Here is a 57671-nt window from a genome sequence, read left to right on the forward strand (position 1 = left end):
CACGACTCTGAGGGGTCAGTCGATGTCTACGAGCGCCAAGGTGCCACCAGCCAAGCTGGCCCGCGCCGTCGAATGGAGTCGTCACCACCTGTATCGGCTCCATCAACGACTCACGCCCGCGCCTGCGGCGGTGTTGGAGATGATCGTTGCCGGCTGGACGTCGCAGGCGGTCACGGTCGCGGCCCAGCTCGGCGTCGCCGACGCCCTCGCCGACGGCCCGTTGTCCATCGACGACTTGGCTGCTCGGGTGGACGCCAACCCGGATGCACTGCGCAGACTGATGCGGGCGCTGATCAGCCGGGGCATTTTTCGGCGTCGCCGCGACGGGCGGTATGAGTTGAACACCTTGGCCCACGCGCTGCGTTCCGACGCGCCCGTGTCAATGGATTCAGCGGCGCGCTTTTACGGCTCGCAGGAGCAGCGCGAACGCTGGACCCTGCTGGTGGACTCGATCCGAACCGGGGACGGCGTCGTCGCGGCATTGCGCGGAAAGGAGAGCTTCGACTACTTCGACGAAAACCCCGAGCTTGCCGAGCTTTTCAACCAGACCATGACGAGTGTTTCGAAGCTGACGGATGCAACCGTCGTCGCCGGCTACGACTTCAGCGTCTACCCGACCATCGTCGATGTCGGCGGCGGGCATGGCCCGCTGCTGGCCGCCATCCTGGCGACGGCGCCTGCGTCACGGGGCGTCCTGTACGACCTGCCTTCGGTCGTCGCGGACGCGCCAGGCGTGTTGCGGGCGCAGGGAGTCGCCGACCGCATTCAGATCGTCGAGGGTTCGTTTTTCGACCGCGTTCCCTCCGGCGGAGACGCTTACATCCTCAAGAACATCGTTCACGACTGGCCCGACGAGAAGGCGGTGCAGATCCTGCGCAATGTTCGCGCCGCAGTCGGCTCGCGAGCCAACGTGTTGCTGGTCGAGTTCGTCATCCCCGAGCACGACCGTGACTTCCCGGGAAAATGGGTGGATCTCGAGATGCTGTTGAATTTGGGGGCCCGCGAACGCACCGCGGCCGATTACCGAAAACTGCTCAGCGAAGCCGGATTCCGCATGACGCGGGTCGCCCAAACGGCTTCGCCCCTCAGCGTGGTCGAGGCCAGACCGGCGTAGTAGCCGCAGGCAGAACGACCCCTACGCCACGGGCACGGTGGTTGGCGAGCTCACCTTTTCCTCTTCGCCCTCGCGCAGGCCGAAGCGGTCGTGCAGCCACACCAGAGGTTTCGGTGCCCACCAATTCCATTTGCCCAGCACGTGCATGGACGCAGGCAGCAGCAGCATCCGCACCAGCGTCGCGTCGACCAGTACCGCCAATGTCAGGCCGAGCCCGAGCATCCGCATGAACTGCACGTGAGCGCCGAAAAGGGCCGCGAACGATATCGACATCACCAGGGCCGCGGCGGTGATGACCCGGCCGGTGCGAGCCAACCCGAGAGCCACACTCCTGTCGTTGTCGGCACGAGTCCGGCCCGATTGCAGCCAGTACTCGCGGATTCGTGAGAGCAGAAATACCTCATAGTCCATCGACAGCCCAAAAGCGATGCAGAACAACAGCACCGGGATGTTGGCGACCAGAGTTCCGGTGGATGTCGTTCCGAGCGCACCAAGGTGACCATCCTGGAAGATCCACACCAAAGCACCGAACGCGGCGGTCAGCGACAGCACGTTGAGCACCAGAGCCTTGAGCGGCAGCACGATGCTGCCGGTCAGCAGGAACAACAGTCCGAATGTGATCACCGCTATCAGCCCCAGCACCCTGGGCAGCCGCGACGTGATGGCGTCGACGCTGTCGCGGTTGGTCTGCGCGGTGCCGGTCATCTCGGCATGGCGGCCTGCGGGCCCAGGCACCGCATGAAGCCGGTCGAGTTGGGTCTCCGAGCTATCGGAGAACAATGGGGCCGTGCTGCCGACGGTGAGGAACGCACTGCCTTGCGCCACTCCGGTGGCCGCGGACGGTGTCCCGACTCGAACCCCGGCGACAAACGTGCCCGTCGGCGCCGACACCGCCGAAACATCTGGGACGCGGGACAACTCAGCGGCGTAGCGCTCGAGATCGTACGATGTCAGGCCACCGGCGTCGGGGATGACCACGGTGACGGCTGTGGCCGTGTTCTCGGCGAAGTCGTTGCGCAACTGATCGCCGACCTGATGCGACGACACCGTTGTCGGCAGCACCCGGTCATCGGGGAATCCCCACTTGACCCCGAGGAAGGGTGCGCCCAGTAGCAGGAGCAGTGCGACGACGGCCAGGCCGAGCGGCAGGGCACGGCGCATGACGAACATCGTCGACCGGTACCAGAACTGCGCTTCGATCGGACCGCGGACAGGGTCGGGCCGACGCAGCAGCCGCCGCGCTAGCCGTCGGACATCCAAGGCGTTCAGCCGGTCACCGAGCAACACGATGGCCGCAGGCGTAATGACAACCGCCGCCACGGCGGCGAAAACGACGGTGGCGACACCGGCGTAGGCGAACGACTTCAAAACGTGCATCGGGAACATGAACAGCGCCGCCATCGACAGCGCCACCGTGGTCGCCGACACCAGCACCGTGCGCCCCGCCGTTGCCATCGTGCGGACAAGGGCGGTGTTCGGGTCGGCGCCGTCGGCCAGTTCGTCGCGATAGCGACTGATGATCAGCAACGTGTAGTCGATTGCGAGGGCGAGGCCCATCGCGGTGCTGAGGTTGGGCGCGAGATTCGAGACATCGGTGCTGAAGGTGATGAGGCGAAGGACCGCCATCGAGCCCGTTATCGCCATCAGTCCGACCGCAACGGGCAGCGCCGCCGCCAGCAGACCGCCGAACACCCAAACCAGCACGAGGAAGCTCAACGGAATTGCGATCGACTCCATCAGCAACAGGTCGTGCTGCAGCTGGGAGGTGATCTGCGCGTTCACCATAGCTACCCCGCCGGATCGGACGGTAACGCCCGTCGACCCGTCGCGATGATCGCGCACGACCTCGTCGGACAGCGTTTGGGCGGATGACTGCGCAACACTCTCTCCGCCGCCGAGACCCGCGACGATCAGTCCCACCTTGCCGTCCTTGCTGACGAGATTGCCCGCCTCCGACGGCGGGGCGCTCCACGCCGACGTGACCCCGGTGACGATCGGTGCTCGTCTCAGCTCATCCACGATGCTCAAACCCACCGCGCGGGCGGCCGGACCGGTGGCGCTGTCCGCAGCGGTGACGGTGATCAGCATCTGCATGTCGCCCTGGTGGAACTTGTCGGTCAGCAGTTGCGCCGCCCTCGCCGACTCCGAGCTGGGATCCTGAAATCCACTCGAGGACAGGCTCTTGGTTACCGGGACACCGAAGATCCCCGCTGCCAGCATGACCAGCACGGCCGCCGAGATGACCCAGCGCGGCGCTGCGATCGCCAGCATTGCGATTCGTTGCAGCACGTCGCGTCCTCCTTTTGCCCGTGGACGCAAGATCCGCGGCAACATTCTCGGTCAACTGTGAAACGAATGGGCGCTTCGCAGGGTTCATCCGCGCCCCGCCGCAGCCTGTCTCGAGAAGGATTGCAGTTTCCGGGCATGCCCCCGCGCGGCCTCGTTGCGAATTACTGTGAGCTATCTCAAGGCGAGCAGCGAGGTGCACAGCATGAGTGACCGACCGGTTCGATCCCGACGGGCGACGAAGACCACCGCCAAGAAGGCCAGTCCAGCCAAGCGCGTGAAGCGCCCCGCCAAGACCGTCGCCGCCACGGCCGCGCCGGCCAAGCGACCGACGAAAGCGTCCGCCAAGCCCACGGAGGTCAGCGTCGGCACCGATGCCGCCTTCGCGCCCGGATCCGGGCAGACTCGGCGCCGGTTGAAGAACATCTCCGAGGTGCGCCACTACTTCCGGACCAACGATGTGCCGATCCTGTTCTTCGGCGCCACCCCGTTCAACCTGCTCGGCCTTGATCGCTGGATCCGCAACTTCACCTACATCACGTACTACGACGCATGGGACGGCGCGCATCCGCGGGTGTTCACGCCGATCGACAAACCGTACGAGGAGTTCGAAAGCGGCGAGGAGATCAACAACTGGCTGCTGACCAACCCCGAGGTGCGGGCGCACATCGACTCGGTGACGCCCCGCGGAATCCGGCCGAAGGTCGTGATGGTGTTCTTCAACAGCGAGACCGAGGACATCTGCAAAGACCTCGGCTACGACCTGATCCTTCCGCCTGCCAGCCTGCGCGAGCGCCTCGACTCGAAGATCGTCACGACGCAGCTCGGCAACGAGGCGGGCGCGCCGAGCGTGCCGAACGTACTGACCAGGGTCGACGACTGGGCCGGACTGCAGAAGGCGGCCGAAAAGGCCGGTCTCGGTGACGAACTCGTCGTTCAGACGCCCTACGGCGACTCGGGCAAGACCACCTTCTTCATCTCCTCGGAGGCGGACTGGCGCAAGCACAGCGCCGACATCGTCGGCGAGGAGATCAAGGTGATGCGTCGCATCAACAACCGCCCCGTCGCGGTCGAGGCCGTCCTCACCCGATGCGGCACCGTCGTCGGACCGTTCATGTCGGAGCTGATCGGCTACAAGCGGCTCACCCCGGCGCGCGGCGGCTGGTGTGGCAACGAGATGTTCCCGGAGGTGCTCACCGGCGAAAGCAGGGGCATCGCAACAGAATTGGTGCGACGCCTCGGCGACCGGCTGGCCAAGGAAGGCTACCGCGGCTTCTTCGAAGTCGACGTGCTCGTCGACACCGACTCAGGCGAGATCTACCTCGGCGAGCTCAACCCGCGCATCAGCGGCGCGTCGTCGATCACCAACGTCACCGCGGGCGCCTACGCGGACGTGCCGCTGTTCCTGTTCCACATCCTCGAGTACATGAACGTCGACTTCGACCTGGACATCGACGAGATCAACGAGAGGTGGGAGGAGCTGGCGTCGGGCGATCTGTGGAGCCAGATGGTGATGAAGGAAACCGACGACATCGTGCAGCGGCTGACGGCCACACCCAGCACGGGGCAGTACTCGCTGGACGGCAGCGGCGCGCTGGTTTTCCGTCGGGCCGCCCTGGATTGGCACCAACTCCAGAACGAAGCGGAGGCGTTCTTCCTGAGGATCTATGGCCCAGGCGACTACCGGTGGAAGGGCGCCGACCTCGGCGTGCTGGTCACGAAGGGCCGGCTGCAGGTCGACTCCGCCACCGGCAAATCGGCGCTGACCATTCGTGCCCGCCACCTCATCGACTCGATCCGCGCCCAATACGCAGGCACGCCGATCGCCAAACCCGCAGCCCCGGCCACCAACGTGGCGGTCAAGTCAGGCTGAGCTTCTGGCCGCTGCGCGGCGGCCATTACAGTCATCGCCATGACTCTCGGAGGCGACACCGGACGCGTGCCGTCGGACGTGACTCTGGACAACTGGCAGTCCGCGGCCCAACTGCACTGGACGTTTCAGCACATCGCCGACTTCCTCCCGACGGCGGCGATCTCCCGCGGTACGGGACCCGTCGCCGAGTTGCCGTCGAGTCCGGTCGAGCTGACCGACATCCCGCTGTATGACCGGACGAACGGAAAGCGCACCACCGTCGGCGACGTGATGGCCGCCACCGTCACCGACGGCTGGATCGTCACCCAGCACGGCAAGGTGCTCGCCGAGCACTACTACGGGGGCATGCACGCCGACTCGTCGCACCTACTGATGTCGGTGAGCAAGTCGCTGATCGCCATGGTCGTCGGTGCGCTGGTGAGCGACGGCACCGTGATCCCCGACGCGGCTCTCACCCACTACGTGCCTGCACTGGCCAACTCCGGATACGCGGGCGCGACGGTGCGAAACCTGCTCGATATGCGTTCGGGGATAAAGTTTTCCGAGGATTACCTCGACCCCGTGGCCGAGGTGCGATTGATCGAGCAAGCCATCGGCTGGGCGCCGCGCACGGTGCCCGACCTGCCATCGACGATGTATGACTTCCTGGTGACCCTGCAGCAGAAGGCACCGCACGGCGGGCCATTCGAGTACCGGTCCTGTGAGACCGACGTCCTGGGCTGGGTCTGCGAGGCGGCCAGTGGGCTGCGGATGCCCGAGCTGATGTCTGCGGTGCTGTGGGCAAAACTCGGTGCTCGCACCGACGCGACCATCGGCGTCGACTCGGTGGGGACCGGGATGTTCGACGGCGGCATCAACGCCTGCCTGTCCGATCTGGTCAGGTTCGGTTCGCTGTTTCTGAACGGCGGTACGTCGCTGACCGGCCAGCGTGTGGTGTCGCTATCGTGGATCGCCGACACCTTCGCAGGCGGGGTCGACTCGCGAGCCGCCTTCGCCGCCAGCCCCGGCGACAACCGCATGCCCGGCGGGATGTACCGAAACCAGTGCTGGTTTCCGCGTCCGGGCAACAACGTGTTGCTGTGCCTGGGAATCCACGGCCAGATGATCTACGTCAACCGGGCAGCCGACATGGTCGCCGCGAAGCTCTCGAGCTGGCCGCTTCCGCAGGATGCCACGATGCTGTTCCCGACCATCGCGGCATTCGACGAGATCGCCGCCAATCTGTCATAGCCCGCAATGTCGCAGCCCCTGAAGGAGAACGCGTGCAGACCGTCACGATCAATGCCCCGGCCGGCCCGATCGACGCGCTGCTGAGCGTGCCGGACGGCAACGGGCCATGGCCGGGCTTGGTGCTGGTCCACGATGCGATCGGCTACGGGCCGGACAACGAACGAATCTCGCGGCGGGTCGCCGCGGCCGGGTACATCGCCATCACGCCCAACATGTTCGCCCGCGGCGGCCGGGCCCGCTGCATCATCCGGGTCTTCCGGGAGCTTCTGACCAAACGCGGCCGCGCGCTCGACGATATCCTCGCCGCCCGCGACCACCTGCTCGCCCTACCGCAGGCCTCCGGGGCCGTCGGCATCGCCGGGTTCTGCATGGGCGGCCAGTTCGCACTGGTTATGTCCCCCAAAGGGTTTGGCGCCTCGGCTCCGTTCTACGGCACGCCGCTGCCAAGCAAGCTGAGCGAAACACTTGACGGTGCATGTCCCATCGTGGCCAGCTTCGGCCGTCGCGACCCCATCGGGATCGGCGCGGCAGCCAAGTTGGAAAAGGTCGTCGACGAGAAGGACATCCCCGCCGATATCAAGGCCTACCCAGGCGCAGGGCACAGCTTCGCCAACAAGCTTCCCGCGCAGCCGTTGATCCGCATCGCCGGATTCGGCTACAACGAGGCCGCCGAGGCCGATGCCTGGTCGCGGGTCTTCGCCTTCTTGGGCGAGCATCTTGGGGCGCCCGCCGATTGAGGACTACTCGGGCAGCCGCAGTTCGGGCTTCTCGACCTCTTCGATGTTCACGTCCTTGAAGGTGATCACGCGCACCTGTTTGACGAACCGGGCCGGCCGGTACATATCCCACACCCAGGCGTCGGCCAGCCTCAGCTCGAAGTACACCTCGCCGTCGGCATTGCGGGGCACCAGCTCCACGCTGTTTGCCAAGTAGAACCGCCGCTCGGTTTCCACCACGTAGCTGAACTGTCCCACGATGTCCTTGTATTCGCGGTACAGCGAGAGCTCCATCTCGGTTTCATACTTTTCGAGATCTTCGGCACTCATCGCTTCAGCAGTCCTTCGTCGTGGTCTGGCACTCGGCTCTCGCGCAAGCGCTCATCGCTTTACCAATCTTCCCCTACCCAACTTCGCCTCGCTGCTCCGGTACACAGTCGGCCACGAGCTCGGTCACCACCTTGGTGCCGGTCGCGGTGGCCACGCGGCGGACGTTGATGAACGAATATCGGTGCTGGGTGCAGGGCCCGAGCCGGGCCAGCGCGGCCCCGTGCGCAGGCGTGCTGTAGCCCTTGTGCTCGGCGAAGCCGTAACCAGGGTGTTCGGCCTCCATCTTCACCATCAAGCGATCGCGACTGACCTTGGCCAGCACGCTCGCCGCGGCGATACAGGCCGCTGCCGCGTCACCACCCACCACCGGCAGCGACGGCACCGGCAGGCCCGGCACCCGGAAACCGTCGCTCAGCACGTAACCCGGCCGCAGCGAAAGGCCCGCGATCGCCCTGCGCATCCCCTCGATGTTGGCCACATGCACCCCACGGCGATCGACCTCGACAGACGGGATGAACACCACGTGATATGCCAGCGCATACCGCCGGATCAGGGGAAACAGCCGCTCGCGTTCCTTCTCGGTGAGCTTCTTGGAGTCGTCGAGCGCCGACAGGCTCTCCAACCGGTTTGGCCCAAGCACGCACGCCGCGACGACCAGTGGACCGGCACAGGCACCGCGCCCGACCTCGTCCACGCCGGCCACCGGGCCCAGACCGTTGCGGTACAGCGCCGATTCCAGAGTGCGCAGCCCAGAGGACTTTCGAATCACCGTTCGGGGCGGCCAGGTCGCCGGCAACTAGGCCTTCTCCTCTTCGCGCAAGACGCTCATCGCAGGGCCAACCTAATCGGTCTGCGGATCCACCGAGCTAACCCCGCCCCACCGCGACGGCGGCCAGGCGATGAACCGCGCCTTACCGATGATGTTGTCCAGCGGAACCGTCCCGGCGTTCGGATCGCCGGTGCACTTGATCCCGCTCTGGAAATCGGCCGCATTGTCGGCGCAGTGCACCCGCGAATCCGCCGAATGGGTCCGGTTGTCCCCCATCACCCACACCCGGCCGTCGGGGACATTCACCGGCCCGAACTCGAAGCCGAAACACCTGTACCTGTCGGGATCGGGCACGTTCATCGTCTGAAGGTCGAGGTAGGGCTCGTTGAGGGGTTTTCCGTCGACGGTCAGCCCGGTGCTCTGGCGACATTCGACAGTCTGTCCGCCCGTCGCGATCACCCTCTTGACAAGGTCGTTCTCATCCGGCGGCACGAAACCGACGAACGAAAGTGCGTTCTGCACCCACCGCACCGCGGGGTTGTCGGAGCGAATCGACTTGTACCCGGCGTTCCAGTTGGGCGGGCCCTTGAACACGACCACATCGCCCGGACTTGGCTTGGTGAACCGGTAGCTGAGCTTGTCGACCATGATGCGGTCGCCGACACAGCCGGCGCAGCCGTGCAGCGTCGGCTCCATCGACTCCGATGGGATGAGGTACGGACGGGCGATGAACGTCAGCATCAGGTAGTACAACCCGACCGCGATAACCACAAGGATGACGCCCTCGCGTACCGCGCCGCGCCTGCGCTTCGACTTGTCTGCGGCCTCGTCGGCCTGTTCGTCGATCGCCTCTTCGGCGTCGTCGTCGAGCGTGCGCTCGGATGAGGAGTCTGGGGAGTCCGGGGTTCCGCTCACGGGATCAGCGTAGCCACGACAAGCAGGACGGAGTCAGACGACGCGTCGCCCGCATCACAGGGACGGCGCCGAGTCGCGTGCGACGTCAGCGCTTTTCCTTGATCTTCGCCTTCTTGCCACGCAATTCACGCAGGTAGTAGAGCTTGGCGCGACGCACGTCGCCGCGGGTGACAACGTCGATGTGGTCGATGTTGGGCGAGTGCACGGGGAACGTGCGCTCCACCCCGACGCCGTAGCTTTCCTTGCGCACGGTGAAGGTCTCGCGGACGCCGCCGCCCTGGCGACGCAGCACGACGCCCTTGAAGACCTGGATGCGCTCTTTTGCACCCTCGATGACCTTGACGTGCACGTTCACGGTGTCGCCGGGGCTGAAGTCCGGAATGTCGTCGCGTAACGACGACTGATCGACGAAGTCCAGCGTGTTCATCGGTGACTCTTCCTGTCTTGCTGTTCGCGTCGGCGGACCGGCGGCGGATACGCGTCGCCGCGCCGACGGGCTCGGGTGTATCTGGTGCATCCTGTGATGGACGGGCCTGCCATCCTCACGTCTCGCCCAGACAACTGGTCAATTGTGCCAGACGGGGCCGCGTGCAGTGAAATCGCCGGCCGCGGTCAGCAGCGCACGACCGATGCCGACCCGTTAGGCTCACTCCTGGCGGGCGGGCGGCGGTCAGCAGCCCCCGATCCCCGATTCTGGTGACTTCTGGAGGAGACGTATGCGTCGGCGGCCGTCGAGGCTGGTCGCAGTGACCGCAGCGGTGCTTGCCCTGACCGGCTGTGAGGCGCGGGTGTACGGCACGCCGCCGCCGGTCAACCCCGGTGCACCGCAGCTGACGGTTGTCGCCCCGCAGGGCCCGCTGGCCCCCCTTCCCGAAGCCGCGCCCGACGAGCCCGCCTCGACCTTCGAGGGCCTCGAGAGTCGCACCAACCAGGCCACAGCGGAGGCCGCCGCCAAAGGCGCCGACATCACGACCGTCGTGCTGGACCGCTCGACCGGCCAGCGAGTGACAAACGGCAACGGCAGAAGCATCGCCATCGCGTCTGTCGTGAAGCTGTTCATCGCCGACGACATGCTGCTGCGGGGGCCGCCGCTGACGCCCGACGACGAGAAGATGTTCGAATCGATGCTGCGCTCCTCGGACGACAGTGCGGCGCAGGTCTTCTGGGACCGAAACGGCGGCACAGCGATTGTCACGCGGGTCGCGGCCCGCTACGGGCTCTCCGGCACGCGGCCCAACGGCCTGTGGTTCAACACCCTGAGCACCGCCGCCGACCTTGTGCGCTACTACGACATGATGCTGTCGGGTGCGGGCGGCCTGCCCCGGGACAAGGCCGACATGATCGTCGACAACCTCGCCCAATCCACGCCGACCGGAATCGACGGCATGATGCCGGGCGGCGTGTACCCGCAGCGATTCGGCATTCCCGAGGGCCTGTACGGCGAGCCGGTCGCGGTGAAACAGGGCTGGATGTGTTGCATCGGCTCCGACTGGATGCACCTTTCCACCGGCATCATCGGCTCCGACCACCGCTACGTCATGGCGATCGCCTCGGATCAGCCTGCGACCGCGTCCGCGGCGCGCGCGACCATCACGCAGGCCGTCAAGACGATGTTCCCCGGCGGGCGGATCTAGCCGCGCGTATTAGGCTGGGATTGCCGACGAGCGCAGGTGCATGCCGCATTGCGGTTTGAGCATCGCCTCCCCGGGTAAGGATTTGATTCATCGTTCCTAGAAGGAGAGCCATGCGTGGGCGGCCGTCTGGTCCCGTGGCGGCGATTGCGGCGATCGCGATTGCGGGGCTGGTCGTTGCCGGTTGTCAGGCACAGAGTCACGGCACTCCGCCGGATTCGGACACGCCCCAGGTGACCGTGGTCGCGCCGCAGAACAACGCCCTCCCGATGCCGCAAGCCCCACCGGAGGCGCCCTCCGCCGGGTTCGACGGCCTCGACGCCCGCACCAAGCAGGCGATCGCCGATGCCGCGAAGGCGGGTGCCGACATCTCGGTCGTCGTGATGGATCGCACCACCGGCCAGACCATCTCGGGCGGGGACGGCTCAACGTTTCCGATCGCCTCGGTGGTGAAGCTGTTCATCGCCGACGATCTGCTGTTGCAGGAGTCCAAGGGCCAGACGACGCTCTCTCCCGCAGACCGCAAAGCCCTCGACGTCATGCTGCGGTCATCCGACGACGGCGCGGCACAGAACTTCTGGGACCGCCTCGGCGGCAACGCCGTCATCGCCCGCGTCAAGGCGCGTTACGGGTTGTCGGGCACGACAGCCCCCTACAACGGGCACTGGGACGTCACGACGAGCACCGCAAGCGATCTCGTCCGCTACTACGACATGCTGCTGGACGGCAGCGGCGGCCTCCCACCCGAGCAGGCCAGCATCATCATGGGCGACCTTGCACAGTCGACGCCGACCGGAATCGACGGCTATCCCCAGCGTTTCGGTATTCCAGAAGGGCTGTTCGCCGAGCCGGTCGCGGTCAAGCAGGGCTGGTTCTGCTGCTGGAACGGCGGCAACCAGTTACACGTCTCCACCGGTGCGATCGGACCCGACCGCCGCTACGTGCTGGCGATGGGCTCGCTGGACCCAACAGGTGCCGCGGCGGCGCGCGACAGGATGACCCAGGTCGTCAAGACCATGTTCCCAGGCGGGAAGATCTAGCCTTCCGCGTCGTCACCGATCAGGTCGGGGCGACGTGCCCTGGTGCGTTCCAGCGCCTGATCCCGTCGCCACGCCGCCACCTTCGCATGGTCGCCCGACAGCAGCACGTCCGGCACGTCCAAGCCGCGCCAGGTCGGCGGACGCGTGTAGCTGGGCCCCTCGAGCAGGCCGTCTGAGTGCGAATCGGATTGGTGCGAAGCGGGATTGCCCAACACGTCGGGAAGCAGCCTTAGGACGGCCTCGATCATCACCAGCGCCGCCGACTCGCCGCCGGGCAGCACGTAGTCGCCGATCGACACCTCTTCCACACGCATGCGCCTTGCGGCGTCGTCGACCACGCGCTGGTCGATTCCCTCGTAGCGCCCGCAGGCGAACACCAGGTGCGACTCTGCAGTCCAGCGCTGTGCGTCGCGCTGGCTGAACAGCCGGCCCGCCGGCGTCGGAACGACGAGAAGCGTTTCCTGCGAGCATATTTCGTCAAGCGCCTCGCCCCATACCGGCGCCTTCATCACCATGCCTGGGCCGCCACCGTAGGGTGAATCGTCGACGGAACGATGCACGTCGTGTGTCCACCGGCGCAGATCGTGCACCCGCAGGTCGACGATGCCCGACTCAATCGCCTTGCCGGGCAGTGACTGCCGCAACGGATCGAGATACTCGGGAAAGATCGTCGCCACTTCAATGAGCATGCGTCAGCCCAGCTCCAGCAGACCCTCGGGCGGGTCGATCACGATGGTCTGGTCCGCCAGCGACACCTCGGTGACGATTGCGCTGACGAACGGAACAAGCACTTCTGCACCGGTCTCCGAGGTCACCGACAACAGCTCCCCCGCCGCGGTATGCAGAACCTCTTTGACATTGCCGACCAGGCGCCCGTCGGCCGTCACGACCCGCAGGCCCTCGAGCTGGTGGTCGTAGAACTCGTCGGGGTCGTCGATCGGGGGTAGCTCTTCCGAATCGACGAGAAACAGGTTGCCCCGCAACGCATCCGCTGCGTTTCGGTCGGCGACACCGGTCAATCTCACCAGCAGCCGCCCGCTGTGCTCACGCGAAGACTCGACGACATAGCTGCGCTCCGGCCCGTTCTTCGGCCGTGCCCGCAATCGGGTGCCCGGCGCGAAACGCGTTTCCGGGTCATCGGTGCGGACGTCGACGACGAGCTCACCGGTTATCCCGTGTGCCCTGACGACCCGCCCGACTACCAGGTCCATCGGTCCGCTACTGGTCGGTGTCCACCACGTCGACGCGGATGCCCCGACCGCCGATACCTGCGACCAGGGTGCGCAGCGCAGTCGCGGTGCGGCCGCCGCGGCCGATGACCTTGCCGAGGTCCTCGGGGTGCACGTGCACTTCCACGGTGCGGCCGCGCCGGGATGTCACCATGTCGACCCGGACATCGTCGGGGTTGTCCACGATGCCGCGCACAAGATGCTCGACGGCGTCGACGACGACCGAGCTCACGATTCGTCGGCCTGCTCGGCGGCAGCGGCATCCGACGGCGCCGACGCATCGGCTTCGGGAGCTGCATCCGCGTCAACCGTGGCAGCCTTCTTGGCGGGCGCCTTCTTCTTCTTGGCGGTGGTGGCCTCGGTGCTGGGGCCGCCGTCGGCTTCCGCGAGCGCGGCGTTGAACAGATCCAGCTTGCTCGGCTTGGGCTCCTTGACCTTCAGCGTGCCCTCCGCGCCAGGCAGACCCTTGAACTTCTGCCAGTCGCCGGTGATCTTCAGCAGTGCCAGCACCGGTTCGGTGGGCTGGGCGCCGACGCCGAGCCAATACTGCGCGCGCTCCGAGTCGATCTCGATGAGGCTCGGATCTTCCTTCGGGTGATAGCGGCCGATGACCTCGATGGACCGGCCGTCACGGCGGGTGCGCGCGTCGGCGACGGCGATGCGGTACTGGGGATTGCGGATCTTGCCGAACCGGGTGAGTTTGATCTTTACAGCCATGGTGAAGCGAATTCTCCTGATGATTGCCACGCTGCAATTCAGCGATCGCGGGCGGAGGTGCCCGGATCCGGTTTTGCCTTACGTGTGTGACCATCGCGGGGCCGTAGTCCCGCGGCAGACAGCCGCCCATTGTGCCAGAACAGCCGCTACCGGGAGAAATCGCGCCCGGTCAGGGTCACAGGATCTTGTCGTAGCACTTGATCTCGACGCGGCGGGAGAACCGCCAGCCGTCGGCGGTGCGGACGAACTCGTCTTCGTACCAGACGCCGACCTGCATGACCTTGGGTTTCTCGCCCTTGAGCACCATCGGGTTGAAACAGAAGGTGCGGGCGGTGGCGGTGTCACCGGCGAGCTTGATGGCGGGCAACCCCAGCATGTGGGCGTTGCGCTCGAAATAGGTGGGCAGCGTCTCGGCCAGCCACGCCTTGATCTGCGGGTACCGGCCGTCGATGCCGCCGGTATCGCGGTAGTCGACATAGGCGTCTTGCATGAAGAGCTGGTCCAATTCGTCGAACTCGCGGCGATCGATGGCTTCGGAGTAGCTGATCAGCAGGTGTTGCAGTTCGAGACGGTCGGAGATCTCTTCGAGGCTCAGCATCCGTCCATACTGCCCGCGCGAACATTGCATGCACGAGAATCAGGGTTAGGCTGCTGGACCCATGGGGCGGTTTTTCACTGTCAGTGCTGCGTGCCTGAGCCTGGTTTTCCTGTCCGTCGTGCCGTTGGCCGACGCAGAGCCCGACATCCAACCCGTCGGCAATGTGGCACCCCCGGACGGACCTGCGCCCGCATGGATCGTGGCCGACATGGACACCGGCCAGGTGCTGGCCGAGCGTGAGATGGACGTCGCCCACCCGCCCGCGAGCACGATCAAGACCCTGCTGGTGCTGACCGCGCTCGACGAGGTGACCAACCTGGACGCGACGGTCGTCGGTACCGAGGCCGACACCCACGTCGAGTGCAGCTGCGCGGGGATCGAGCCGGGTCGCACCTACACCGCGCGCCAGCTACTCGATGCGATCCTGCTGATGTCGGGCAATGACGCGGCGAATGCGCTGGCAGACATGATCGGCGGCTACGAAACCGCGGTGGCCAAGATGAACGCCAAAGCCGCGTCGATCGGCGCGCTTGGCACGCATGCGACCACACCCTCGGGGCTGGACGGGCCCGGCGGTGCCGGAGCCACCACTCCGCGGGATCTGGCCGTCATCTTCCGCGCCGCAATGGCCAATCCGGTGTTCGCGGCGACGATCGCGCAGCCGGCGGCGACGTTCCCGACAGCCGAGGGCGATAAGCCGATCGTCAACGACGACGAGCTGTTGCACCGCTATCCCGGCACCCTCGGCGGCAAGACCGGGTTCACCGACGCGGCGAAGAAGACGTTCGTTGCGGCGGCGGACCGCGGCGGGCGCCGCCTTGTGATAGCCATGATGTACGGGCTGATCAAAGAGGGTGGCCCGACGTACTGGGATCAGGCAATTGGCCTGTTCGACTGGGGCTTCGCCCAGGACCGGCAGATGAGCGTCTCGTCGCTGTAGACGCGACGTCACTAAAAGTTGTTGATCCGCAATGGATCCGAGACCTCTGCGCGGCTAAAACCAGTGATTGCACGGGATACGCTCAGCCTCCGTGCGAAAAATGTTGGCTGCGTTGGTAACCGCGCTCGCGTTGACGAGCTCGGCGGTGGCCGTTCCGACCGCGACGGCTGAGCCCGGCGTCCAGCCGCCAGGCGCTGTCGCACTCCCCGACGGCCCCGCGCAGGCATGGCTGCTGGCCGACCTCGACTCCGGACGCATTCTGGCTTCCCAGGATCCCTACGGGCAGCACGCGCCCGCCAGCACCATCAAGCCGTTGCTCGCCATGGTGGTACTCGACAACCTGCGGCCCGACAACTTCGCGCGCGCAAATCAATCGCACACAGAGGTCGAATGTTCCTGCGTGGGACTGAAACCGGGCCAGGCCTACACCACACAGCAGCTGCTGTCGGCCCTGCTGATGGTGTCGGGCAACGATGCGGCCAACATGTTGGCCGACATGCTGGGCGGGCAGCAGGTCGCTGTGGCCGCGATGAACCGCAAGGCGGCGATCATCGGCGCCAAAAGCACGCGGGCATCCTCGCCATCGGGGCTCGACGGGCCGGGCTGGGAGTCGGTCACCACGCCGCACGACCTCGCGGTGATCTACCGCGCCGCCCTGACCTATCCGCTGATAGCCCAAATCTTCCAGGCGCGCTCGGCACCGTTCCCCGGAAAGACGATCAACGCTCAAAACCAGTTGCTGACCCGATATCCGGGCACCATCGCAGGCAAGACGGGGTTCACCAACCTCGCCCGCAACACCTTCGTCGCCGCCGCTGCGCGGGGCAACCGCCGGCTGATCGTGGTGGAGATGTACGGCCAAGGCGACCTTTACGGCCAGGCCATTGGGCTGTTCGACTGGGGTTTCGCCCAACCCTAGGTTACTTGCCCATTACCTCGGCCGGCGGCGGGCACGCGAAATGATCCTGCAGGTCCTCGCCATGGCCGCCGCCCGCGCTGTCGGCACGACCCGCGAGCAGAACGAAGCCCGGTCGCCCGTCGGCTCCGTTGCTGCCCACGACGACCAACGACTGTGCACCCATGGTGTCCCCCACGGGCAAGTCGTCGGCAAGCAGCCGAAACGGGTTGACCGCATCCAACTCGTCACCCGATATCGACATCGCCCGGTACTGCTGCCCGGCAAGCCTTCCTGGGAACGGCCGCCACGTCGCGCCGATCTCGTCGGCGTGCACCGTCAGCGCCTGCCGCACGTCGGCCCGGACACAGTCGATGTGAATGTGCAACTGGTCCTGCGACCGCGCATCCGCGGAGTTGATTGCCAGGCTCAGCCAATCGCGGGGCAGGTCACGCCCCGCGCGCTGTTCAACGAAGGACCGCGCCCGCCACGCGTCGGCGAAGTAGTTCGGCGCGTCGGCGGCCAGGATCTGTGAACTCTCGATTCCCGCCATACGCCCGGTCGGGATCAGCAGGAACTGGGTGGCGCCGACGAGGTCCTTGAGCACCGCATAGCCACGCTGTTCGCCGCCGTCGAGGTCGACCAGCGCGCACGGGGCAGGGTCACCATTGTTGCGCTGATCGGGTACGCACTGGCCGTTCACAATGGCCCACAACGCATTTGGGTCGGCTACGGCCTGCGGAGCACAGGCCGTAATCGCGAGTGCGGCCGCGAGCGCGCCCGCGACCCGTTGCAGCCACGCCCTAGTAGGCACGGCCGCGCAGCACGACAAGGGCCGGATGGTTGATGACGACCGCACCCGTACGCGGGTCATCGGCGTAACAGACCAGATCCGCGGACGCGCCGTGCTCGAGTGACGGCCTACCCAGCCAGTCGCGGGCGGCCCAGCTCGCCGCCCCGAGTGCCTCCGTCGGTGTCATGCCGATCCGCTTCAGCGCGTCGACCTCATCGCCGATGCGGCCGTGCGCGACCATGCTGCCCGCATCCGTGCCCGCGAATATCGGCACACCGGCTTCGCGCGCGGCGGCGAAGCGCGGGCCGCTGCGCCGGTAGAGATCGCGCATGTGGCCGGCGTAGGCCGGGTACTTCGCAGCGCCGTCGGCGATACCGGGAAAGTTCTCGATGTTGATCAGCGTCGGCACCAACGCCGTTCCGTGCTCCACCATCAGCGCGACGGTGTCGTCCGTGAGGCCGGTGCCGTGCTCGATGCAGTCGATACCCGCCCTGATCAGGCCTGGCAACGCGGCCTCGCTGAACACGTGGGCGGTGACGCGGGCGCCCTCGGCGTGCGCCGCCTGCATCGCCGCGACGAGCACCTCGTCGGACCACAGCGGCGCAAGGTCACCGACGTCCCTGTCGATCCAGTCGCCGACGAGCTTGACCCAGCCGTCGCCCCATCGCGCCTGCTCGGCGACTGCGTCGGGCAATTGCGACTCGTCTTCCAACTCGATCGCGAAATTACGCTCGTAGCGCTTCGGCCGAGCCAGATGGCGACCGTGCCGAATGATGCGGGGCAGGTCGTCGCGGTCGTCGAGGGCGCGGGTGTCGATCGGCGACCCGCAGTCGCGCAGCAACAGAGCGCCGACCCCGCGTTCGGTCTCGGCCTGCTCGATGCACTCGTCGAGGTTTTCGGCGGGGCCGTGCGCGCCGAGGCCGACGTGGCAGTGCGCATCGACGAGCCCGGGCACGATCCACCCGCTGTCGAAAACGGTCTGCGCGTCGGCGACCGGTTCGGCGCTCAGCACGCCGTCGACGATCCACCACTCCACCGGCTCTTCATCGGGCAGCCCGAGGCCGCGCACATGAAGGCTGGGGTGCCGCATCAGTTCTTTGGGAACTTCAGATTCGACAGGTCGATGTCGGCCAGGCCCGGTGGCAGCTCGTTGAGACCCTTGGGCATGTTGGACAGGTCGGGGAAGCCCTCCGGCACACCCGCGCCGAACGGACTGCGCACCTTCGGCGGCGTGGGACCCCGTCCCCCCTTCTTCTTTCCGGCCTGCTTGTTCTTGCCCTTGCCGGCCTTGCGCGAAGAACCCTTGCGGCCGAACGGCATTCCCATCTGGCCGGCCATCTGCGACATCATCTTGCGGGCCTCGAAGAACCGATCGACGAGCTGGTTGACCTCCGAGACCGTCACGCCGGAGCCGTTGGCGATGCGCAGCCGCCGTGAAGCGTTGATGATCTTCGGTTCGGCGCGCTCCTGCGGCGTCATGCCGCGGATGATGGCCTGCACCCGGTCGAGCTGGCTGTCGTCGACGGCGGCCAGCGCGTCCTTCATCTGCCCGGCGCCGGGCAGCATGCCGAGCAGGTTGCCGATCGGACCCATCTTGCGGATGGCCATCATCTGCTCGAGGAAGTCCTCCAGCGTCAGCTCGCCCGAGCCGATCTTGGCGGCGGCCTCCTCGGCCCGCTGCGCATCGAAGACCTGCTCGGCCTGCTCGATGAGGGTCAGCACGTCACCCATGCCGAGGATGCGGCCTGCCATCCGGTCGGGGTGGAAGACATCGAAGTCGTCGAGTTTCTCGCCTGCTGACGCGAACAGGATCGGCACGCCGGTGACCTCGCGCACCGACAGCGCCGCGCCACCGCGAGCGTCGCCGTCCAGCTTGGTCAGGACGACGCCGGTGAACCCGACACCCTCGCGGAACGCTTCTGCGGTGGTCACGGCGTCCTGGCCGATCATCGCGTCGACGACGAACAGCACCTCGTCGGGGTCGACGGCCTCGCGGATCGACGCGGCCTGCGACATCAGCTCGTCGTCGATGCCGAGCCGGCCGGCGGTGTCGACGATGACCACGTCGAAGTGTCTGGCCCTGGCCTCGGCGAGGCCGTCGCGGGCCACCTTCACCGGATCGCCGGGGGTGGCGTCAGCGGCCCCTTCGCCCGATGCGCCGGGGTGCGGCGCGAAGACCTCGACGCCCGCCTGGCCACCGACGACCTGCAGCTGATTCACCGCGCCGGGGCGCTGCAGGTCACACGCCACCAGCAGCGGCGTATGGCCCTGTCCACGAAGCCATTTGGCGAGCTTGCCGGCAAGGGTGGTCTTACCGGAGCCCTGCAGACCGGCGAGCATCACGACGGTCGGCGGTGTCTTGGCGAACGCCAGCTGACGGGTCTGCCCGCCGAGGATGCCGACCAGTTCGTCGTTGACGATCTTGACGACCTGCTGGGCCGGGTTGAGGGCGGCGGACACCTCCGCACCGCGCGCGCGTTCTTTTATGCGGGCGACGAACGCGCGCACCACGGGCAGCGAGACGTCGGCCTCAAGCAGCGCCAGCCGGATCTCGCGGGTGGTCGCGTCGATGTCGGCGTCGGTCAACCGCCCCTTGCCGCGTAGCCCCGAAAGGACACCGGTCAACCGGTCGGAAAGGGATTCAAACACGCGTCAAGACTAACTGGCGTCCGAAACGGCGCAGTGTGTGACGGTCGCTGCCGCGGTCGAGCCGCAGTGTCGGGTCTAGTGCGGGCACCGAGAACATAGGCGAACACCCTATTTCGATGACCACCTCGACAGCTTTGGGTCGGCTTCTGCCCGCCACGCTGCTGGCGACCGGCCTGACGATCGCCGCCGCCGCACTCGGTGGCCTCACGGCAGGAGCCCAACCCCGTGAATGGGATATCGAGGTATACGACGCCTGTGTAGCCCAGCAGAACTGGCACGACGCAATAGCAAACGTGCAGGGTCTCACCTACTGCTGCCTGAAATCCGGTGGTGTGGCGGACACTCACGGTTATTGCTCCGCTCCGCCCGCCGAAGCGGTGTCCAGCACGCCGCCGACGCGTAGTCCGGCTCCCAAGGTCCCCGTCGCACCGCAGCCGGCGGCTCCCGTCGGCTGACCACCGCCGCCACGGTTCTAGCTGGCTTCCTCCACCGGCTTCGGAGGCGGCGGGGTGGGCAACACCGCGTACAGGTCGCGTTCCAGCTCGTCGCGGATCGGGCTGCCGTCACCCGCGGCGGCCGGTATCACGACACCGAAGAGGTCAACCACCGATGAGCCCAGCGTGGTGACCTTCGCCCATGCGATGTCTACGCCGTCGCGCTCGAACACCGCAGTCAGCCGCGCAAGCAGGCCCGCGCGGTCGGTGGACCGGATCTGCACCACCTGCTCGCCGGGCTCCGCGCCCTCCGACCACAGGATCCGTGGCGGCGCCGTGGCGTGATTGATGGGCACCGCGGCGGGTACGTCGCCCGCCCGCGCCGTGCCGTACTGCGCGGCGTCGCGGTCGCGGCGATCCAGCGATGCGAGCACGTCGAGTTCACCATCGAGGGCGAGGATGAGCTGCTGTCGCAGTAGCTCGGCGGCGGGCGGCGAGCCGAAGTGCGGTGAGACGACAAACGTGTTGATCGCCGAGCCTTCGTGACCGTTCACCGAAGCCGAATGCACCCGAAGCGAGTTCAGCGCAAGCACACCGGCCGCCTTTGACAGCAGTCCGCGCCGATCGGGCCCGATCATCGTCACGTGGTAGATGTGCGGGCTGTCCCCCGGCGTCATCTCCACATGCACGCCCACCGTCGATGCAAGCGAAAGATGGCGCGGGTCAACGGGATCGGGCTGCGGCAGCTCCTCGCCCGCCATGACGAGCCTGCAGCGCCGCACCAGGTCGCCGATCAGCGACGCCTTCCAGTCGCCCCACACACCGGGCCCGGTCGCCAGCGAGTCGGCCTCGGCAAGCGCGGCCAACAGCTCCAGCAGGACCGTATCGCCTTCCAGCGCGTCGACAACGGCTTCGATGGTTTTCGTGTCCTGCAGGTCACGTCGGGTCGCGGTGTGAGGAAGGAGGAGGTGGTGCCGCACGACCTTGGAGAGCACCTCGACGTCCGACGGCCACAGGCCGAGCCTGGTGCCGATCTGGGTGGCCAGCTCGGCGCCGATGACGCTGTGGTCACCGCCCCTGCCCTTGCCGATGTCGTGGCAAAGCGCACCGAGCAGCAGCAGATCGGGTCGTGACACTCGAGTGGTGAATGCGCTTGCCCGCGAGACGGTCTCGACAAGATGACGGTCGACGGTCCAGATGTGCACGACGTCACGGGGCGGCAGATCACGCACAGCACCCCACTCTGGGAAGAGCCTGCCCCACAGGCCGGTCCGGTCGAGCGCCTCGATCGTGGCCACCGCCGTCGGGCCTGCTGCCAACATCACCAGCAGGTCCTTGAGGGCCTGCTGCGGCCACGGTGTGCGAAGTTCGGGGGCGGATTGGCCGAGCCGGGCCAAAGTGGACGCCGCCATCGGCAGGCCGGTGCTCGCCGAGGCGGCGGCGACGCGCAGGATGAGGCCGGGGTCGCGCTCGGGGCGCGCGTCGCGGGCAAGGATCACCTCGCCACCGAATTCGATCACTCCTTCGTCTAGCGGTCGCCGCACAGGTCGTCGCAGCGCGGCGAATCCGCGGCGCGGCAACGCATTACCAGCGGTGCGCAAACCGGCGTCGACATAGAAGCTGATCGTGCGCGCGGCGTCGGAGAGCATGCGGGCCAGATCGAAGCGGTCACCGATGCGCAGGGCCGCGCCGATCTCGTCGGCATGCTGGGCCAGCACGAGCTCTCGGCCACGGCCGGACACCCGGTGCAGCTCGGTGCGGACGTTGAGCAGCGCGAGATGCGCCTCACCGAGCGTTTCGGTGGGCGAGGCCAACGACCGGCTGGGGTAGACGTCGGCCAGTTGGGCGATCGCCAGCGCGTTCAGCAGCTGCACATCGCGCAAGCCACCGCGGCCGGTCTTCAGATCCGGCTCGGCACGGTGGGCGATCTGGCCGCTGCGTTGCCACCGCTGCTTGGTGTGTGCGACGAGCTCGTCGAAGCGCGAGGCGATCCCGGTACGCCACTGTCGACGCGCACCACCGACCAACAGCGTCGACAGGTCGGCATCGCCCGCGATATGGCGCACCTCCAACATCGCCAGCCCGGCCGAGATGTCCTCGCCTGCGACCTTCATCGCCTCGGCTACCGTTCGTACGCTGTGGTCGAGCCGAATATTGGCGTCCCACAACGGATACCAAAGGTTCTCTGCGACCTCACTGACGACCTTCGCCGGCAGGTTGTCGTGCAGCAGCATCAGGTCGAGATCGGAGTACGGCAGCAGTTCCCGGCGGCCGAGGCCACCGGTGGCGACGATCGCGAAGCCGCTGGTCTCGGTTATTCCGATGTCGGTGGCCTTCGACGAGAGCCAGAATTCGTGCAGGTCGAGCAGGGCGTCGCGCAGTGCCGCGGCGTCCAGGTGATGGCTACCCGATAGCAGGTTCTCGCACGCCGCGGTCAGGTCTGTCGCGGCGTTCGAAGAGACCGCCGCCGGAACCCCCGATGAGGGGGCGCCGGCGGCGGAATCTCGTTTCTGCTCTGTCATTTTCATATCCTCCCCCGGCCCTTTACCTGTTAACGCTCACGGTGCCGCGCCGGGAGACGACGTCTCAATTCACCTGCGGATCAAAGGGCGTCGGTCCCCCGCTCGCCCGTGCGGACCCGAACCACGGTGTCGACCGGGCTCACCCACACCTTGCCGTCGCCGATCTTTCCGGTCCTGGCGGCCTGCACGATCACGTCCACCACCTTGTCGACCGCCGAGTCGTCGACGAGCACCTCGATGCGCACCTTGGGCACGAAGTCCACGGAGTACTCCGCACCGCGGTACACCTCGGTGTGGCCCTTCTGGCGTCCGTAGCCCTGCACCTCGCTGACGGTCATTCCGAGAATTCCCGACTGCTCGAGGCCCGTCTTGACGTCTTCGAGCGTGAACGGTTTGACGATCGCAGTAATCAGCTTCATTTCCCTCATTCCTCCGGGCTTGGTCGACCGAGAACCGAACTGCTGCCGACCGTAGCGAAGTCGTAGCCGGATTCTGCGTGTTCGGCTTCGTCAGGTCCGGTGGATTCATCCTCCTCGTCAAGACGGAGCCCCACGGTGAACTTCACGATGAAAGCCAAGATAGTCGTGGCGACCGCGCAGTAGACGAAAACGGCGCCTGCGCCCACTGCCTGGCGCCAAAGCTGGTCGAATCCGCCTCCGTAGAACAGACCCGCGACACCGTTATAGGTCTCGGGTGCGGCCACCAGGCCGATCATCAGCGTGCCGATAAATCCGCCGACTAGGTGGACACCGACAACGTCGAGCGAATCGTCGTAACCCAGTTTGTATTTCAGGCCCACGGCGAGTGCACACAAGATACCGGCGACGAAGCCGATCACGAGCGCGCCGACAACGTTGACCGAGCCGCAGGACGGCGTGATCGCGACAAGACCCGCCACGATGCCCGAGGCGGCACCCAGCGAGGTGGCCTTGCCGTCCCGAATTCGTTCCGTGAGTAGCCATGCCAGCATGGCCGCGGCCGTGGCGACGGTCGTGGTGATCATCGTCGAGCCGGCCGTGCCATTCGACGAGGTTGCCGAACCTGCGTTGAAGCCATACCAGCCGAACCACAGCAGGCCCGCGCCGAGCATGACGAACGGCAGGTTGTGCGGACGCATCGGTGTCGACGGCCAGCCCTTGCGCTTGCCGAGGATGATCGCCAGCACAAGACCCGCCGTACCCGCGTTGATGTGAACCGCCGTGCCACCGGCGAAGTCGATCGCTGCGAGTTTGTTGGCGATCCAGCCACCGGTCTCGGCGGTGCCGCCGTCGAAGGAGAACACCCAGTGGGCGATCGGGAAGTAGACGAACGTCGCCCACAGCGCCGAGAACAGCAACCAGCCGCCGAATTTGAGGCGATCGGCCACCGCGCCGGAAATCAGCGCGACGGTGATGATCGCGAACATCAGCTGGAAGGCGACGAAGACGGTCGCAGGGAATGTGAACACCAATGGAATCTGGACCGCGTCGGCGGCCTCCACGCCGGCTGCCGGGTCGGCGACGACTGCTTCCGCAGCGTTTCCGCCTATCAGACCCTTGAGCCCGAAGAACTGTGTCGGATCTCCGAAGAGATTTCCGACGTCATTGCCGAACGCTAGCGAATAGCCGTAGAGCACCCACAGCACCGTCACGACGCCCATGGCGCTGACGCTCATCATGATCATGTTGAGCACGCTCTTGGCGCGAACCATGCCGCCATAGAAGAACGCCAGGCCCGGTGTCATCAGCAACACCATCGCGGAGCTGACTAGCATCCACGCGGTATCACCGGTGTCCGGTATGCCCAAAGTCGGGAATCCATCCACTCGCAGTTTCCTCCTTTGACGAGGCAGGGCCGCAAAGGTTTTTACGACCGTTGACCTGGTCCAGAACAATGCTGAGTGGTTGTTTCGTCTAAGACGCCTGTGTGTTTCGCTCGTGTGAACGGATACGCCGGTTACGTTTCGGCGGTGTTACATCGCGCGGTTTTGACACGCGTTCGTTAACCGAGGAGTGCGTCGACGAAGGCTTCGGGCTCGAACGGCGCGAGATCGTCGGGCCCTTCGCCGAGGCCGACGAGTTTGACCGGCACACCCAATTCCTGTTGCACACGGAACACGATTCCGCCCTTTGCTGTGCCGTCGAGTTTGGTCAGTGCCACGCCGGTGATGTCGACGACGTCGGCGAACACGCGGGCCTGTGCCAAACCGTTCTGACCGATGGTCGCATCCAGCACCAGAAGCACCTCGTCGACCGCCGCACGCTTACTCACCACACGCTTGACCTTGCCGAGTTCGTCCATCAACCCGGTCTTGGTGTGCAACCGCCCTGCGGTGTCGATGAGGACGACGTCGGCGCCCGCCTGGATGCCCTTGTCGACGGCGTCGAACGCCACGGACGCGGGATCGGCGCCCTGCGCGCCGCGCACCACCTCGGCGCCCACTCGCGAGGCCCAGGCCTGCAGCTGATCGGCAGCGGCCGCGCGGAAGGTGTCGGCGGCGCCGAGAACCACCCTGCGCCCGTCGGCGACCAGCACACGGGCCAGCTTGCCGACCGTGGTGGTTTTACCGGTGCCGTTGACGCCGACGACCAGCATCACCGCCGGGTGGTCGTCGTGTGGCAGCGCCCTGACCGAGCGGTCCAGCTCCGGGTGCAGCTCGGCGACAAGCACCTCACGCAGCACCGCGCGGGCGTCCGCCTCGGTGCGTACCCGGCCGCTGGCCAGTCGCTCGCGCAGCGCGGTCACCACAGAATCGGTGACGACCGAGCCCAGATCGGCGATCAGCAGCGTGTCCTCGACGGCCTCCCAGGAGTCCTCGTCGAGATCGCCGCCGCCGAGCAGCCCGAGCATGCTCTTGCCCAGCGCGTTCTGCGATTTGGCCAGCCGCCCGCGCAGCCGCTCGAGGCGGCCTTCAGTCGGGGCGATGGCATCAAGTTCACGAGAGGCCGGTTCGGCGGCCGGCTCGGGCAGCTGGATGTCGGCGATCGGCCGCTTGGGCGCGTCACGCGGGATGGTGGCGTCGTCGCCGACGGCGGGCAGGCCGCTGGTGTCGAGGCGTTCCGGCGGCGCCTTGGCGGGCGGCGGCGCTGTCGCAGATGCTGACGATTGTGTGAACGAGATGCCAGAAGACGCGGTGTATCCGCCGGACCTGTCGACGGGTGTGGCAGTGTCTGTGCTGGTGGACGAGTCGAGGCTGATCTTGCCGCGGCGCGATCGGACCAGGCCGAACACCACGACAGCAGCGACGACCAGAACGGCGATGACCGCGATTGCGATCCATAGACCCTCGGACACCGTGCCATTGTCCCAATGTGGGTAGACGGTGAGCATGCAGCCCACCGCGGACGCGAGGAGCAAAGCGACCTTGGCTAACGGAATGGAGTCCCGTAAAGCCAGGCACATCGACGTGTGCCTGACCGAGGCGGTGGACTACCAGACCGTGACGACGGGCCTGGAGCGCGTCGCGCTGCCCTACAACGCGCTGACCCAGACCAATCTGGGCGCCATCGATCTGCACACCGACTTCCTTGGCGTGCGGCTCGAGGCGCCGGTGCTGATCGGGGCGATGACGGGCGGCGCCGAACTTTCCGGTGTCATCAACCGCAATCTGGCCGCCGCCGCGCAGAAGCTCGGGATCGGCATGATGCTCGGCTCGCAGCGCATCATGTTGGGCGACGAGGTCGCGGCGGCGAGCTTCGCGGTGCGCGACGTCGCGCCCGATGCTCTACTGGTCGGCAACATCGGGTTGGCGCAACTGTCCGAAGAGCTGGTGCCACAGCTGGTCGACGCGCTTGATCGCGTCGGCGCGAATGCACTTGCGGTACATACCAATCCGCTGCAGGAGGCCATGCAGCGCGAGGGCGACACCGACTTCTCCGGCTCGGTCGATCGGCTCCGGGAGATCGCCAGGTCGATCAACTACCCGGTGATGCTCAAGGAGGTCGGCCACGGCATCGGGGCGACGGCAGCCGCCGAACTGGTGGGCTGCCCGATCGCCGCCGTCGACGTGGCGGGCGCGGGCGGCACCTCGTGGGCGCGTGTCGAGCAGTACGTCCGCTACGGCGAGATCCGCTACCCGGCCCTTGCCGAATGGGGCATCCCCACCGCGCAGGCGTTGCAGGAGGTGCGTCAGACGCTGCCCGACGTATCGCTGGTCGCATCGGGAGGAATCCGCACCGGCATGGACGCCGCCAAGGCACTTGCGCTGGGCGCCGACGTCGTCGCGGTGGCGCGTCCACTGCTCGCACCGGCCATCGAATCGACTGCGGCCGTGCTGGATTGGCTTGTCAACTTCATCGCCGAGTTGCAGATCTGCCTGCACGGTTGCGGTGCGGCCGACCTGGCGTCGCTACGCCACCGAGGCGTCACACCCGTCTCCTAGCGCGCCGAAACTCACGTTTCGGCGCGAAAATGCGAGTAGTTCGCGCCTAAACGTCAATTTCGGCGAGGCACATCAGCCCGCGGTTACCAGTTCTTGGCCGCGCATGCGCTGCGAGATCACCGCGGTGATGCCGTCGTCGCGCATCGTCACGCCGTAGAGCGCGTCGGCGACCTCCATCGTCGGCTTCTGGTGGGTGATGACGATCAACTGCGAGCGTTCCCGCAGCTGCTCGAACAGCGAGATGAGGCGGCGCAGGTTGGCGTCGTCCAGTGCGGCTTCCACCTCGTCCATCACGTAGAACGGCGACGGCCTGGCCCGGAAGATCGCCACCAGCATCGCGACCGCGGTCAACGACTTCTCGCCGCCCGACAGCAGCGACAGCCGCTTGATCTTCTTGCCGGGCGGGCGCGCCTCGACCTCGATGCCGGTGGTCAGCATGTCGTTGGGATCGGTGAGCAGCAGCCTGCCCTCACCGCCGGGGAACAATGTCGAGAACACTTGCGTGAACTCGCGTTCCACGTCGACGAAGGCCTCCGTGAACACCTGCAGGATGCGGGTGTCGACGTCGGTGATGACGTCGAGCAGGTCCTTTCGCGCGCCCTTGACGTCCTCCAGCTGGGTGGACAGGAAGTTGTAGCGCTCCTCGAGCGCGGCGAACTCCTCCAACGCCAGCGGGTTGACTCGTCCGAGCTCGTTGAGTTCGCGTTCGGCCTTCTTAGCCCGGCGTTCCTGGGTGGAGCGATCGAACGGCATCGGGGCGGGCGCGGTGACCTGCTCGCCGCGTTCGCGGGCTTGTTCGTATTCGGCCATCTCCAGTTCCGACGGCGGCAGCGCCACGTCGGGTCCGTACTCGGCGATCAGGTCGTCGGTCGCCATTCCGAATTGGTCGAGCACCTGCTGCTCGAGCTGCTCGATCCGCAGCGCCGCTTGGGCTTTGGCGACCTCGTCGCGGTGCAGCGCCTCGGTGACCGCGGCGATTTTCGAGCTGAACTCGGCGACCTGCTCGCGCACCTTGGCCAGTGCGTCGATCCGTTGACGGCGCTCGGCGGCCACCGCGTCACGACGGCGCGATGCGACCCCGACCGTCGCGTGCAGACGCTGCGCGAGGACACGCCCCGAATCGGCGACCGCCGCCGCGACGGCCGCGGCGTGTTCGCGAGCCTCCCGCGCACGCTGGGCCCGCAGCCGAGCCTCCCGTTCGGCGGCCGCGGCACGACGTAGTGAATCCGCCCGCCCGCGAACGGCGTTCGCCCGCTCCTCGGCGGTACGAACCGTGAGTCGCGCCTCGACTTCGGCGGACCGGGCGGCCTCGGCGGCCGCGACGGTGACCTGCCGGTCGGTCGGTGCGGCGTCCATCAAGGGCGCCTGCTCGGCGTTGTGCAGCCGCTGCTCGAGTGCGGCCAGTTCCTCGACGGTCTGCACCCGACCGATCTCCAGCTCGTCACGCCGCCGGATCAGCCGCTGCCATTCGTCGTCGGCGGTGCGGGCGTCCTGGCCGAGCCTGCCCAGTTGCTCGTAGATCGCCGAGATCGCGGCGTCGGACTCGTTGAGCGCGGCCAACGCCTGCTCGGCGGCGTCCTGGCGGGCCTTCTGCTCGGCCAGCGCACCGGACAGCGCGGCGCTCAGCTCGCCGGCCTGCTTTTCCGCGGCGGTCAGCTCGCCGCGGGCCTTCTCCACCTCGGAGGTGATCTCCAGGGTGCTGGGTTTGCGATCCGACCCGCCGCTGACCCAGCCCGCGCCGACGAGATCGCCGTCGGCGGTGACCGCACGCAGCTGCGGGCGCGCCGCCACCAGGTCGAGCGCCGCGGCCAGATCGCGCACCACCGCGACACCGGACAACATCGCGGTGAGCGCGCCGCGCAACCGCGACGGCATGTCCACCAGATCGGTCGCCCACAGCGCGCCTTCGGGCGGCAAGCCCGACTGCACGGTCGCCTCGACGGGCCAGTCGCCGAGCACGATCGCCGCGCGTCCCCCGTCGGACGCCTTGAGCGCGGCGACGGCCGAGCGGGCGGCACCGAAGCTCTCGGCGGCGACGGCGTCGGCCGCCGCACCCAGCACAGCCGCGATGGCCGCCTCGTAGCCGGGTCGCACCTTGACCAGATTGGCCACCGAGCCGAAAAGCCCTGCGCCGGAAAGGTTTCTCTGCAGCCACGCGGCGCCGTCTTTGCGGTCGAGGCCGACCGCAAGGGCGTCGATGCGGGCGCGCAGCGACGCGACGTGACGCTCTGCGCTTCGCTCCCCGGCCTGAAGCTCGGCGACGCGTTCGTCGGCGAGCCGCAGCGCTGTCACGCTGCGGTCGTGTTGCTCGTCGAGCCCGACCTCGCCCGCGTCGAGCTCACCGACGCGGCCCTGCACCGTCTCGAACTCGGCCTTGGCCAGCTGCGCGCGGGTGCCCGCCTCTTCGATGTTCTCGGTCAGCCGCGCGACGGTCTCGTCGATGGACTCCACGCGGGTGCGCATGGTGTCGACCTGGCCAGCCAGCCGGGCCAGCCCTTCGCGGCGGTCGGCCTCGGCGCGCACCGCCGCCAGGTGTGCGCGTTCGGCTTCAGCGGCGATGCGCTCACGTTCGGTCAGCTCGTCGCGGGCCGCGGTGAGCCGCTCGCGGGACTCACCCAGCTCGGCGAGCAGCTGCCGCTCGCGCGCGGCGATCTCGTCGGCCTCGGCCTCGAGTGCGTCGGGGTCCGCCCCGCTGGACGCCTCCTGCTCGGTTTCAAGGTGCTGGGCCCGTTCGCTGGCGATCCGGACCGTCGCGCTGACGCGTTCTGCCAGCGCGGACAACCGAAACCAGCTCTGCTGTGCGGCCTCGGCGCGCTCGCTCAGCCCGGCGACCGCCGATTCGTGGGTGTCGAGCTCAACGGTGGCGGCTTCCAGCCGGCTGGTCATCTCGTCGTGTTCGCGCCGCAGCGATGTCTCGGCCTGGTTGGTGTTGTTGAATTCGCCTCTGCGGGTGACCAGGTCGTCGGCTGCCAGCCGCAGCCGCGCGTCGCGCAGGTCGGCCTGGATGGTCTGCGCGCGGCGCGCCATCTCGGCCTGCCTGCCCAGCGGCTTGAGCTGGCGGCGCAACTCGGTGGTGAGGTCGGTCAGCCGGGCCAGGTTCGCCGACATCGAGTCGAGCTTGCGGACCGCCTTCTCTTTGCGCTTGCGGTGCTTGAGGACACCTGCGGCCTCTTCGATGAATGCCCGCCGGTCCTCCGGGCGGGACTCGAGGATCTCCGAAAGCTTGCCCTGTCCGACGATGACGTGCATCTCGCGGCCGATGCCCGAGTCGCTGAGCAGTTCCTGCACATCCATCAAACGGCAACTGCTGCCGTTGATTTCGTATTCGCTGCCACCATCGCGGAACATCCGGCGGGTGATCGACACCTCGGAATACTCGATCGGCAGCGAATTGTCGGAGTTGTCGATCGTGACGGTGACCTCGGCCCGGCCCAGCGGTGGCCGCGACGATGTGCCCGCGAAGATGACGTCTTCCATCTTGCCGCCGCGCAGGGTCTTGGCGCCCTGCTCGCCCATCACCCAGGTGAGCGCGTCGACCACGTTGGACTTGCCCGAACCGTTGGGTCCGACGACGCAGGTGATGCCCGGTTCGAAGCGCAGAGTCGTCGGCGAAGCAAAGGACTTGAAGCCCTTCAGCGTCAAACTCTTGAGGTGCACGATGGGCCACACTACAGCCGAGAAGGCTATCGCTCGGTGAAGCCCGCTATCGCGTCGCCGACTTCAGACCAATCCGCGACGACTTTCTCGACGCGGCCCGGCGTGTTACCGCTTTCCAGCAGGTCAAGCAGGCGCTGGCAGTTGTCACGAGGCCCCTGCGCGACGACCTGTACGCGCCCGTCGGACCGATTCGACGCGTACCCCGTCAACCCCAGCTCCAGGGCTCGCGAGCGGGTCCACCACCTGAACCCGACGCCCTGTACGTAGCCGTGCACCCATGCCGTCAGCCGAACGTCAGCTAACTCCTGCACCACTAACCCCAAATGTCACTTTGGTCCCGGATCTCAGGGTGCGGCCGACCGTGCACACCTGGTCGATCGCCCGCTCCACGACGGTGAGCACCCGCGCCACCTCGTCGTCCGACAGCCCGGACAGGTCGAGTTTCATCCGCTCGTCGAGGTGTGGGTAGCGCTCCTGGTCGCGGTCTGCCGCCCCGGACACCTCGATCGTCACCTGGTAGTCCTCGCCCAGCCTGCGTTGCAGTGGTGCGTCGCTGGCCATGCCGCTGCAGGCCGCGAGCGCGATCTTCATCAGCTCACCGGGGGTGAACACCCCCTCGACGTCCTCGTTGCCGACGAGCACCTGCGCGCCCCGGGTGCTGCGCCCGGTGTAGCGGCGCACGCCAGTGCGCTCAACCCAGAGTTCCGTCATGACTCCCCTTGCCGCGCGAACGTGCGCAGTTGGCCGCAATTTCGCGGCGTGTCGTGTGCAAACACGCGCGCTCGCGGGGCGAGTCTAGTCCCGGCGGACGCGCGGTCTTGGTTGGCACCGTGGGCAGTAGAACGACGACCTGTTCATGAACTTCTCCCTTCGCATCACCGCACCGCAGCGCCTGCATGGCTCACCCTCGCGTCCGTAGGCGTCAAGCGATCGCTCGAAGTACCCGGATTCGCCGTTGACGTTGACGTACAGCGAGTCGAACGACGTGCCGCCGTGGCCAAGCGCATCGGTCATCACCTCCGTTGCGGCGTCCAGCAGCGCGCCGAGCTGCTTGCGGCTCAGCGACGACGCCAGCCTGGCTCCGTTGATCTTGACGCGCCACAGCGCCTCGTCGGCGTAGATGTTGCCGATGCCCGACACCACGGTCTGATCGAGCAATTGGCGCTTGATCTCGGAATGCTTGCGCCGCAACACCGTAACGACGCCTTCACGGTCGAACTTCGGATCCAACGGGTCGCGGGCGATATGGGCGACGGGCACAGGAACGTCGGTGCCGTCGACGGTGACCACGTCGGTCAGCATCCACCCGCCGAACGTGCGCTGGTCGACGAAGCTCAGCGTGGTGCCGTCGTCGAGCAGGGCCGCGATCCGCAGGTGCCCCTCGTTGGGGACCGGTCCCAACAGCATCTGTCCGCTCATCCCGAGATGGACGACCAACGCGGAGTCGTCGTCAAGGGTGAGCCACAGATACTTGCCGCGGCGGCCGGTTCCGGTGATGCGCACGTTCAGCAGCCGCGCCGTCAGATCGACGGGTCCCGCCTCGTGACGGCGCACGGCGCGGGGATGGTGCACCCGCACGGCGGTGATGGTCTTGCCCGCCACATGTGCCTGCAGGCCCCGCCGAACGACCTCCACCTCGGGGAGTTCAGGCATCGACGTTTGAGGCCGACAGCGCCGTCCATGCCGAGGCCGCGGCCTTCAACTCGGCTTCCTTCTTGGTGCGGCCCACGCCCCTGCCGTACTCGGTGTTCATCACGACGACCGTCGCGGTGAACTCCTTGTCGTGATCGGGTCCGGTCGCGGTCACCAAATAGGACGGCGCGCCCATGCCGCGCGCGGCGGCCAGCTCCTGCAGGCTGCTCTTCCAGTCCAGACCCGCACCGAGGGTCGGCGCGGTCTCGATCAGCGAGCGGAACAACCGCAGGATCACCTCGCGAGCACCCGATAGGCCATGCTCGAGATAGATTGCGCCAAGCAGGGATTCGACGCCGTCGGCCAGAATGCTCGACTTGCCTGCACCGCCGGAGTTCTCCTCTCCCTTGCCAAGCAGGAGGTAGGTGCCGAGCCCATCGTCCGTCAAGCCGCGACCGACGTCGGCCAACGCCTGGGTGTTGACGATGCTGGCGCGCAGCTTGGCCAGATCGCCCTCCGAGCGGTCGGGATGCCGGTGATAGAGCTCCTCGGTGATGGTCAGCCCGAGCACGGCGTCGCCGAGGAACTCGAGCCGTTCGTTGGTCGGCAGACCGCCGTTCTCGTAGGAATAGCTGCGGTGCGTGAGCGCCATGGTGAGCAGCTCGTCGGGCAGCTCGATCCCGAGCGCCTCGACCAGAGCGGCACGATCACCCGTCACTTATCGTCGGTCTCCAGCATCGAGGAGAGCTTCGCCCAGCGCGGATCGATCTTCTCGTGATGGTGGCCGGGCTCCGCGGTCGCCATCGGGATGCCGCAATCAGGGCACAGCCCTTGGCAATCCGGTCCGCACAGCGGCGAAAACGGCAGTGCCAGACCGACGGCGTCGATGACCGGCTGCTCGAGGTCGACGGAGTCGTTGACGACGTGTCCGACCTCGTCGGCGTCGGTGGTCGCCTCCGTCGCGCTGTCGGGGTAGGCGAAGAGCTCGGTGAGGTCTATCTCGACGTCCCCGGTGACCGGCGTGAGGCAGCGCGCGCACTCCCCCGTCGTCGGCGCCGACATCGTCCCGGTGACCAGCGCGCCTTCCGACACCGACTCGATCCGCAGGTCGAGCTCGAGCGGTGCGCCCTCGGGGATCGCCGCCAGCTCGAGACCGATGCGCGCCGGGCTTGGCACCGTCTCCTGGAACGTCATCATCGAGCCCGGCCGCCGGCCCAGCCGGGCGATGTTGATGACGAGCGGCGAGCGGGAATTCCTGTGCGTCGCCATACTGACGATCCTACGACTCGTATTTGGCAGGCCCGCCGGCTATGCCGCGGTGGTTAGCGCGTGACGTAGTCGTGCGTACCTGCGGCGGTGCGCAACTGGTGGCGGCCGCGGCCGACCGAACGGATCGTTCCGTTGAGGAACTCCTCGAACTCCGCGAGCTTGCTGTCGACGTAGATATCGCATTCGCCGCGCAGTCGGTCGGCCTCGGCATGGGCCGCATCGATGAGCCGGGTCGCCTCGGCGTTGGCGGACTGCACGGTCTCGGTCTGCGACACCAGACGCTGCTGCTCCTTGATGCCCTCCTGGACGGCCTTCTCGTAGGAGAGGTTGCCGTTCTCGATCAGGCGGTCCGCCTCGGCCTTCGCGCGGCCTGCGCTGGCTTCGTACTCACGCTTTGCCGTCGCGCTGATGCGGGCGGCTTCCTCGCGGGCTTCGCCCACCATTCGCTCGCTGTGCTGACGCGCCTCGGCGACCATGCGGTCGGCCTGCGCCTTGGCGTCTGCCAGCAGCCGGTCGGCCTCGGTACGGGCGTGGTTGAGCATCGAGTCGGCCTCGGCGCTGGCCGTCGCCACCATCGACCCGGAGTGCTCCCTGGCCTCGTTGAGCAGCTGGTCACGCGCGTCGAGCACGTCTTGTGCATCGTCGAGTTCGCCGGGGATGGCGTCCTTGATGTCGTCGATCAGCTCGAGCACGTCGCCGCGGGGCACCACACAGCCCGCCGTCATGGGAACTCCGCGCGCCTCTTCGACGATCGCGCCAAGTTCGTCGAGAGCCTCAAATACTCGGTACACGGCACACCCTCCAGGCGTAGTTGTTGTTACCAGTGTGCCTGGTGTTACCTCTGTGACTACGCTATCGCCGCCGGTGTGTCGCCGGCCGACTTCCAGTGGCACCACCCAGGCCCGCCCTTATATCGGCCACATTATGTCAATACCGGCGCGATCGGCATATCGAGCATGCACAAAGACCGCCGCCGGAATTAGCTCCCGGGGGCGGTCTTTGCCTGGTCAATGAATTCGTTACGCGATCGCGCTCTTAATCGCGTCGCGAGCGCGGTCGAGCATCGACGCGAATGGACCGACGGCGAAATTCAGCTTGGCCGATTCGACGCCGGCATGGGGGCGCGTCGGCGCAATTGCCTCGGCGGCCATCACGGCCTTGGCCATCCGGCCGAGGTCGTCGGCGTCCAATTCACGTTGTAACTTGCTGAACTCCTCGACCTCCTCGCGCTCGGCATGGTCGATCACCGCGCCGCGGAACAGCGTCAACTCGTCGAGGAACTCCTTGGAACTGATGTCCATCGCCTCGAGCGCCGATAGTTGTTCCTTGGCGTCGTGCTCCTCGATCAGACGAGCGTCGACGATGATGTCGCCGCCCTCGACTTCGTTGCGAACCCTGGGGTGGACGACCATTTCCTCGGCGGTCTCGTGCACCGCGAGGAGTTGACGCAGTTCGGTGAAGGCCTTTCGGCGCGCGTCGTCCGACGACGCCGAGAACACCTCCTCGAACATGTCCTTGATCAAGTTGTGCTGGTCTTTGAGAAATTTGACGACGTCATCGGTCGACTGAACAAATGTTTGAACCACGGCAATATCTCCGATTAATTCGGTGGGTTGGTCGGCGCAATGGGCTGTGCGCCACTGCCGTGGTTACCCGACTCGCGCTCAACTAACCCTTGAGCTTGGCCTGCAGCCGTCGGTTCACCGGCTCGGGCAACAACTCAGACACGTCCCCGCCCATCGAAGCCACCTCTTTGGCCAGCGACGACGACACGAAGGAGTACTTCGGCGCGGTGGTGACGAAGAACGTGTCCACACCGGCGATGTGCTTGTTCATCTGGGCCATCTGCAACTCGTATTCGAAGTCGGTGCCGGTGCGCAGCCCCTTGACGATCGCTGTCAACCCGCGGGTCTTCACGAAGTCGACTACCAGACCCTGGCCCGATTCGACCCGGAGGTTGGGCAGGTGCACCGTCGACTCCTCGATCATCGCAATGCGTTCGGCGAGATCGAACATGCCCGTCTTGTTGGGGTTGACCAGCACAGCCACCACCACCTCGTCGAACTGGGCGGCCGCGCGCTCAAAAACGTCGACATGGCCGAGGGTCACCGGGTCGAAAGATCCCGGACACACCGCGCCGCTCATGGATGACGACGCTATCAGGGCAGCTCAGGTCACGTTCGGAGCCGCGCTGGCGGCGACATCGAGTTAACGAGCCGCGCTGGCGGCGACATCGAGTTAACGAGCCGCGCTGGCGGCGACATCGAGAACCGCCATCTCGAGTCGGGTGTCGCCGTAGCGGCGGGCCCGCCATGGCTGCCAGCCGTCCGGCCAGGTCAGTTCAGGCCCGGACGCGGCGCGTTCGACAACGACGACGCTGCCTTCGGTCGTCCAGCCGCGACCGGTCAGCGCGATCAGCATCTCGTTCACCTCGGCCTCCCCCACCTCGTAGGGCGGATCGGCGAGCACGAGTTGGGCAGCCGTCTCGGTGCCCGCCGCCAGCACCGACGCGACGGTACCGCGGCGCAGCGTGGCGCCCGTGACCCCGAGGGTGTTGATGTTCTTGTCGATCACCGCCGCGGCCCGCTGGTCGGATTCGACGAACGTCGCGGTGGCCGCGCCGCGCGACAGCGCCTCGAGGCCCAGCGCACCGGAGCCGGCATACAGATCGAGCACCGACACGCCGTGCAGGTCCATGCGGGCGGCCAGCACGTTGAACAGCGACTCTCGCACCCGGTCGGTCGTCGGGCGGGTGCCCTGTGCGGGCACCGCGATGCGCCGCCCACCAAGGGTGCCTGCGACGATGCGGGTCAGCTCACCACCACCAGTAGGTCGCCACCCTCGACCTGCGCGGTCTCCGATACGGCGATGCGGCTGACGGTCCCCGCCTTCGGGGCGGTGATGGCCGCCTCCATCTTCATTGCTTCGATGGTGGCGATGGTCTGTCCGGCTTCCACCTTGTCCCCGGACGCGACGGCAACGGTGACCACGCCCGCGAACGGCGCGGCGACATGGTCGGGGTTGCCGCGGTCGGCCTTCTCCGCGGCGGGCACATCGCTCGCGACGCTGGCATCGCGCACCACGACCGGTCGCAGTTGCCCGTTGAGGATGCACATCACCGTGCGCATGCCGCGTTCGTCGGGTTCGGAGATCGCCTCAAGCCCGATAAGCAGCTCGACGCCGCGCTCCAGCTTGACGCGGTGCTCGTCCCCGCGCCGCAGCCCGTAGAAGAACTGGTTGGCCGAAAGGCTCGAGGTGTCGCCGTACAGATCGCGGTGCGCGTCGAATTCCTTTGTGGGACCGGGAAACAGAAGGCGATTCAATTCTGCCTGACGCTCCGGGCCCGCCAGCGCGAGGCCCGCTTCATCGTCGGGTGTGAGCTCCTGCGTCGGCTTGGCAGGTGGCCGACCCGCCAGCGCCTTGGTGCGCAGGGGCTCCGGCCAGCCGCCCGGCGGGTCGCCCAACTCGCCGCGCAGGAACTCGATGACGGAGTCCGGGATGTCGAATCGCGCTGGGTCGGCGGCGAACTCGTCGGCGGTCACGCCGGCCCCGACCAATGACAATGCAAGGTCGCCGACCACCTTCGACGACGGCGTCACCTTCACCAACCGGCCGAGGATGCGGTCGGCGGCGGCGTAGTTCTCCTCGATCTGCTCGAACCGGTCCCCCAGTCCGAGCGCGATGGCCTGCTGGCGCAGGTTGCTCAGTTGGCCGCCGGGGATCTCGTGGTGATACACCCGTCCAGTCGGTGCAGGCAACCCAGACTCGAAGGGCGCGTAGACCTTTCGCATCGCCTCCCAGTACGGCTCGAGCTCGCAGACCGCGGCCAGTGACAGCCCGGTGTCATATTCGGTGTGCGCGGCGGCGGCCACGATCGAGGACAGCGCGGGCTGACTGGTGGTACCGGCCAGCGGCGCTGCGGCGCCGTCGACGGCACTGGCACCTGCCTGCCACGCCGAAAGATAGGTGGCCAGCTGACCGCCCGGAGTGTCATGGGTGTGTACGTGCACCGGTAGGTCGAACCGGCTGCGCAGCGCGCCGACCAACGCGGTGGCCGCCTGCGGACGCAGAAGCCCGGCCATGTCTTTGATCGCCAGCACATGCGCACCGGCATCGACGATCTGCTCGGCGAGCTTCAGGTAGTAGTCCAGCGTGTACAGGTTCTCGCCGGGATCCGACAGATCACCCGTGTAGCTCATCGCGACTTCGGCTATCGCCGTGCCTGTTTCGCGTACGGCGTCGATGGCGGGACGCATCGACTCGACGTTGTTCAGCGCGTCGAAGATGCGGTAGATGTCGATTCCGGTGGCCGTGGCTTCCTCGACGAACGCCTTGGTGACCAGCTCCGGGTACGGGGTGTAGCCGACGGTGTTACGTCCGCGCAGCAGCATCTGCAGGCAGATGTTGGGTACCGCCTCCCGCAGTGCGGCCAGCCGCTCCCACGGGTCTTCCTTCAAGAACCGAAGCGCCACATCGTAAGTCGCGCCGCCCCAGCATTCGATGGACAGCAGCTGCGGCGTCATCCTGGCGATGTAGGGCGCCACCATCAACAGCCCATTGGTGCGCACCCGCGTCGCCAGCAGCGACTGATGCGCGTCGCGGAACGTGGTGTCGGTGACGCCGACGGCCTTGGATTCGCGCATCCACCGTGCGAACCCCTCCGGGCCGGCCTCGGTCAGCTTTTGCTTGCTGCCCGGCGGCGGCGAGGTCGCCAGATCTATCTCGGGCAGCTTGTCGTGCGGATAGACCGTGGAGGGACGCGGGCCGTGCGGCTGGTTCACCGTCACATCGGCGAGGTAGTTGAGGATCTTGGTGCCACGGTCGGCAGGCGTGCGCGCGGTCAGCAGATAGGGCCGCTCATCGATGAACGATGTGGTGACCCGGCCTGCCCGGAAGTCGGGATCGTTGACCACCGCCATCAGGAAAGGGATGTTCGTCGAAACGCCCCTGATCCGGAACTCGGCCAGCGCGCGCCGGGCCCTGGCGATGGCCGCGGCGAAATCGCGTCCGCGACAGGTGAGTTTGACCAGCATCGAGTCGAAGTGCGCGCTGATCTCCGCGCCAAGGTTGGTGCCGCCGTCCAGCCGGATCCCCGCGCCGCCGGGACTGCGGTAGCCGGTGATGCGGCCGGTGTCGGGACGGAAGCCGTTGGCCGGGTCCTCGGTGGTGATCCGGCACTGCATCGCGGCGCCATGAACCGTCAACGTCTCCTGCGAAAGCCCCAGCGCCTCGAGCGTTTCGCCGTCGGCGATGCGCATCTGGCTGGCGACCAGGTCGACATCGGTGATCTCCTCGGTGACGGTGTGTTCCACCTGAATCCGCGGGTTCATCTCGATGAACACATGGTGGCCGCGCTCGTCGAGCAGGAACTCCACGGTGCCGGCATACGAGTAGTTGATCTGGCGCGAGAACGCCACGGCGTCGGCACAGATCTTTTCCCGCAGCTCCTCGGGCAGGTTCGGCGCGGGCGCCAGCTCGATGACCTTCTGGTGTCGGCGCTGCAGACTGCAGTCACGCTCGAACAGGTGCATCACGTTGCCGTGCCGGTCGGCCAGGATCTGGACCTCGATGTGACGCGGGTTGAGCACGGCCTGCTCGAGATAGACCATCGGGTCGCCGAAGGCCGATTCGGCCTCCCGGCTGGCGGCCTCGATCGCCTCCGGCAGGGCGGCGGGGTCGGTCACCCGGCGCATGCCGCGGCCGCCACCGCCGGACACCGCCTTCACGAACAGCGGAAACTCCATCTGCGCGGCGGCGCTGACCAGTTCATCCACTGAAGCCGACGGCGCAGACGACCTCAGCACCGGCAGCCCCGCGGCCCTGGCCGCGGCGATTGCGCGGGCCTTGTTTCCCGTCAGCTCCAGCACATCGGCGCCAGGCCCGACGAAGGTGATGCCCGCCTCGGCGCAGGCCGCGGCCAGATCGGGATTCTCCGAGAGGAACCCGTATCCGGGGTAGACCGCGTCGCAGCCCGCCTGTTTGGCTACCCGGATGATCTCGGCGACCGACAGGTACGCGCGGACGGGGTGGCCGGTCTCGCCGATCTGGTAGGACTCGTCGGCCTTCAGTCGGTGCTGGGAGTTGCGATCCTCGTAGGGATACACCGCGACGGTGGTGATCCCCATTTCGTAGGCGGCGCGAAACGCCCGGATCGCAATCTCTCCGCGGTTGGCCACCAGGATTTTCGAGATCACCCGCGTACCCTAACGCCGACTCACTGTGCGGCGGTTAGATCAGCGTCGACCAGTAGTTCCAGAACCGCACCAGGATCATCAGGATCACCGCGGTGAACCACAGCGTGACCAGCGACCAGCGCCACTGGTGGATGATCCGCGCCATCCCGCTCCCCAGTTGTGGCTGCAGTGCGATGGACGACACCACGACCAGAAGCGGAATGGTGACCGCCCAGACCACCATGCAGTACGGGCACAGCGCACCGATGCGGTACAGGCTCTGGAAGATCAGCCAGTGGATGAAGCCGGCTCCAAACAGCGTGCCGACGGCCAGCCCGCCCCAGTACCAGCGCGGCAGCGCGACCTTGGCGACCGCAAGCACGCCGGTGACGACGACGACGGTGAAGGACACGATGCCGATGAGCGGGTTCGGGAAGCCGAACGCGGAGGCCTGCGGCGTGATCATCACCGAACCGCAGGACAGCACCGGGTTGATGCTGCACGACGGCACGTAGTCGGGGTTGATCAGAAGCTCGATCTTCTCGACGGTCAGCGTCAGTGCGGCGGCGAGTCCGGCAACGCCCGCGATCAGCACCCACACCGCACTCGCGGTGCGCACCTCGATGCCCTGCCGCGACTCGCTGGTCGCGGGGTCGGCCGGGCTGTCTGCGGTGACGGTCACGGCGCCCCTGGCGGCGCGGTCGGGGTCGGGGCTTCCGGCTTGGACATCAGGCCGGGCACGTCACCGACGATCGCCTTGACCGCAGCGACCAGGTCGTCAGGTGTCGAGTTGCTGACGTCGAATTCCTGGCCATTGATCTTGACCGTCGGGGTGGATTGGATTCCCGAAGCGCTGGCCAGTCCCTCGACCATCGAGACGTACTTGCCCTTGTTGATGCAGTCCGGCACGGTGCCGCCGGCACCCGCCTGCCTGGCGACCTCGATAAGCCGGGCGTCGTCGGGGAAGCTCGTCCCGGTTTCTCCTGGCTGCTGTGCGTACAGCGCGGAGTGGAAGCGACGGAATGCGTCCTTCGATTCGTCGGCGACGCAGTAGGCGGCGCCGGCGGACCGCGACGAGTAGTTCCCGGTGCTCGGCGAGTCGAGGATGGCGACCATGTAGTAGTCCGCTGCGATCGCTCCGCTGTCGACGAGCTGGCTGATCGTCGGCCCGAATTTCCGCTCGAATTCGCCGCAGTGCGGGCACAGGAAATCCTCGTAGAGCGACACCACGGCCTTGGGCTCTGTGGTGCCCTCCTTGGTGATGAGCTTGCTCGACGACACCTGGATCGACTTTGTCTCGCCTGCGGCCGGTTTCTTATCGGCGCCCATCACTATGTAGAGCACCAGCCCGACGCCGAGCAACACCACGATCGCGGTCAAACCAACCTGAATGAACAGGTTGCGCCTGCGGTCGGCGGCGTTGAGGTCGTAGCGGGCGTTCTTCTTGGAATTCGTGGCCACGGGGTCAAGGGTACCGGCGAGGTTATCTGGGTTCGTCAGCTGCGGTTCAGATGCGCGCGCAGATCAGAAATGATCTCGTGGGTCGCCGCGGCGCTGCCTCCGCCGAGACAGAAGAAATTAGGGAACGAGTGAATCAGCGAACCGTATTCGCGGGCGTCAACCGAGTTACCCGCGGCGCGCAGTGCCTCCGCGTACTGGCGGCCCTCGTCGCGGAGTGGGTCGAAGCCTGCGGTGATGAGAAAGGCGGGTGGCAGGCCGGACAGATCGTCGGCGAGCAGCGGCGACAACCGGGGATCGGCTGGGTCGACACCGGAGCCCCCGATGTACTTGTCGTGAGCGAAGTCCATGTCCCAGCGGCGAAGGAAGAACCCGTCGGCGAACAGGCCCATCGATCTGGTCCGGCCCGTGAAATTGGTAATCGGATACAGCAGGAACTGCAGAACGGGCGGCGGAGCACCGTCGTCCCGCGCACACCGCGCCACCACCGTGGCGAGGTTGCCCCCTGCGCTGTCGCCGCCGACGGCGACCCTGGCCGGATCAGCGCCGAGTTCGGCGGCATGCTCACGCGCCCACAGGTACGCCGCATACGCATCGTCGAGGGCCGCGGGCGCCTTGTGCTCGGGCGCCAGCCGATAGCGAACGAACAGCACATGGACGCCTGCGTCCTGGCAGATGACCTCGCACAGGTTGCCGTGCGTTTCGTAGCCGCCTTCGACGAAGCCACCGCCGTGGTAGTAGACGAGCAGCGGCGCCCCGTCATCGCCCGTCGAGCGGATGTGAATCGCCGGGATGTCACCGCCGGGTCCCGGCACGGAGACGTCGGTCACTGTGACATCGGTCTTTACCCGGGGAAATTGCGACGCCGTGAGATTCAGGCGGCTGCGGGCGGTTGCCACATCCTCGCTGAGGAACAGCCCTTCACGACCCGACAAGCGCGAAGTCGCCAGCATCAGTTGCAGCGTGGTGTCCAGGGTGTTGCCGTCGATGGTGATCGAACGCCCGCCCAGCAGCAGGCGCTTGATCCGGTCGGGTATCCGGGCGATGGTGTGCATCGTCGGCGCGCCGACGACCTTTTGCACCCTGTCCGCGAAGTCGGGCTTCAACGACGCGGATCCTGCGCTATCGGAAGTCACAGGATGCACTGGCAGACTCCCAGTCATGGCTTCTCCCTTGATAAAGCTGAACGACGGTAACTCGATCCCGCAGGTCGGACTCGGCGTTTTCCAGACGCCACCCGATGACACGGTACGAGCCGTGGCGACCGCGCTTGACGCGGGCTATCGGCATGTCGACACCGCATCCATCTATGGGAACGAGGCCGAGGTCGGCGAGGCGCTCGTTGAATCCGGAATTGCCCGCGACGACGTCTTCATCACGACGAAACTCTGGAATGCCGACCAGGGATACGACAGCACATTGGCGGCGTTCGACGCCAGCCTGCAACGCCTCGGCATCGACCGTCTCGACCTGTACCTCATCCATTGGCCGACGCCCGCCAAGAACACGTTCGTCGAAACCTTCAAGGCGTTCGCCCACCTGCACGATCAGGGGCGGATCTCGTCGATCGGGGGGAGTAATTTCGAGCCGGAGCACCTGCGAATCCTGATCGACGCGACCGGGATCGTTCCCGCCGTCAACCAGGTGGAGTTGAATCCGCGGTTGCAGCAGGAGGAGCTGCGCGAAGCGCATGCTCAACTCGGCATCGCCACCGAGGCGTGGGCTCCCCTGGGCCAGGGCGCACTATTGGACGACCCGACGGTGACCGCGGTTGCGGACGCGTATGGAAAAACGCCTGCACAGGTACTGATTAGGTGGCATATCCAGCTCGGCAATATAGTCATCCCGAAGTCGGTGACCCCCGAGCGGATTGTGAGCAATTTCGACGTGTTCGATTTCGAGCTGACCGAGCAGGACATGTCGTCCATCTCGTCGCTGGGCGATGGAACTCGGTTGGGTCCCGATCCACGGACTTTCAATTAAGCCAACCAAGCAGGGATAGGTGACATGACGTCGGCGGCTGCAATTCCTTCCGTCACTCTCAACGACGACCACACGATGCCGGTGATCGGTCTTGGGGTCGGTGAGCTCTCGGACGCCGAGACGGAGCTGGCAGTGTCGACGGCGCTGGAAGCGGGCTACCGGTTGATCGACACCGCGGCGGCGTACGGCAACGAGGCTGCCGTCGGACGCGCCATCGCGTCGTCGGGGGTGCCGCGCGAGGAGGTGTTCGTCACCACCAAGCTGGCCACCGAGGACCAGGGCTTCCAGTCGTCACAGAATGCCCTGGCGGCCAGCCTTGAACGCCTCGGTCTCGACTACGTCGACCTATACCTGATCCATTGGCCCGCCGGCGAGCAAGGTAAATACATCGACAGCTGGGGCGGGCTGTTGGCCTGTCGGGGCGTGGGCCACGCCCGGTCGATCGGCGTCGCCAACTTTAACGAGGAACACCTGTCCAACGTCGTCGACCTGTCCTTTGTCGCCCCCGTCGTCAATCAGATCGAGCTGCACCCGCTGCTGAATCAGGCTGCGCTGCGGGCCGTCAACGCGAGCCGTGACGTCGTCACGGAGGCATACGGCCCCCTTGGGGTCGGCCGGCTTCTCGATAACCCGACGATCGTCTCGGTCGCTGAGGCGCACGGCAAGACGCCCGCGCAGGTGCTGATCCGGTGGAGCATCCAGCTCGGCAACGTGGTCATCGCGCGGTCGTCGGAGCCGGAGCGGATCAAGTCGAACCTCGAGGTGTTCGACTTCGAGCTGATCGACGACGAGATGGCCACCCTCAACGGGCTCGACGACGGGACGCGGTTCCGACCGGATCCCGAAACCTACACCGGCACTTAGGAACCGGCGCTTACGTCATATTTGTCGGCTGCGAGATCGTCACCTAGCACCACAAGTAGCGACGTGCCGAACGCCGGATAGAGCACCCCCACGGCGATAGTCAAGCCTCACGAGCCGTAGGTGTTCGCCGGGGCCGGGATGGGGATGACGCTGGACACCTCGACGGTGGGGATGGACGACGTGCCCGAATAGTGTTGTCCCGCTGGGACGATGCCCTGGACTCGCACCCAGGTGTTGTCGGGCAGACCAGCTGCGACCGATACTGCGGATCCTGACAAGTGGAGCCGCGCGAGCTGCGCATCGGCGGCACAGCACACGATAACGATCTTGGCCAGATCGACCCGATCGGCTTCTTTCATCGTGAAGCCGGTGATGGTGATCAACCGGCCATCGATGCCGCCGGCTGGTCCGACGGCAATGCGCATCAAGACTTCTGGCAACGGGATCGCCGGTGCCCCCCCGGGCGGCAGGGCGGCAAAGGGCTTCCGGGTGTTGTCGGACAATGGCGCGGCCGATCCGCTCAGGGCTCGGGGATTCAGCGCTGGCGGCGCCACGAAGACCAGGACGACGATGGGGACGACCATCAACCAGGTAATGCCGCGGCCGTGCTGGTGCTGGTGCTGGTGCTGGTGAGACTCCGCAGCAGGATCGAACTGCCTTATGTCGCGAATCATCGCGCTGACGCCAAGAATGATGAGCACCGCCGCCGACGCGAACAGCCACGGCAGCAACGCCGGTCTCACGTATCGGGTGTAGACGCCGGTGATCGCGATCATCAACACGCTGACCCCGAGCAGGAACAGTAGGACATTCTCGGTGCCGCGTCTCATCAGCGACCACCCAGAACGAGCAGGCCGATGACGGTGGCCGACGTCGCGGCGACAACCATGGTGAGCGGGGCGAACCGCAGCGCGAACGCACGCCCGAACAGACCTGTCTGCATTGCCACCAACTTGACGTCGACGGCAGGCCCGACCACCAGAAACACCAGTCGTGGCACCAGCGGGACCATGGTCAGGCTCGCCGCGACGAACGCGTCAGCCTCTGAGCACAACGCCAGGACGAACGCCAGCAGCGCCATCACAAGGACGCCAACGATCAGATGGCCGGCGACGTGTTCAAACACCCACGGCGGCACCGCGACCCGCATCGCCGCCGCTGCCGCCGCTCCGATCACCAAATAGGACGCCGCCTGAACAAAATCATGGCGCGCCGCCTCGCTGAATACCGTCCACCGGGACGCGGTTTCGTCGTCAGACCGTGGGACGGGCTGGGTGATCCAGGCGGGGCGACCCCATCGTGACCACGCAGCCCCCATGATCACCGCGGTCGCCAGGGAGGCCGCACAGCGAGCGACGACCATTCGCGGCTCACCCGGAAACGCAACCGCTGTCGCGACAAGCACGACCGGGTTGATCGCGGGCGCGCTGAGCATGAACGCCAGTGACGCCGCACCGACCGCCCCCCCGTCGCCGAAGAGCCGTCGCGCCATCGGAACCGAGCCACACTCGCAGCCGGGCAACGCCGCCCCCGCAATCCCGCCGACCAGCACAGCGGCGCCGTGTCGTTGCGGCAGCCAGCGGGCCAGCCGCTCCGGCGGCAGGTAGGCCGCGATCAGACCACTGACCAGCACACCGAGTACGAGAAACGGCAGGGCTTGGACGAACACACCGCAGAAGACGGTGCCCGCGGTGGCCAGTGTGACGTTGCCAGCAAGACCTTCGCGCAGCCACACCCCGAGCACCGCACAGAGCAACAGGCCGACAAGCAACGCTTCGGTGGACGTGGGCACCCGGCGTCGGTGCGGGCTGACCGTCACCGTGTCATCCTGCCAGGCATCCGACGACCCGCTGTCTGGTCCTTGCTGCGTGACGACGCGGCAGGCACAGCCATGCTTTGGCGCCACGGTACAGACAGAGGCCGTGCGCGAGTGCGGCGACGGGCACGGGCGTCAGTTCGCTAGCCATTGCTTCGGCGAGTCAGCAGCACTGACCCGGCGACCCCGAGGACGTCACGCATTGCGGTCGCGGGGTCTGCGTGGCGATTGCCGCCGACGCGCGCGTAGAGAGTTCGCAGTGTCGCGGTTTCGTAGATGTCAGCGTTCACAGCCTCAACCGCCGCCGACGAACCCGTCAGTGGTGCGCGAGAATTCTGTCGGCCGCGTTGTTTCCGGCGACCACGGCGGACTCCTGTCCGGATGTCGCCAAGTAATCGCCGGCGACCTGGACTGGTTCATCTGCCGGGTAACTGTTGAGGAATTGCTGAAGGGCCGTGTAATAGCCGACTTCACCCCGATGCGACGCGTACGACCACCGAGTGAGGCGGCCGGTGCGGAAGGTGCCGCAAAGTTCCGTGAAGAGGCGCTCCACAAGCTCGCGGACGACTCCGATCAGACGATCATCGTTCCATGCGGCGAAGTCGTCGGAATGGGTTGGGATGAAAGCGGTGATATGGCTGGTGCCTGCTGAAGCGCCGTCGGTCGCCTCGACCCTTTCGATGAACAGCGTGCCCACCTCTTGCGACGACGCCGTCGGCACCATGATGAGAAACGGGTCCTTGTCGGTTTTTCTGTCATACGTGAGTCGCACCGTGATGCAACCTGCGTCCTTCGTCGCTTCGAGAAGCTCTGCCCCATGTTCTTTCAGCGGAGCGTAAATCTCGACGGCATCCCGAAAAACAGTTGCGATCACACACGCGTCAGCCTGCACCTGAGCCGGTGCCCCAACCTTGTCCTGGTACTGGATTTCGACACCGCACTCGTTGCGGTGGACGGCGGTGACCGGCGAGTCGAGGTGCACATCGAGCAGGTCGGCCAACCGGTCGGGCAAGAGCTGCAGCCCACCCCTTACCGTCTGCATCTTGCCCGACGCGAGCACGGCGCCGGCGAAGAACTCGATCACCGACGCCCGGTCGCGTGAACTTGTTGCCATGGTCCGCGCCAATCCCTCAATCAACAGATCGTTGATTTCACGTCCGAAGATGCGGTCGGCGTAGGACTCGATGGACTCGTTGTCGTACTGCACTCGGTTGCTCACGTCGTAGGGGCTCATACCGAACAGGGGTTTCATCAGCCGCACCCCGCTGGTCACTAACCGCACTTTCGCCCGCGCAGGCAAGAGCTTGGTCGTGAGAAAGGACCTAAGCGGTTTACGGGTATCGAGAATGTGAAGCTCGTTGCCGTTGACCACGCCCATTTGCGGCGCGCAGTCGACGACCTCGTCAAGCAAGCCCACGCCTCGAACAAGCTTCATGTACTCGGTGTACTTGTCCGTGATGATGACCGGTCCCACATCGAACACGAAGCCGTCCTCGGACTCCGAAAGCACCCGGCCACCGACACGGTCGGCAGACTCGAAAACTTTTACCTGCCAACCCCGCTCGCGAAGCCGGTATCCGGCGCTCAACCCCGCCAGCCCGCTACCTACTATGACAACTCGCTTCATACGACGTCCCATCCGGGTGTTCGGTCGCCGTCGTAACCCACTGCCGTGAAGATTCTGCGCCGAGCTTCCCCAACAGGCAGGCTACGGTCGAGGTTCAGGCCGTGGGACACGTTTCGACCGCGTCACGCAGCACGGGCACCGAGGGTGCGTCGACGGGCAATTCGTAGCCGCGCAGCACCGCGACGAACTGCACCGCATACTGACACCAGAACGCGCGATTCGGCGGCATCCACACAGCCGGCTCCCCGTCGCCCTTGTCCTGATTGACATCACCGTCTACGGCAAGGAGATTGGCGGGATCGTTGGCGAAGCGCAGCCGCATCTCGTCGGTCCAGCCGCGGGCACCCATGTCCCATGCGTAGGCCAATGGCACGAGATGGTCTATCTGCACTGCCGCACCCGTCTGGTTTCCGCGCACAAGATTGATGGTTTCGCTTGTGTAGGGATCGTGCAAGGTACCCGTCGCCACCGCGTTGGGGCACCGGCTGATCGCGACATACGTCTTGTCGACGAGATCACGATCGAGAATGTCGTTGCGGGTGTCGCAGCCGTTGTGGCCGCCCGGCGCCGGGTTGTCGTCGGTCCACGCGTCTCCGAACGCTGCTCGGCGGTAATCGAACCCGCGGATGCGCACCGGTATCTGCGCAATCCCGGCCAGGACGTCGACACCCGCCGCCACGGCGGGGGCGTCTGCCTGAGCGACGAATGATGCTGCACGCTGCGCCGACGCGACCGTCTGATAGGCGACGACGACGGTCAGCATCACCGCCATCGCGAGCAATACCAGCCGCTTACGGCTCATGACTTGTCCAGGTATTCGACGCGCTCGGTATCGGTGAATTCGGCTGCCAGAAGAGCCAACCCGGGGTCGGCGGGATCCTTCTCGTAATGCGCTCGGCAGAAGTCGCGGGCGGTTTCGATGATCTCGCGGTGGTCGAACAGCGAAAGGAATCGCAGCGAGATGGATCGGCCGGATTGGCTGTAACCCAACACGTCTCCCTCGCGGCGCTCCCTGAGGTCGAGGTCTGCCAGTTCGAAGCCGTCCAGCGTGCCTGCCACCGCTTTCAGGCGTTCCCCTGCCTTGGACGCCGCAGGCAATCGGGTCGCGAGCAGACACAGGCTGGCGTGCTCGCCGCGGCCGATGCGGCCCCGCAACTGGTGCAGCTGGCTGATGCCGAACCGGTCGGCATCCATCACGAACATCACCGTCGCGTTGGGCACGTCGACGCCGACCTCGATGACGGTGGTACACACCAGAACATCGATTTCACCAGCGCGGAACGCGGCCATCACGGCATCCTTTTCGTCGGCAGACAGCCTGCCGTGCATCAAACCGAGCCGCAGCCCCGACAGTGGCCCGTGGCGTAGATGCTCGAGCAACTCGACGACTGTGGTCGCCGGTGGTCCGGTCTCCTTCGTGTCGGCCTTGTCGGTCTCGTCGATGCGCGACGCCACGACATAAGCCTGGCGGCCCGCCTGTACCTCCTCGGTGATGCGCGCCCACGCCCGGTCCAGCCACGAGCGTTTCTCGGAGATGAAGATGGCGTTGGTCGCGATCGGTTGGCGGCCGCGCGGCAGTTCACGCAGTGTCGAGATCTCGAGGTCCCCGTAGACGGTCAGCGCCACGGTACGCGGAATCGGGGTGGCGGTCATCACCAGCAGGTGGGGCGTCAGGCCCGCGGGTGCTTTGGCGCGCAGCCGATCTCGTTGTTCGACGCCGAACCGATGCTGCTCGTCGACCACCACCATGCCCAGGTTGTGGAAGTCGACGGCGTCCTGGAGCAGGGCGTGTGTGCCGATGACGATTCCCGCCTCGCCCGCGGCGACCTCGTCGCGCACCTGCTTCTTCTGCTGCGGTGTCATCGACCCGGTCAGCAATGCCACCCGAGTCGCGTTCTCCGCACCCCCGAGCTGACCCGCCATCGCCAACGGACCGAGAACGTCGCGCACCGAGCGGGCATGTTGGGCGGCAAGCACTTCCGTCGGCGCGAGCAATGCGCATTGGTAGCCCGCGTCCACCATCTGCAGCATGGCCAGCACCGATACGATGGTTTTCCCGGAACCGACCTCCCCCTGCAGCATCCGGTTCATCGGACGGGTGGTGGCGAGCTCGGCAGACAGCGTTTCCAGCACTTCCCGCTGGCCCGCTGTCAGTTCGAACGGCAACCGCTCCATCAGTTCTGCGGGCAGCCCATCGTTCTTCCTCGGCGCCTGCGGCCCCGACGCGCCGAGTTCACTGTTCCTGCGCGCCGCCAGCGCCCACTGCAGCCCGAGGGCTTCGTCATAAGTCAGGCGCTGTTGTGCGCGTTCACGGTCGGCTGCACTCTCAGCCAGATGGATATCACGCAGTGCGCGGTCTTCGGAGATCAGATCGTGTTCGCCCACAAACGGTGCCGGGAGCGTTTCGGGAACCGGATCGAGCACGTTGAGGACCTGACGGACGCATGCGTAGATATCCCAGCTCTGCACCTTCGCGCTGGCCGGATAGATCGGGAAGAAGTCCCGCTCGAAACCCGAGAGTTCCAGGTCGCCGTCGCTGGTTCTGGACGTTTCCGCGATCTTCGCCAGAGATCGGGAACCCTTGCCGGAATTCAGGACCAGGAAGGCGGGATGCGTCAATTGCATTGTGCCCCTGAAATATCCGACTTCCCCGGACAGCATCACGCGGACGCCCTCGACCAGCCCCTTCTTGATGAACTTTGCGTTGAAGAAAGTCGCCGTCACCTTGGGTCGGCGGTCACCAAGGGTGATGACGAGATATTCACGCTTCGGCTTGCGGTTCGTCCACCGCACTTCGGCCTTGGTGATCGTGTCCACGAAGGTGATGTGTTCACCTTCCTCGGGCGGATCGCTATCCTCCCCGAGCACCGTTGTGCCCGTGCTGTACTTCCGCGGGTAATGCCGAAGCAGATCGTTGACCGTACGGATGCCGAAGTGCTGCTCGAGGGGACCTGCAGACTTCGTCCCGATGACGTAGTCGAGCCGGTCGGTTAGCGCAACCACTGCTACTCGACCCCGATCAACAGAGCGTCTCCGCGATGGCCGGTGTGGTAGGTCACCAGCTCGGCACCGAGATGCTCGCGGTGCACATGCCCGGAAAGCGCTTCGCCGACAGCGGGATCCACGTCGGCGCCACTGAGCACGGTGACCAGCTCGCCGCCCGCGACGAGAAGCAGGTCGATCAATCCCGCTGCGGCGGCTGTGATGTCCTCGGCGACGATCAGCACTTCGTCGCCTGCGATGCCGAGGCCGTCGCCGGGCTGGCAGGCGCCCGCCCATGTCAGCGCCTCCTCGGTGGCTCGCCGAACCGAACCGTGCCGCGCACCCGCCGCCGCGCGGGCCATGGTGTAGCCGTCGTCGACGGCCTCCCGGTCGGCGTCGTGAACGGCCAGTGCCGCCAGTCCCTGCACCATCGAACCCGCGGGCACCGGAACCACGTCGATGCCCCAGCCGATCGCCGCTGTGCAACCCGCGACCAGTTCCTCGGCGGCGACGAAGCCGTTGGGCAACACCATGATCTGGGCCGCGTCCGTGTCGACGAGGCCACGCAGCAGCTGCTTGGCGGTCACCGCGGACGTCGGGTCGGTCGCATTGGGATCAGGCCGCAGGACGTAAGCGCCCTCGCCCGCGAACAATTCGGCGGCGCCGTCTCCGTCGACGACCGCCAGCACGGCGCGGTCGCGTGTCCAGCCGCCAGGTGCAAGCGTTGCGCCCCCTGCCAGCGAGGTGATCTGGATCCGGCTCGGTGTCCCGAACGTCAGCGCGGCCTCGATGGCGCCGCCCGCATCGTCGGAATGCACATGCACCGAATAACGACCGCCGCCGTCGGACGCCGACGCCGCGATGGCGACCGAGTCACCGAGTTCGTCGAGGCGTTGACGGAGCTGTTCGACACCGTCGGGCTGACAGCCGGTCAGTAGGTACATCACCTCAAAACGCGGACCAGGTGCGGCGACGGTGTTGCCGATGTCGGGCGGGGCAGGCAGATACTCCTGGCGGGCCTGCGCATGGCCGGACACGGTCTTGGCGAGCGCGTCGAGCAACACCAGCAGCCCCCTGCCGCCCGCGTCGACCACGCCCGCGTCGGTGAGCACGTCGAGCTGCTCGGTGGTCTTGTCGAGCGCGACCACCGCCGCGTCTCCCGCTGCCGTCACCACCCCGCCGAGTTCGATGTTCTCGGCGACGGCGTCTTCTGCGGCTCCGGCGGCCGCCTGCAGCACCGACACGATGGTTCCCGGCACCGATTCGCCCATCGACGCCACGACCAGGCCGACGGCGTGGCGCAGCGAGGCGGCGAGTACAGCCCCGTCGACCTCGGTCAGCTCACCCCCTCGCTCGGCGGTGGCTTCGGCGGCGACGTCGGCGAGGGCGCGCAAAATCTGCGAAAGGATCACCCCGGAGTTGCCCCTGGCCCCGTGAAGCGCGCCGTCGGCCATTGCCGCGGCCACAGCTGCGACGTCGCCGCCTGTTCCGGCGTCCGCCTTGGCCCAGGCCGCGCGCATCGTGAAGAGCATGTTGGTGCCCGTGTCGGCGTCGGCGACGGGGAAGACGTTCAGCCGGTTGATCTCGTCGGCGTGCACGATCAGGTCACCGACGGAGGTGTGGGCCCAGTCACGCAGGGCAGATGCGTCCAGCCGTCGACCAGAACCGGCCATCCCTCACCCGCCTCCCACCCGATAATGGAACACCCCGGTGCGCGTCAGCCTATCCATTGGGCGTGACATCACCGGTCACATCGACCGGCCTGTTCCGCACCCGGTGGACAGCGTTTTGGCGTTCGGTTTGCGGCCCGGTATCCTGGTCAGGTTGTCGGGTCGAACCGCGATCGGTTCCATGGAAATGACAAGGCCCCCGAAGCACTGATTCAAGGAGTTCTCGATATGGCTGCCGTCTGCGATATCTGCGGGAAAGGCCCCGGCTTCGGCAAGTCGGTCTCGCACTCCCATCGCCGGACCAGCCGTCGTTGGAACCCGAACATCCAGAGCGTGCGCGCCGTGACCCGTCCCGGCGGTAACAAGAAGCGCATCAACGTCTGCACGTCCTGCATCAAGGCGGGCAAGGTCACCCGCGGCTAGAGCCGCGATCAGGGCAGCCGCCAGTCGATCTGCTCGGCACCCATCTGCTCGAGTAGCTGATTGGCGCGGCTGAACGGCCGCGAGCCGAAGAATCCCCGCGACGCCGACAGCGGCGAGGGATGCGCCGACTCGATCGCCACGCAGTCGCGGCCGTCGAGCATCGGCTTGAGCGTGGCCGCGTCGCGGCCCCACAGCACCGCGACCATCGGTTGCGACCGTGCCACCAGCGCCCGGATCGCGCACTCGGTGACGGCCTCCCAGCCCTTGCCGCGATGCGACGCCGGGGTACCCGGCCGCACGGTCAGCACCCTGTTGAGCAGCATCACCCCGCGCTCGGCCCACGGCGTGAGATCGCCGGTGGCCGGAGGGGGATAACCGAGATCGGTGCCGTACTCCTTGTAGATGTTCTCCAGGCTGCGCGGCAGCGGCCGCACGTTGGCGGCGACCGAGAAGCTCAGTCCCACCGCGTGCCCCGGCGTCGGGTACGGGTCCTGCCCGACGATCAGCACCCGCACCTGATCGAACGGAAAAGTGAAGGCGCGCAACACATTCTGTCCAGCGGGCAGGTAGTGCTGGCCGGCCGCGATCTCCGCCCTGAGGAACTCCCCCATCTGCGCGACCTTGGCGGCGACGGGTTCCAGCGCGCGCGCCCAGCCTTCATCGACCAACTCATTCAGGGGGCGTGCGGCCACGAGAGATGAACCTAGCGGCTCGGCTCAGTCAAATGACTGCCAGCCCGTACTTCCGTGCCACTCGTCGCCATCGACAAGCACCCGCGGCGCCCCGTCGATCACCGTGCCGATCACTCGCCAGCCCCGCGGCGGCGCGCCGGAAAAGGTCGCGACCAGCGCGTGGTCTTCTCCGCCGCCGAGCACCCAGGCCCACGCATCGACGTCTGCGACCGCGGCGGCTTCGGCAAGCGCACCATGATCGTCGGCCAGCGCCGCGGTGGACACGTTGATACCGACGCCGGACGCATCGGCGATGTGGCCGAGATCGGCCAACAGCCCATCGGAGACGTCGGTCATCGCGGTCGCGCCACCGTCGGCGGCGACGCGGCCCTGACCGTACGGCGGCTCGGGAACGAGGTGTGCGGCCCGCAGAGCGGGAAAGCCGCCGATGTCGTTGTGCCACAGGTGGTATCCGGCAGCCGACCGGCCCAGACTGCCAGCGACGGCCAACGTGTCACCCACTCGCGCCCCGGATCGCAGCACCGGTGCGCGTCCCGCCAGGTCGCCGAGCACTGTCACCGAGATCACCCACTGCGGAGCGCTGACCAGGTCCCCGCCGACGATCCCGGCACCGAACCGTCTGGCCTCCTGCCACATTCCGTTAGCAAGTTCCAGCGTCTCCGCGGCCGACGTCTCCGCAGGCGCGCCGAACGCGACGACGAACGCGGTCGCCGCGGCACCCATCGCCTCGATATCCGCGGCGTTCTGGGCGATCGCCTTGCGGCCGACGTCGTGCGGCGACGACCAGTCCAGCCTGAAGTGTCTGCCCTCCACCAGCATGTCGGTGGACACCACCGTCTTGCCGTCGCCCGCGACCACCACGGCGGCGTCGTCGCCAGGACCGACGGCGACGACGGCCGGCTGGTCCCGCTCGGCGACCAACATGTCGATGACGGCGAACTCCCCCAGCCCCGCCAGGCTGTCGGCCGGCTCCTTGCTGGCCATGGCACCTCCTGCCGACCATCGTTCGTGCGCTGAACCCCGGGCAATCCTGCGGTACTTTTGGGGTCCCTGCGGCGTGGAGTCTATGCAGCGGAAACGGAGGAGACACCGGGTGGTCGAGGCTTTCGTGCTGATCCAGACCGATGTGGGCCGCGCCGAGGTCGTCGCCAAGCAGCTGGCCGGGTTGGCCGGAGTGCTGTCCGCCGAGTACGTGACCGGCCCGTATGACGTCGTGGTGCGCATCGGAGCCGACACCATGAGCGACCTGCAGGACACGGTCGTGCCGAGCGTCCGCCAGGTCGCGGGCATCACGCGCACGCTGACCTGCCCCATCGCCAACGGAGCCGGCCCCTAGAGTTGCCCCCGTGGCACCGTCGACCGACAGCAGCGGAGATGGACCGCCGCGCTCCCTTCTCATCGCCGCGATCGGCCTGGCCGTGGCTGCGATCGTCGCGGTGCTGGCGATCGCCGTGCTGCGTCAGCCGCCACCGCAGCAGCAGACGGTGCCCATCGCGACGGTGCCCGCCCCAAAGGCGACAAGCCCCGAGTGCAATGCGTTGATGGCTGGGTTACCCGAGCAGCTGGGCGACTACCGGCGCGCACCGGCGGCCGACCCCGCACCACCTGGTGCAGCCGCGTGGCGAGCAGAGGCAGAATCCGAACCGGTCATCCTGCGCTGCGGGCTGGACCGGCCCGCAGAATTCGTCGTCGGCGCGCCAATCCAGGTGGTCGACCCGGTGCAATGGTTCGAGCTGACCGACGCAGACAGGAGCACCTGGTTCGCGGTGGATCGCCCGGTATATATAGCCCTCACGCTGCCGAGCGGATCCGGCCCGACACCGATCCAGGAGATCTCGGAGGCGGTAGCCAAGGCGATGCCCGCCAACCCGGTCGACCCAGCGCGTGCTGGTTAACGCAGCCCGGTTCCGCGCGCCAGCGCCGTGTCCACCATCGCGCCAAGCAGGGTCGGGTAGTCCACACCGCTGGCCGCCCACATCCTGGGGTACATCGAGATCGTGGTGAACCCCGGCATGGTGTTGATCTCGTTGACCACCGGGCCGTCGTCGGTCAGGAAGAAGTCGACGCGCGCCAGGCCTTGGCAGTCGATCGCACGGAACGCCCGAATGGCCAGCCGGCGTACCTCATCGGCGACCTCGTCGTCGACCTTGGCTGGCACGTCCAGTTCGGCGGCGTCCTCGAGGTACTTGGTGGCGAAGTCGTAGAACGCGTCCTCCCGTCCGCGCACGCCGGCCACCCGGATCTCGCCGACGGTGCTCGCCTCCACCCTGCCGTCGGGGAATTCCAGCACGCCGCATTCGAGTTCGCGCCCTGGCACAGCCGCCTCGACGATCACCTTGGGGTCGTGTTTACGCGCATCGGCGATCGCGACGGCCAGCTGATCCCACGCCGTGACCCGGTTGACGCCGATCGACGACCCGCCACGCGCCGGTTTGACGAACACCGGAAGGCCGAGGCGCTCGCGCTCCTCCAGTTCCAGCGTCTGCCGATGCGGTCGAAGCACCACATGGTCGCCGATCGGCAGGCCGTCGGCCACGAGCAGCTTCTTGGTGAATTCCTTGTCCATGCCCGCCGCGCTGGCCAGTACGCCCGCTCCGACATACGGCACGCCGGCCAATTCGAGCAGGCCCTGGATGGTGCCGTCCTCGCCGTACGGTCCGTGCAACACCGGAAAGACCACGTCGACCGAGGCCAGCAGCTCCCCGGCGGCGCCATGACCCAGCGACAGCAGCTGACCGCCGCGACCGGGGTCGGCGGGCAGGGCCAGCTCGGTACCCGACGCACCGCTGACTTCCGGAAGCCGGCCATCGGCGATCGCCAGGGTGTCGGGGTCGGCGTTGGTCAGCACCCAACTGCCCCCCGGCGTGATGCCGACCGCGACCACCTCGAAGCGCTCTGGATCGAGGTGGCGGAGGATGCTACCTGCGGAAACGCAGGAAATCGCATGCTCGGAGCTGCGTCCGCCGTAGACAACGGCAACACGGACGCGACCAGCGGAGCCGACTTGGTGGCGGGCAGTCACAACCTAGAGAGGCTACCGCCCCGTCCGGAAGTCGCACGATCTGCGGCGGCGACCTGGGCTTTGGCGAACTTTCGGGCGCCGTTTCTCATCGCGGGGCGCTCGATCGTCACGGGCGCGCCAACGCGTGTTCGATGTCGGCGATCAGGTCGTCGGTGTCCTCGATGCCCGCGGAGATGCGGGCGAAGCCCTCGCCAACCGGGTCGCCCCAGCGGGCCCTGCGATCCACCGAGCTGTGGATACCACCGAAGCTGGTCGAGGAGACGAACAGATCGCTGTTGTGCACAAACCGATGGACGGCGGCCGCGTCCTCGAGCTCGATCGAGACGATCCCGCCGAAGCGCTTCATCTGCCGGTTGGCGACCTCGTGCGACGGGTCGTCGGCCAGGCCCGGGTACCGCACGGAACGCACGGCCGGATGCGCGCGCAGCGTCAACGCCATCGCCAGCGCATTTTGGCACTGCCGCTCGAACCGCAGGCCCGCGGTGGCGATGCTGCGCAACACCAACCAGGCTTCGAACGCTCCGAGGATCGGGCCCGCAATCCGACGCTCGTGTTCGATCGCCGCCATCTGGTCGACGTGACATCCCGCCACGTATCCCGCGAGAAGGTCGTGGTGACCCGACAGCGACTTGGTTGCACTGGCCACGACGAGGTCGGCTCCGAGCGACAACGGTTGCTGCCCCAGAGGTGTCGCGGTGGTGTTGTCGACGATGAGCGTCGCCCCGCGGCCACGGCACGTCATCGCCAGGGCATGAAGGTCGACGACGTCGAGGCCGGGGTTCGACGGTGTCTCGGCAAGCACCACGTCGGCACCCGTTGCGGCATCGATGATGTCCGCGCATTTCGCCTGTATCACCGTGATGCCTTGGGGGGCAAGATATTCAACCGCATAACGACGCACCTGGTAATAGCCGTCGGCGGGCACGACCAGCGTGAGGCCCGGTTTGGCGAGGGCTCGCAGCACCGACGTTATCGCCGCCATCCCCGATCCGAAAGTCAGTGCTGTTGTGGCACCTTCCAGTTCGGCCAATGCTGATTCCAGTTGACGCCAGGTGGGGTTGTGATAGCGCCCATAGCTGTCGAGTGAATCGTCCTCGCTCGGCGGAATATGATATGCGGCCGCAGGAACGGGCGGCTGTGCGACCGGCGCCCCCGGAACCGCGTCCGCTGCAACGGCTTTGACGCTCCTCGTGGAGTCTCCGTACGGGCCTGTCACGTCCTACTCCGGCTTGGTGCTGCGGCCGAGAAGCAGCGCGACCGCCTCGGGCACGGACAATCCTTTGTGGCACACCCGATGGACCGCGTCGGTCAACGGCATCTCGACGTCGTAGCTCGCCGCGAGGGCCAATACCGATTCGCATG

57 protein-coding genes (1 of these 57 running past the window's edge) are annotated in these 57671 nt (G+C 66.8%); 15 read left to right on the plus strand and 42 right to left on the minus strand.

Annotated features, from left to right (window positions below; translation table 11 throughout):
• Positions 1–22: 22 nt before the first annotated feature.
• Positions 23–1114, plus strand: a complete 1092-nt coding sequence (locus D6M19_RS03645; RefSeq protein ID WP_123024120.1) for a methyltransferase — start codon at positions 23–25, stop codon at positions 1112–1114.
• Positions 1115–1135: 21 nt separating this feature from the next.
• Here D6M19_RS03645 and D6M19_RS03650 read toward each other — a convergent pair whose 3' ends face one another.
• The gene (locus D6M19_RS03650) at positions 1136–3403 is read right to left on the minus strand and encodes an MMPL family transporter (protein ID WP_123024121.1); all 2268 of its coding nucleotides are present in this window, start codon (positions 3401–3403) and stop codon (positions 1136–1138) included.
• Between the two features lie 202 nt (positions 3404–3605).
• On the opposite strand from D6M19_RS03650, the gene D6M19_RS03655 reads away from it, so the two are divergent.
• The 3 genes from D6M19_RS03655 to D6M19_RS03665 are packed head-to-tail and all read left to right on the plus strand — an operon-like array spanning position 3606 to position 7240.
• Complete coding sequence (locus tag D6M19_RS03655) at positions 3606–5273, plus strand: biotin carboxylase (protein WP_123024122.1); 1668 nt, start codon at positions 3606–3608, stop codon at positions 5271–5273.
• 39 nt (positions 5274–5312) lie between these two features.
• The gene (locus D6M19_RS03660) at positions 5313–6503 is read left to right on the plus strand and encodes a serine hydrolase domain-containing protein (RefSeq protein ID WP_123023807.1); all 1191 of its coding nucleotides are present in this window, start codon (positions 5313–5315) and stop codon (positions 6501–6503) included.
• A gap of 32 nt (positions 6504–6535) precedes the next feature.
• On the plus strand, positions 6536–7240 hold the full coding sequence (locus D6M19_RS03665; RefSeq protein WP_123023808.1) for a dienelactone hydrolase family protein: 705 nt from the start codon (positions 6536–6538) through the stop codon (positions 7238–7240).
• A 3-nt stretch (positions 7241–7243) separates the two neighbouring features.
• Here the strand turns inward: D6M19_RS03665 and D6M19_RS03670 are convergent, their stop codons facing one another.
• From D6M19_RS03670 to rplS, 4 genes are all read right to left on the minus strand, one after another.
• Positions 7244–7549: a DUF2469 domain-containing protein gene (locus D6M19_RS03670; protein ID WP_018600763.1), complete on the minus strand. Its 306-nt coding sequence runs from the start codon at positions 7547–7549 to the stop codon at positions 7244–7246.
• Positions 7550–7622: 73 nt separating this feature from the next.
• Entirely contained in the window at positions 7623–8345 is a 723-nt protein-coding gene (locus D6M19_RS03675; protein ID WP_123023809.1) for a ribonuclease HII, read from the minus strand.
• Between the two features lie 45 nt (positions 8346–8390).
• Positions 8391–9233, minus strand: a complete 843-nt coding sequence (gene lepB, locus D6M19_RS03680) for a signal peptidase I (RefSeq protein ID WP_123023810.1) — start codon at positions 9231–9233, stop codon at positions 8391–8393.
• Positions 9234–9318: 85 nt separating this feature from the next.
• Complete coding sequence (rplS, locus tag D6M19_RS03685; protein WP_123023811.1) at positions 9319–9660, minus strand: 50S ribosomal protein L19; 342 nt, start codon at positions 9658–9660, stop codon at positions 9319–9321.
• Between the two features lie 289 nt (positions 9661–9949).
• Here rplS and D6M19_RS03690 point away from each other — a divergent pair, with 289 nt between their 5' ends.
• Together D6M19_RS03690 and D6M19_RS03695 are read left to right on the plus strand one after the other, a co-directional pair.
• On the plus strand, positions 9950–10867 hold the full coding sequence (locus D6M19_RS03690) for a serine hydrolase (protein ID WP_123023812.1): 918 nt from the start codon (positions 9950–9952) through the stop codon (positions 10865–10867).
• Positions 10868–10977: 110 nt separating this feature from the next.
• Entirely contained in the window at positions 10978–11904 is a 927-nt protein-coding gene (locus D6M19_RS03695) for a serine hydrolase (protein ID WP_123023813.1), read from the plus strand.
• Here the strand turns inward: D6M19_RS03695 and trmD are convergent.
• From trmD to D6M19_RS03720, 5 genes are all read right to left on the minus strand, one after another.
• Positions 11901–12593 carry a tRNA (guanosine(37)-N1)-methyltransferase TrmD gene (gene trmD / locus D6M19_RS03700; protein WP_123023814.1) on the minus strand — a complete coding sequence of 231 codons (693 nt, stop codon included), beginning with the start codon at positions 12591–12593 and terminating at the stop codon, positions 11901–11903. The two genes, D6M19_RS03695 and trmD, sit on opposite strands and share 4 nt — an antisense overlap.
• 3 nt (positions 12594–12596) lie before the next feature.
• Positions 12597–13115: a ribosome maturation factor RimM gene (gene rimM / locus D6M19_RS03705; RefSeq protein WP_123023815.1), complete on the minus strand. Its 519-nt coding sequence runs from the start codon at positions 13113–13115 to the stop codon at positions 12597–12599.
• 7 nt (positions 13116–13122) lie between these two features.
• The gene (locus D6M19_RS03710) at positions 13123–13365 is read right to left on the minus strand and encodes an RNA-binding protein (protein WP_099040063.1); all 243 of its coding nucleotides are present in this window, start codon (positions 13363–13365) and stop codon (positions 13123–13125) included.
• Positions 13362–13850 (minus strand): 30S ribosomal protein S16, encoded by a 489-nt coding sequence (gene rpsP / locus D6M19_RS03715; RefSeq protein WP_123023816.1) that lies wholly within the window; start codon positions 13848–13850, stop codon positions 13362–13364. The genes D6M19_RS03710 and rpsP overlap by 4 nt, the downstream gene beginning before the upstream one ends.
• A 175-nt stretch (positions 13851–14025) precedes the next feature.
• Positions 14026–14448, minus strand: a complete 423-nt coding sequence (locus D6M19_RS03720; RefSeq protein ID WP_123023817.1) for a nuclear transport factor 2 family protein — start codon at positions 14446–14448, stop codon at positions 14026–14028.
• 61 nt (positions 14449–14509) lie between these two features.
• On the opposite strand from D6M19_RS03720, the gene D6M19_RS03725 reads away from it, so the two are divergent.
• Positions 14510–15388: a D-alanyl-D-alanine carboxypeptidase family protein gene (locus D6M19_RS03725; protein WP_123023818.1), complete on the plus strand. Its 879-nt coding sequence runs from the start codon at positions 14510–14512 to the stop codon at positions 15386–15388.
• Between the two features lie 91 nt (positions 15389–15479).
• Positions 15480–16307, plus strand: coding sequence for a D-alanyl-D-alanine carboxypeptidase family protein (locus tag D6M19_RS03730; protein ID WP_206428439.1), 828 nt, complete (start codon positions 15480–15482; stop codon positions 16305–16307).
• Between the two features lies 1 nt (position 16308).
• Here D6M19_RS03730 and D6M19_RS03735 read toward each other — a convergent pair whose 3' ends face one another.
• The 3 genes from D6M19_RS03735 to ffh are packed head-to-tail and all read right to left on the minus strand — an operon-like array spanning position 16309 to position 19725.
• Entirely contained in the window at positions 16309–17097 is a 789-nt protein-coding gene (locus D6M19_RS03735; protein WP_234834688.1) for a CDP-diacylglycerol diphosphatase, read from the minus strand.
• On the minus strand, positions 17087–18166 hold the full coding sequence (locus D6M19_RS03740; RefSeq protein WP_123023820.1) for an amidohydrolase family protein: 1080 nt from the start codon (positions 18164–18166) through the stop codon (positions 17087–17089). Before D6M19_RS03740 ends, D6M19_RS03735 begins: the two co-directional genes overlap by 11 nt.
• A complete protein-coding gene (ffh, locus tag D6M19_RS03745) occupies positions 18166–19725 on the minus strand; it encodes a signal recognition particle protein (protein ID WP_123023821.1) in 1560 nt (519 codons plus the stop codon). Before ffh ends, D6M19_RS03740 begins: the two co-directional genes overlap by 1 nt.
• A gap of 116 nt (positions 19726–19841) precedes the next feature.
• On the opposite strand from ffh, the gene D6M19_RS03750 reads away from it, so the two are divergent.
• The gene (locus D6M19_RS03750; RefSeq protein ID WP_164478315.1) at positions 19842–20180 is read left to right on the plus strand and encodes a hypothetical protein; all 339 of its coding nucleotides are present in this window, start codon (positions 19842–19844) and stop codon (positions 20178–20180) included.
• Between the two features lie 17 nt (positions 20181–20197).
• Here D6M19_RS03750 and D6M19_RS03755 read toward each other — a convergent pair whose 3' ends face one another.
• From D6M19_RS03755 to ftsY, 4 genes are all read right to left on the minus strand, one after another.
• Complete coding sequence (locus tag D6M19_RS03755; protein WP_123023823.1) at positions 20198–22681, minus strand: [protein-PII] uridylyltransferase; 2484 nt, start codon at positions 22679–22681, stop codon at positions 20198–20200.
• An 80-nt stretch (positions 22682–22761) separates the two neighbouring features.
• Positions 22762–23100, minus strand: coding sequence for a P-II family nitrogen regulator (locus D6M19_RS03760; RefSeq protein ID WP_123023824.1), 339 nt, complete (start codon positions 23098–23100; stop codon positions 22762–22764).
• A gap of 5 nt (positions 23101–23105) precedes the next feature.
• On the minus strand, positions 23106–24485 hold the full coding sequence (locus D6M19_RS03765; protein ID WP_164478316.1) for an ammonium transporter: 1380 nt from the start codon (positions 24483–24485) through the stop codon (positions 23106–23108).
• A gap of 176 nt (positions 24486–24661) precedes the next feature.
• Entirely contained in the window at positions 24662–25990 is a 1329-nt protein-coding gene (gene ftsY / locus D6M19_RS03770; protein ID WP_123023825.1) for a signal recognition particle-docking protein FtsY, read from the minus strand.
• Between the two features lie 46 nt (positions 25991–26036).
• Between ftsY and fni the strand changes: the two genes are divergently transcribed.
• Positions 26037–27041 carry a type 2 isopentenyl-diphosphate Delta-isomerase gene (fni, locus tag D6M19_RS03775; protein WP_407665308.1) on the plus strand — a complete coding sequence of 335 codons (1005 nt, stop codon included), beginning with the start codon at positions 26037–26039 and terminating at the stop codon, positions 27039–27041.
• Between the two features lie 72 nt (positions 27042–27113).
• Here fni and smc read toward each other — a convergent pair whose 3' ends face one another.
• From smc to D6M19_RS03845, 14 genes are all read right to left on the minus strand, one after another.
• Positions 27114–30698: a chromosome segregation protein SMC gene (smc, locus tag D6M19_RS03780; RefSeq protein WP_206428440.1), complete on the minus strand. Its 3585-nt coding sequence runs from the start codon at positions 30696–30698 to the stop codon at positions 27114–27116.
• A gap of 26 nt (positions 30699–30724) precedes the next feature.
• Positions 30725–31009: an acylphosphatase gene (locus D6M19_RS03785; RefSeq protein ID WP_123023828.1), complete on the minus strand. Its 285-nt coding sequence runs from the start codon at positions 31007–31009 to the stop codon at positions 30725–30727.
• A complete protein-coding gene (locus D6M19_RS03790; RefSeq protein ID WP_123023829.1) occupies positions 30993–31409 on the minus strand; it encodes an OsmC family protein in 417 nt (138 codons plus the stop codon). Before D6M19_RS03790 ends, D6M19_RS03785 begins: the two co-directional genes overlap by 17 nt.
• A gap of 84 nt (positions 31410–31493) precedes the next feature.
• Positions 31494–32351 (minus strand): DNA-formamidopyrimidine glycosylase, encoded by an 858-nt coding sequence (gene mutM / locus D6M19_RS03795; RefSeq protein ID WP_123023830.1) that lies wholly within the window; start codon positions 32349–32351, stop codon positions 31494–31496.
• Positions 32344–33048: a ribonuclease III gene (gene rnc / locus D6M19_RS03800; RefSeq protein ID WP_123023831.1), complete on the minus strand. Its 705-nt coding sequence runs from the start codon at positions 33046–33048 to the stop codon at positions 32344–32346. Before rnc ends, mutM begins: the two co-directional genes overlap by 8 nt.
• Positions 33045–33599: a YceD family protein gene (locus D6M19_RS03805; protein WP_123023832.1), complete on the minus strand. Its 555-nt coding sequence runs from the start codon at positions 33597–33599 to the stop codon at positions 33045–33047. Before D6M19_RS03805 ends, rnc begins: the two co-directional genes overlap by 4 nt.
• A gap of 53 nt (positions 33600–33652) precedes the next feature.
• Complete coding sequence (gene sepIVA / locus D6M19_RS03810; RefSeq protein WP_123023833.1) at positions 33653–34390, minus strand: cell division protein SepIVA; 738 nt, start codon at positions 34388–34390, stop codon at positions 33653–33655.
• Between the two features lie 228 nt (positions 34391–34618).
• Complete coding sequence (locus D6M19_RS03815) at positions 34619–35185, minus strand: hemerythrin domain-containing protein (RefSeq protein WP_123023834.1); 567 nt, start codon at positions 35183–35185, stop codon at positions 34619–34621.
• Positions 35186–35267: 82 nt separating this feature from the next.
• A complete protein-coding gene (gene coaD / locus D6M19_RS03820) occupies positions 35268–35744 on the minus strand; it encodes a pantetheine-phosphate adenylyltransferase (RefSeq protein ID WP_123023835.1) in 477 nt (158 codons plus the stop codon).
• 93 nt (positions 35745–35837) lie between these two features.
• Positions 35838–36413: a 16S rRNA (guanine(966)-N(2))-methyltransferase RsmD gene (gene rsmD / locus D6M19_RS03825; protein WP_123024125.1), complete on the minus strand. Its 576-nt coding sequence runs from the start codon at positions 36411–36413 to the stop codon at positions 35838–35840.
• A complete protein-coding gene (locus tag D6M19_RS03830; RefSeq protein ID WP_123023836.1) occupies positions 36410–39793 on the minus strand; it encodes a pyruvate carboxylase in 3384 nt (1127 codons plus the stop codon). Before D6M19_RS03830 ends, rsmD begins: the two co-directional genes overlap by 4 nt.
• 34 nt (positions 39794–39827) lie before the next feature.
• On the minus strand, positions 39828–40454 hold the full coding sequence (locus tag D6M19_RS03835; protein WP_123023837.1) for a vitamin K epoxide reductase family protein: 627 nt from the start codon (positions 40452–40454) through the stop codon (positions 39828–39830).
• Positions 40451–41233: a DsbA family protein gene (locus tag D6M19_RS03840; protein ID WP_123023838.1), complete on the minus strand. Its 783-nt coding sequence runs from the start codon at positions 41231–41233 to the stop codon at positions 40451–40453. The genes D6M19_RS03835 and D6M19_RS03840 overlap by 4 nt, the downstream gene beginning before the upstream one ends.
• Positions 41234–41268: 35 nt before the next feature.
• Positions 41269–42393 (minus strand): alpha/beta hydrolase, encoded by a 1125-nt coding sequence (locus D6M19_RS03845; protein WP_123023839.1) that lies wholly within the window; start codon positions 42391–42393, stop codon positions 41269–41271.
• Between D6M19_RS03845 and D6M19_RS03850 the strand changes: the two genes are divergently transcribed.
• A complete protein-coding gene (locus tag D6M19_RS03850; RefSeq protein ID WP_123023840.1) occupies positions 42392–43213 on the plus strand; it encodes an aldo/keto reductase in 822 nt (273 codons plus the stop codon). The genes D6M19_RS03845 and D6M19_RS03850 overlap by 2 nt on opposite strands.
• Positions 43214–43237: 24 nt before the next feature.
• The gene (locus D6M19_RS03855) at positions 43238–44077 is read left to right on the plus strand and encodes an aldo/keto reductase (protein WP_123023841.1); all 840 of its coding nucleotides are present in this window, start codon (positions 43238–43240) and stop codon (positions 44075–44077) included.
• 107 nt (positions 44078–44184) lie between these two features.
• On the opposite strand, the gene D6M19_RS03860 is transcribed toward D6M19_RS03855, so the two are convergent.
• The 6 genes from D6M19_RS03860 to D6M19_RS03885 all read right to left on the minus strand — a co-directional run bounded on the left by D6M19_RS03860 (position 44185) and on the right by D6M19_RS03885 (position 52175).
• Positions 44185–44907, minus strand: coding sequence for a TIGR03943 family putative permease subunit (locus D6M19_RS03860; protein ID WP_123023842.1), 723 nt, complete (start codon positions 44905–44907; stop codon positions 44185–44187).
• The gene (locus tag D6M19_RS03865; protein ID WP_123023843.1) at positions 44907–45896 is read right to left on the minus strand and encodes a permease; all 990 of its coding nucleotides are present in this window, start codon (positions 45894–45896) and stop codon (positions 44907–44909) included. Before D6M19_RS03865 ends, D6M19_RS03860 begins: the two co-directional genes overlap by 1 nt.
• A gap of 313 nt (positions 45897–46209) precedes the next feature.
• Positions 46210–47520, minus strand: coding sequence for a protoporphyrinogen/coproporphyrinogen oxidase (locus D6M19_RS03870; protein WP_164478317.1), 1311 nt, complete (start codon positions 47518–47520; stop codon positions 46210–46212).
• A gap of 94 nt (positions 47521–47614) precedes the next feature.
• Complete coding sequence (locus tag D6M19_RS03875; RefSeq protein ID WP_123023845.1) at positions 47615–48322, minus strand: HNH endonuclease family protein; 708 nt, start codon at positions 48320–48322, stop codon at positions 47615–47617.
• Positions 48319–50523 carry an ATP-dependent DNA helicase RecG gene (recG, locus tag D6M19_RS03880; protein WP_123023846.1) on the minus strand — a complete coding sequence of 735 codons (2205 nt, stop codon included), beginning with the start codon at positions 50521–50523 and terminating at the stop codon, positions 48319–48321. Before recG ends, D6M19_RS03875 begins: the two co-directional genes overlap by 4 nt.
• Before the next feature lie 2 nt (positions 50524–50525).
• Positions 50526–52175, minus strand: coding sequence for a fatty acid kinase ATP-binding subunit FakA (locus D6M19_RS03885; RefSeq protein ID WP_123023847.1), 1650 nt, complete (start codon positions 52173–52175; stop codon positions 50526–50528).
• A gap of 225 nt (positions 52176–52400) precedes the next feature.
• Between D6M19_RS03885 and rpmB the strand changes: the two genes are divergently transcribed.
• Positions 52401–52595, plus strand: a complete 195-nt coding sequence (gene rpmB, locus D6M19_RS03890; RefSeq protein ID WP_123023848.1) for a 50S ribosomal protein L28 — start codon at positions 52401–52403, stop codon at positions 52593–52595.
• Between the two features lie 8 nt (positions 52596–52603).
• Here rpmB and D6M19_RS03895 read toward each other — a convergent pair whose 3' ends face one another.
• Both D6M19_RS03895 and D6M19_RS03900 read right to left on the minus strand, forming a co-directional pair.
• Entirely contained in the window at positions 52604–53287 is a 684-nt protein-coding gene (locus D6M19_RS03895) for a uracil-DNA glycosylase (protein WP_123023849.1), read from the minus strand.
• A gap of 24 nt (positions 53288–53311) precedes the next feature.
• Positions 53312–54271: a thiamine-phosphate kinase gene (locus D6M19_RS03900; RefSeq protein WP_123023850.1), complete on the minus strand. Its 960-nt coding sequence runs from the start codon at positions 54269–54271 to the stop codon at positions 53312–53314.
• A gap of 109 nt (positions 54272–54380) precedes the next feature.
• Between D6M19_RS03900 and D6M19_RS03905 the strand changes: the two genes are divergently transcribed.
• Together D6M19_RS03905 and D6M19_RS03910 are read left to right on the plus strand one after the other, a co-directional pair.
• The gene (locus D6M19_RS03905; RefSeq protein ID WP_123023851.1) at positions 54381–54623 is read left to right on the plus strand and encodes an Lrp/AsnC family transcriptional regulator; all 243 of its coding nucleotides are present in this window, start codon (positions 54381–54383) and stop codon (positions 54621–54623) included.
• 10 nt (positions 54624–54633) lie between these two features.
• Complete coding sequence (locus D6M19_RS03910) at positions 54634–55182, plus strand: DUF3515 domain-containing protein (protein WP_123023852.1); 549 nt, start codon at positions 54634–54636, stop codon at positions 55180–55182.
• On the opposite strand, the gene D6M19_RS03915 is transcribed toward D6M19_RS03910, so the two are convergent.
• The 3 genes from D6M19_RS03915 to D6M19_RS03925 form a co-directional block, all read right to left on the minus strand.
• Positions 55179–56309: a D-alanine--D-alanine ligase family protein gene (locus tag D6M19_RS03915; RefSeq protein WP_123023853.1), complete on the minus strand. Its 1131-nt coding sequence runs from the start codon at positions 56307–56309 to the stop codon at positions 55179–55181. The two genes, D6M19_RS03910 and D6M19_RS03915, sit on opposite strands and share 4 nt — an antisense overlap.
• Positions 56310–56415: 106 nt before the next feature.
• Complete coding sequence (locus D6M19_RS03920; RefSeq protein ID WP_123023854.1) at positions 56416–57525, minus strand: cystathionine gamma-lyase; 1110 nt, start codon at positions 57523–57525, stop codon at positions 56416–56418.
• A gap of 3 nt (positions 57526–57528) precedes the next feature.
• Positions 57529–57671: the final stretch of an NAD(P)H-dependent glycerol-3-phosphate dehydrogenase gene (locus tag D6M19_RS03925; RefSeq protein ID WP_123024126.1), read on the minus strand. It continues 838 nt past the right edge of the window; only the last 143 of its 981 coding nucleotides appear in the window; the start codon falls outside the window, past its right edge; the stop codon is at positions 57529–57531.

The sequence above is a fragment of the Mycolicibacterium stellerae genome (assembly GCF_003719305.1).
Lineage (GTDB): Bacteria > Actinomycetota > Actinomycetes > Mycobacteriales > Mycobacteriaceae > Mycobacterium > Mycobacterium stellerae.

Coding starts and splice junctions, on each gene's coding strand:
- D6M19_RS03645 (WP_123024120.1), top strand. CDS start 23: ATGTCTACGAGCGCCAAGGTGCCACCAGCCAAGCTGGCCCGCGCCGTC.
- D6M19_RS03655 (WP_123024122.1), top strand. CDS start 3,606: ATGAGTGACCGACCGGTTCGATCCCGACGGGCGACGAAGACCACCGCC.
- D6M19_RS03660 (WP_123023807.1), top strand. CDS start 5,313: ATGACTCTCGGAGGCGACACCGGACGCGTGCCGTCGGACGTGACTCTG.
- D6M19_RS03670 (WP_018600763.1), bottom strand. CDS start 7,549: ATGAGTGCCGAAGATCTCGAAAAGTATGAAACCGAGATGGAGCTCTCG.
- rplS (WP_123023811.1), bottom strand. CDS start 9,660: ATGAACACGCTGGACTTCGTCGATCAGTCGTCGTTACGCGACGACATT.
- D6M19_RS03690 (WP_123023812.1), top strand. CDS start 9,950: ATGCGTCGGCGGCCGTCGAGGCTGGTCGCAGTGACCGCAGCGGTGCTT.
- D6M19_RS03695 (WP_123023813.1), top strand. CDS start 10,978: ATGCGTGGGCGGCCGTCTGGTCCCGTGGCGGCGATTGCGGCGATCGCG.
- trmD (WP_123023814.1), bottom strand. CDS start 12,593: ATGCTCATTGAAGTGGCGACGATCTTTCCCGAGTATCTCGATCCGTTG.
- rimM (WP_123023815.1), bottom strand. CDS start 13,115: ATGGACCTGGTAGTCGGGCGGGTCGTCAGGGCACACGGGATAACCGGT.
- rpsP (WP_123023816.1), bottom strand. CDS start 13,850: ATGGCTGTAAAGATCAAACTCACCCGGTTCGGCAAGATCCGCAATCCC.
- D6M19_RS03720 (WP_123023817.1), bottom strand. CDS start 14,448: ATGCTGAGCCTCGAAGAGATCTCCGACCGTCTCGAACTGCAACACCTG.
- D6M19_RS03725 (WP_123023818.1), top strand. CDS start 14,510: ATGGGGCGGTTTTTCACTGTCAGTGCTGCGTGCCTGAGCCTGGTTTTC.
- D6M19_RS03740 (WP_123023820.1), bottom strand. CDS start 18,166: ATGCGGCACCCCAGCCTTCATGTGCGCGGCCTCGGGCTGCCCGATGAA.
- D6M19_RS03750 (WP_164478315.1), top strand. CDS start 19,842: ATGACCACCTCGACAGCTTTGGGTCGGCTTCTGCCCGCCACGCTGCTG.
- D6M19_RS03755 (WP_123023823.1), bottom strand. CDS start 22,681: ATGACAGAGCAGAAACGAGATTCCGCCGCCGGCGCCCCCTCATCGGGG.
- D6M19_RS03760 (WP_123023824.1), bottom strand. CDS start 23,100: ATGAAGCTGATTACTGCGATCGTCAAACCGTTCACGCTCGAAGACGTC.
- ftsY (WP_123023825.1), bottom strand. CDS start 25,990: ATGCTCACCGTCTACCCACATTGGGACAATGGCACGGTGTCCGAGGGT.
- fni (WP_407665308.1), top strand. CDS start 26,037: ATGGAGTCCCGTAAAGCCAGGCACATCGACGTGTGCCTGACCGAGGCG.
- D6M19_RS03790 (WP_123023829.1), bottom strand. CDS start 31,409: ATGACGGAACTCTGGGTTGAGCGCACTGGCGTGCGCCGCTACACCGGG.
- mutM (WP_123023830.1), bottom strand. CDS start 32,351: ATGCCTGAACTCCCCGAGGTGGAGGTCGTTCGGCGGGGCCTGCAGGCA.
- D6M19_RS03805 (WP_123023832.1), bottom strand. CDS start 33,599: ATGGCGACGCACAGGAATTCCCGCTCGCCGCTCGTCATCAACATCGCC.
- coaD (WP_123023835.1), bottom strand. CDS start 35,744: ATGAGCGGCGCGGTGTGTCCGGGATCTTTCGACCCGGTGACCCTCGGC.
- D6M19_RS03850 (WP_123023840.1), top strand. CDS start 42,392: ATGGCTTCTCCCTTGATAAAGCTGAACGACGGTAACTCGATCCCGCAG.
- D6M19_RS03845 (WP_123023839.1), bottom strand. CDS start 42,393: ATGACTGGGAGTCTGCCAGTGCATCCTGTGACTTCCGATAGCGCAGGA.
- D6M19_RS03855 (WP_123023841.1), top strand. CDS start 43,238: ATGACGTCGGCGGCTGCAATTCCTTCCGTCACTCTCAACGACGACCAC.
- D6M19_RS03860 (WP_123023842.1), bottom strand. CDS start 44,907: ATGAGACGCGGCACCGAGAATGTCCTACTGTTCCTGCTCGGGGTCAGC.
- D6M19_RS03870 (WP_164478317.1), bottom strand. CDS start 47,520: ATGAAGCGAGTTGTCATAGTAGGTAGCGGGCTGGCGGGGTTGAGCGCC.
- D6M19_RS03875 (WP_123023845.1), bottom strand. CDS start 48,322: ATGAGCCGTAAGCGGCTGGTATTGCTCGCGATGGCGGTGATGCTGACC.
- D6M19_RS03885 (WP_123023847.1), bottom strand. CDS start 52,175: ATGGCCGGTTCTGGTCGACGGCTGGACGCATCTGCCCTGCGTGACTGG.
- rpmB (WP_123023848.1), top strand. CDS start 52,401: ATGGCTGCCGTCTGCGATATCTGCGGGAAAGGCCCCGGCTTCGGCAAG.
- D6M19_RS03900 (WP_123023850.1), bottom strand. CDS start 54,271: ATGGCCAGCAAGGAGCCGGCCGACAGCCTGGCGGGGCTGGGGGAGTTC.